Source organism: Anoxybacillus pushchinoensis, assembly GCF_900111795.1.
Taxonomy (GTDB): domain Bacteria; phylum Bacillota; class Bacilli; order Bacillales; family Anoxybacillaceae; genus Anoxybacillus; species Anoxybacillus pushchinoensis.
Genome location: NZ_FOJQ01000007.1, coordinates 1 through 55,687, shown reverse-complemented (window position 1 = coordinate 55,687; position 55,687 = coordinate 1). Strand labels below are relative to the sequence as shown.

Annotated in this window: 72 protein-coding genes, 1 tRNA gene, 3 pseudogenes and 1 riboswitch (1 of these 77 cut by a window edge); of the genes and pseudogenes, 60 read left to right on the top strand and 16 right to left on the bottom strand. The window is 41.8% G+C overall.

The window, feature by feature from the left end; translation table 11 throughout:
• From BM213_RS03645 to BM213_RS03520, 26 genes and pseudogenes are all read left to right on the top strand, one after another.
• Positions 1–133, top strand: the end of a protein-coding gene (locus BM213_RS03645) for a 3-hydroxyacyl-CoA dehydrogenase/enoyl-CoA hydratase family protein (RefSeq protein ID WP_091701014.1). It extends 2,246 nt beyond the left edge of the window; only the last 133 of its 2,379 coding nucleotides appear in the window; its start codon lies off the left edge, out of view; the stop codon is at positions 131–133.
• Positions 134–145: 12 nt separating this feature from the next.
• Entirely contained in the window at positions 146–1,318 is a 1,173-nt protein-coding gene (locus BM213_RS03640) for an acetyl-CoA C-acetyltransferase (RefSeq protein WP_091701011.1), read from the top strand.
• A gap of 15 nt (positions 1,319–1,333) precedes the next feature.
• The gene (locus tag BM213_RS03635; RefSeq protein ID WP_091701008.1) at positions 1,334–3,115 is read left to right on the top strand and encodes an acyl-CoA dehydrogenase family protein; all 1,782 of its coding nucleotides are present in this window, start codon (positions 1,334–1,336) and stop codon (positions 3,113–3,115) included.
• 69 nt (positions 3,116–3,184) lie between these two features.
• Positions 3,185–3,544 (top strand): arsenate reductase family protein, encoded by a 360-nt coding sequence (locus BM213_RS03630; RefSeq protein WP_091701006.1) that lies wholly within the window; start codon positions 3,185–3,187, stop codon positions 3,542–3,544.
• 57 nt (positions 3,545–3,601) lie between these two features.
• Positions 3,602–3,985, top strand: a complete 384-nt coding sequence (gcvH, locus tag BM213_RS03625) for a glycine cleavage system protein GcvH (RefSeq protein WP_091701003.1) — start codon at positions 3,602–3,604, stop codon at positions 3,983–3,985.
• A gap of 33 nt (positions 3,986–4,018) precedes the next feature.
• Positions 4,019–4,267, top strand: a complete 249-nt coding sequence (locus BM213_RS03620; RefSeq protein ID WP_091701000.1) for a YusG family protein — start codon at positions 4,019–4,021, stop codon at positions 4,265–4,267.
• A gap of 100 nt (positions 4,268–4,367) precedes the next feature.
• Positions 4,368–4,715, top strand: coding sequence for a ribonuclease M5 (locus BM213_RS03615; protein WP_077429558.1), 348 nt, complete (start codon positions 4,368–4,370; stop codon positions 4,713–4,715).
• Between the two features lie 8 nt (positions 4,716–4,723).
• Positions 4,724–4,993 (top strand): thioredoxin family protein, encoded by a 270-nt coding sequence (locus BM213_RS03610; protein ID WP_091700998.1) that lies wholly within the window; start codon positions 4,724–4,726, stop codon positions 4,991–4,993.
• A 128-nt stretch (positions 4,994–5,121) separates the two neighbouring features.
• Complete coding sequence (locus BM213_RS03605) at positions 5,122–5,421, top strand: sterol-binding protein (RefSeq protein WP_091700995.1); 300 nt, start codon at positions 5,122–5,124, stop codon at positions 5,419–5,421.
• A gap of 65 nt (positions 5,422–5,486) precedes the next feature.
• A complete protein-coding gene (locus BM213_RS03600; RefSeq protein WP_091700992.1) occupies positions 5,487–6,779 on the top strand; it encodes an O-acetylhomoserine aminocarboxypropyltransferase/cysteine synthase family protein in 1,293 nt (430 codons plus the stop codon).
• A 140-nt stretch (positions 6,780–6,919) separates the two neighbouring features.
• A riboswitch (SAM riboswitch) is annotated at positions 6,920–7,025 on the top strand.
• 75 nt (positions 7,026–7,100) lie between these two features.
• The gene (locus tag BM213_RS03595) at positions 7,101–8,129 is read left to right on the top strand and encodes a methionine ABC transporter ATP-binding protein (protein WP_091700990.1); all 1,029 of its coding nucleotides are present in this window, start codon (positions 7,101–7,103) and stop codon (positions 8,127–8,129) included.
• Positions 8,119–8,787 carry a methionine ABC transporter permease gene (locus tag BM213_RS03590; RefSeq protein WP_091700987.1) on the top strand — a complete coding sequence of 223 codons (669 nt, stop codon included), beginning with the start codon at positions 8,119–8,121 and terminating at the stop codon, positions 8,785–8,787. The genes BM213_RS03595 and BM213_RS03590 overlap by 11 nt, the downstream gene beginning before the upstream one ends.
• 16 nt (positions 8,788–8,803) lie before the next feature.
• Positions 8,804–9,628, top strand: a complete 825-nt coding sequence (locus BM213_RS03585) for a MetQ/NlpA family ABC transporter substrate-binding protein (RefSeq protein ID WP_091700985.1) — start codon at positions 8,804–8,806, stop codon at positions 9,626–9,628.
• 71 nt (positions 9,629–9,699) lie between these two features.
• Positions 9,700–10,048 (top strand): annotated as a pseudogene (locus tag BM213_RS03580) (carboxymuconolactone decarboxylase family protein).
• Positions 10,049–10,229: 181 nt separating this feature from the next.
• Positions 10,230–11,009, top strand: coding sequence for a Fe-S cluster assembly ATPase SufC (gene sufC / locus BM213_RS03575; protein WP_091700982.1), 780 nt, complete (start codon positions 10,230–10,232; stop codon positions 11,007–11,009).
• An 18-nt stretch (positions 11,010–11,027) separates the two neighbouring features.
• Positions 11,028–12,329, top strand: coding sequence for a Fe-S cluster assembly protein SufD (gene sufD, locus BM213_RS03570; protein ID WP_091700979.1), 1,302 nt, complete (start codon positions 11,028–11,030; stop codon positions 12,327–12,329).
• A complete protein-coding gene (locus tag BM213_RS03565; RefSeq protein WP_091700977.1) occupies positions 12,329–13,549 on the top strand; it encodes a cysteine desulfurase in 1,221 nt (406 codons plus the stop codon). Before sufD ends, BM213_RS03565 begins: the two co-directional genes overlap by 1 nt.
• Positions 13,539–13,979: a Fe-S cluster assembly sulfur transfer protein SufU gene (gene sufU, locus BM213_RS03560; RefSeq protein WP_012575968.1), complete on the top strand. Its 441-nt coding sequence runs from the start codon at positions 13,539–13,541 to the stop codon at positions 13,977–13,979. Before BM213_RS03565 ends, sufU begins: the two co-directional genes overlap by 11 nt.
• 23 nt (positions 13,980–14,002) lie before the next feature.
• On the top strand, positions 14,003–15,400 hold the full coding sequence (gene sufB, locus BM213_RS03555) for a Fe-S cluster assembly protein SufB (protein ID WP_006322751.1): 1,398 nt from the start codon (positions 14,003–14,005) through the stop codon (positions 15,398–15,400).
• Positions 15,401–15,478: 78 nt separating this feature from the next.
• The gene (locus tag BM213_RS03550) at positions 15,479–16,327 is read left to right on the top strand and encodes a DUF72 domain-containing protein (protein WP_091700975.1); all 849 of its coding nucleotides are present in this window, start codon (positions 15,479–15,481) and stop codon (positions 16,325–16,327) included.
• A gap of 12 nt (positions 16,328–16,339) precedes the next feature.
• On the top strand, positions 16,340–17,158 hold the full coding sequence (locus BM213_RS03545; protein WP_091700973.1) for a sulfite exporter TauE/SafE family protein: 819 nt from the start codon (positions 16,340–16,342) through the stop codon (positions 17,156–17,158).
• Between the two features lie 22 nt (positions 17,159–17,180).
• Complete coding sequence (locus BM213_RS03540; RefSeq protein ID WP_091701041.1) at positions 17,181–18,572, top strand: bifunctional metallophosphatase/5'-nucleotidase; 1,392 nt, start codon at positions 17,181–17,183, stop codon at positions 18,570–18,572.
• A gap of 54 nt (positions 18,573–18,626) precedes the next feature.
• Positions 18,627–18,929 carry a YunC family protein gene (locus tag BM213_RS03535; protein ID WP_091700970.1) on the top strand — a complete coding sequence of 101 codons (303 nt, stop codon included), beginning with the start codon at positions 18,627–18,629 and terminating at the stop codon, positions 18,927–18,929.
• A gap of 51 nt (positions 18,930–18,980) precedes the next feature.
• Positions 18,981–19,730, top strand: a complete 750-nt coding sequence (gene yunB, locus BM213_RS03530) for a sporulation protein YunB (RefSeq protein ID WP_091700968.1) — start codon at positions 18,981–18,983, stop codon at positions 19,728–19,730.
• 184 nt (positions 19,731–19,914) lie between these two features.
• Positions 19,915–21,426, top strand: coding sequence for a sodium-dependent transporter (locus BM213_RS03525; RefSeq protein WP_091700965.1), 1,512 nt, complete (start codon positions 19,915–19,917; stop codon positions 21,424–21,426).
• Positions 21,426–21,530: a methionine/alanine import family NSS transporter small subunit gene (locus tag BM213_RS03520; RefSeq protein ID WP_009362251.1), complete on the top strand. Its 105-nt coding sequence runs from the start codon at positions 21,426–21,428 to the stop codon at positions 21,528–21,530. The genes BM213_RS03525 and BM213_RS03520 overlap by 1 nt, the downstream gene beginning before the upstream one ends.
• A gap of 19 nt (positions 21,531–21,549) precedes the next feature.
• On the opposite strand, the gene BM213_RS03515 is transcribed toward BM213_RS03520, so the two are convergent.
• Positions 21,550–22,521, bottom strand: a complete 972-nt coding sequence (locus BM213_RS03515; protein ID WP_091700963.1) for a M23 family metallopeptidase — start codon at positions 22,519–22,521, stop codon at positions 21,550–21,552.
• Positions 22,522–22,646: 125 nt separating this feature from the next.
• Here BM213_RS03515 and lipA point away from each other — a divergent pair, with 125 nt between their 5' ends.
• Complete coding sequence (gene lipA / locus BM213_RS03510) at positions 22,647–23,561, top strand: lipoyl synthase (RefSeq protein ID WP_341864903.1); 915 nt, start codon at positions 22,647–22,649, stop codon at positions 23,559–23,561.
• 46 nt (positions 23,562–23,607) lie between these two features.
• Here lipA and BM213_RS03505 read toward each other — a convergent pair whose 3' ends face one another.
• Entirely contained in the window at positions 23,608–24,237 is a 630-nt protein-coding gene (locus BM213_RS03505; protein WP_091700960.1) for a YhcN/YlaJ family sporulation lipoprotein, read from the bottom strand.
• Between the two features lie 111 nt (positions 24,238–24,348).
• On the opposite strand from BM213_RS03505, the gene BM213_RS03500 reads away from it, so the two are divergent.
• Positions 24,349–24,624: a YutD family protein gene (locus BM213_RS03500; protein ID WP_091700958.1), complete on the top strand. Its 276-nt coding sequence runs from the start codon at positions 24,349–24,351 to the stop codon at positions 24,622–24,624.
• A gap of 22 nt (positions 24,625–24,646) precedes the next feature.
• On the opposite strand, the gene BM213_RS03495 is transcribed toward BM213_RS03500, so the two are convergent.
• Entirely contained in the window at positions 24,647–24,919 is a 273-nt protein-coding gene (locus tag BM213_RS03495) for a cytosolic protein (protein WP_091700955.1), read from the bottom strand.
• Positions 24,920–24,955: 36 nt separating this feature from the next.
• Positions 24,956–25,222 (bottom strand): DUF3055 domain-containing protein, encoded by a 267-nt coding sequence (locus BM213_RS03490; RefSeq protein ID WP_244149174.1) that lies wholly within the window; start codon positions 25,220–25,222, stop codon positions 24,956–24,958.
• A 114-nt stretch (positions 25,223–25,336) separates the two neighbouring features.
• On the opposite strand from BM213_RS03490, the gene BM213_RS03485 reads away from it, so the two are divergent.
• The 3 genes from BM213_RS03485 to BM213_RS03475 all read left to right on the top strand — a co-directional run bounded on the left by BM213_RS03485 (position 25,337) and on the right by BM213_RS03475 (position 27,323).
• Positions 25,337–25,777 carry a DUF86 domain-containing protein gene (locus BM213_RS03485; RefSeq protein ID WP_091700950.1) on the top strand — a complete coding sequence of 147 codons (441 nt, stop codon included), beginning with the start codon at positions 25,337–25,339 and terminating at the stop codon, positions 25,775–25,777.
• Between the two features lie 47 nt (positions 25,778–25,824).
• Entirely contained in the window at positions 25,825–26,460 is a 636-nt protein-coding gene (locus BM213_RS03480) for a helix-turn-helix transcriptional regulator (protein WP_091700947.1), read from the top strand.
• 92 nt (positions 26,461–26,552) lie between these two features.
• Positions 26,553–27,323, top strand: coding sequence for a TIGR01457 family HAD-type hydrolase (locus BM213_RS03475; RefSeq protein WP_091700944.1), 771 nt, complete (start codon positions 26,553–26,555; stop codon positions 27,321–27,323).
• A 27-nt stretch (positions 27,324–27,350) separates the two neighbouring features.
• Here the strand turns inward: BM213_RS03475 and BM213_RS03470 are convergent, their stop codons facing one another.
• Positions 27,351–27,848 carry a phosphatidylglycerophosphatase A family protein gene (locus BM213_RS03470; protein ID WP_091700941.1) on the bottom strand — a complete coding sequence of 166 codons (498 nt, stop codon included), beginning with the start codon at positions 27,846–27,848 and terminating at the stop codon, positions 27,351–27,353.
• Between the two features lie 132 nt (positions 27,849–27,980).
• Here BM213_RS03470 and yutH point away from each other — a divergent pair, with 132 nt between their 5' ends.
• From yutH to thrB, 5 genes are all read left to right on the top strand, one after another.
• Entirely contained in the window at positions 27,981–28,910 is a 930-nt protein-coding gene (yutH, locus tag BM213_RS03465; RefSeq protein WP_091700939.1) for a spore coat putative kinase YutH, read from the top strand.
• A 45-nt stretch (positions 28,911–28,955) separates the two neighbouring features.
• The gene (locus BM213_RS03460) at positions 28,956–29,921 is read left to right on the top strand and encodes a 2-hydroxyacid dehydrogenase (protein WP_091700936.1); all 966 of its coding nucleotides are present in this window, start codon (positions 28,956–28,958) and stop codon (positions 29,919–29,921) included.
• A 163-nt stretch (positions 29,922–30,084) separates the two neighbouring features.
• A complete protein-coding gene (locus BM213_RS03455; RefSeq protein ID WP_091700934.1) occupies positions 30,085–31,386 on the top strand; it encodes a homoserine dehydrogenase in 1,302 nt (433 codons plus the stop codon).
• Positions 31,386–32,444: a threonine synthase gene (gene thrC / locus BM213_RS03450; RefSeq protein ID WP_003398281.1), complete on the top strand. Its 1,059-nt coding sequence runs from the start codon at positions 31,386–31,388 to the stop codon at positions 32,442–32,444. The genes BM213_RS03455 and thrC overlap by 1 nt, the downstream gene beginning before the upstream one ends.
• On the top strand, positions 32,441–33,355 hold the full coding sequence (thrB, locus tag BM213_RS03445; protein WP_091700931.1) for a homoserine kinase: 915 nt from the start codon (positions 32,441–32,443) through the stop codon (positions 33,353–33,355). Before thrC ends, thrB begins: the two co-directional genes overlap by 4 nt.
• Positions 33,356–33,408: 53 nt before the next feature.
• Here thrB and BM213_RS03440 read toward each other — a convergent pair whose 3' ends face one another.
• Positions 33,409–33,645, bottom strand: a complete 237-nt coding sequence (locus BM213_RS03440; RefSeq protein ID WP_003398276.1) for a NifU family protein — start codon at positions 33,643–33,645, stop codon at positions 33,409–33,411.
• 94 nt (positions 33,646–33,739) lie between these two features.
• On the opposite strand from BM213_RS03440, the gene BM213_RS03435 reads away from it, so the two are divergent.
• The gene (locus BM213_RS03435; RefSeq protein WP_091701035.1) at positions 33,740–34,045 is read left to right on the top strand and encodes a YuzD family protein; all 306 of its coding nucleotides are present in this window, start codon (positions 33,740–33,742) and stop codon (positions 34,043–34,045) included.
• A gap of 13 nt (positions 34,046–34,058) precedes the next feature.
• On the opposite strand, the gene BM213_RS03430 is transcribed toward BM213_RS03435, so the two are convergent.
• Entirely contained in the window at positions 34,059–35,126 is a 1,068-nt protein-coding gene (locus tag BM213_RS03430; protein WP_091700928.1) for an NAD(P)/FAD-dependent oxidoreductase, read from the bottom strand.
• 166 nt (positions 35,127–35,292) lie between these two features.
• Between BM213_RS03430 and BM213_RS03425 the strand changes: the two genes are divergently transcribed.
• Positions 35,293–35,532 (top strand): YuzB family protein, encoded by a 240-nt coding sequence (locus BM213_RS03425; RefSeq protein ID WP_003398271.1) that lies wholly within the window; start codon positions 35,293–35,295, stop codon positions 35,530–35,532.
• A gap of 4 nt (positions 35,533–35,536) precedes the next feature.
• On the opposite strand, the gene BM213_RS03420 is transcribed toward BM213_RS03425, so the two are convergent.
• A complete protein-coding gene (locus BM213_RS03420) occupies positions 35,537–36,220 on the bottom strand; it encodes a DUF2225 domain-containing protein (RefSeq protein ID WP_091700925.1) in 684 nt (227 codons plus the stop codon).
• Positions 36,221–36,365: 145 nt separating this feature from the next.
• Between BM213_RS03420 and dapF the strand changes: the two genes are divergently transcribed.
• The gene (dapF, locus tag BM213_RS03415) at positions 36,366–37,220 is read left to right on the top strand and encodes a diaminopimelate epimerase (RefSeq protein ID WP_091700923.1); all 855 of its coding nucleotides are present in this window, start codon (positions 36,366–36,368) and stop codon (positions 37,218–37,220) included.
• Between the two features lie 15 nt (positions 37,221–37,235).
• Positions 37,236–37,598, top strand: a complete 363-nt coding sequence (locus tag BM213_RS03410) for a HesB/IscA family protein (RefSeq protein ID WP_091700920.1) — start codon at positions 37,236–37,238, stop codon at positions 37,596–37,598.
• A gap of 28 nt (positions 37,599–37,626) precedes the next feature.
• Here the strand turns inward: BM213_RS03410 and BM213_RS03405 are convergent, their stop codons facing one another.
• On the bottom strand, positions 37,627–38,622 hold the full coding sequence (locus tag BM213_RS03405) for an NAD(P)/FAD-dependent oxidoreductase (RefSeq protein WP_091700918.1): 996 nt from the start codon (positions 38,620–38,622) through the stop codon (positions 37,627–37,629).
• Between the two features lie 292 nt (positions 38,623–38,914).
• Here BM213_RS03405 and BM213_RS03400 point away from each other — a divergent pair, with 292 nt between their 5' ends.
• The 4 genes from BM213_RS03400 (at position 38,915) to BM213_RS03390 (ending at position 41,547) form a co-directional block, all read left to right on the top strand.
• Positions 38,915–40,141: an NAD(P)/FAD-dependent oxidoreductase gene (locus BM213_RS03400; protein ID WP_091700915.1), complete on the top strand. Its 1,227-nt coding sequence runs from the start codon at positions 38,915–38,917 to the stop codon at positions 40,139–40,141.
• A gap of 92 nt (positions 40,142–40,233) precedes the next feature.
• A complete protein-coding gene (locus tag BM213_RS14605) occupies positions 40,234–40,362 on the top strand; it encodes a YuiA family protein (protein WP_167357363.1) in 129 nt (42 codons plus the stop codon).
• 57 nt (positions 40,363–40,419) lie between these two features.
• Entirely contained in the window at positions 40,420–40,743 is a 324-nt protein-coding gene (locus BM213_RS03395; RefSeq protein ID WP_091700912.1) for a YuiB family protein, read from the top strand.
• A gap of 96 nt (positions 40,744–40,839) precedes the next feature.
• A complete protein-coding gene (locus BM213_RS03390; protein WP_091700909.1) occupies positions 40,840–41,547 on the top strand; it encodes a 3D domain-containing protein in 708 nt (235 codons plus the stop codon).
• Positions 41,548–41,567: 20 nt separating this feature from the next.
• Here the strand turns inward: BM213_RS03390 and BM213_RS03385 are convergent, their stop codons facing one another.
• On the bottom strand, positions 41,568–42,152 hold the full coding sequence (locus BM213_RS03385; RefSeq protein ID WP_091700907.1) for a biotin transporter BioY: 585 nt from the start codon (positions 42,150–42,152) through the stop codon (positions 41,568–41,570).
• 119 nt (positions 42,153–42,271) lie between these two features.
• Between BM213_RS03385 and BM213_RS14600 the strand changes: the two genes are divergently transcribed.
• Positions 42,272–42,421 (top strand): hypothetical protein, encoded by a 150-nt coding sequence (locus BM213_RS14600; protein WP_003398754.1) that lies wholly within the window; start codon positions 42,272–42,274, stop codon positions 42,419–42,421.
• Here BM213_RS14600 and BM213_RS03380 read toward each other — a convergent pair.
• Positions 42,409–42,705 carry a YuzC family spore coat inner layer protein gene (locus tag BM213_RS03380; protein ID WP_091700904.1) on the bottom strand — a complete coding sequence of 99 codons (297 nt, stop codon included), beginning with the start codon at positions 42,703–42,705 and terminating at the stop codon, positions 42,409–42,411. The genes BM213_RS14600 and BM213_RS03380 overlap by 13 nt on opposite strands.
• A gap of 143 nt (positions 42,706–42,848) precedes the next feature.
• Between BM213_RS03380 and BM213_RS03375 the strand changes: the two genes are divergently transcribed.
• The 4 genes from BM213_RS03375 to BM213_RS03360 all read left to right on the top strand — a co-directional run bounded on the left by BM213_RS03375 (position 42,849) and on the right by BM213_RS03360 (position 45,370).
• Positions 42,849–43,046, top strand: a complete 198-nt coding sequence (locus tag BM213_RS03375) for a hypothetical protein (RefSeq protein WP_003398749.1) — start codon at positions 42,849–42,851, stop codon at positions 43,044–43,046.
• 53 nt (positions 43,047–43,099) lie between these two features.
• On the top strand, positions 43,100–43,612 hold the full coding sequence (locus BM213_RS03370) for a superoxide dismutase family protein (RefSeq protein ID WP_091700901.1): 513 nt from the start codon (positions 43,100–43,102) through the stop codon (positions 43,610–43,612).
• Between the two features lie 91 nt (positions 43,613–43,703).
• Entirely contained in the window at positions 43,704–44,204 is a 501-nt protein-coding gene (locus BM213_RS03365) for an Lrp/AsnC family transcriptional regulator (protein WP_091700898.1), read from the top strand.
• Positions 44,204–45,370 carry an aminotransferase gene (locus BM213_RS03360; protein ID WP_091700895.1) on the top strand — a complete coding sequence of 389 codons (1,167 nt, stop codon included), beginning with the start codon at positions 44,204–44,206 and terminating at the stop codon, positions 45,368–45,370. Before BM213_RS03365 ends, BM213_RS03360 begins: the two co-directional genes overlap by 1 nt.
• 18 nt (positions 45,371–45,388) lie before the next feature.
• Here the strand turns inward: BM213_RS03360 and BM213_RS03355 are convergent, their stop codons facing one another.
• Positions 45,389–45,754 carry a helix-turn-helix domain-containing protein gene (locus tag BM213_RS03355; RefSeq protein ID WP_004892298.1) on the bottom strand — a complete coding sequence of 122 codons (366 nt, stop codon included), beginning with the start codon at positions 45,752–45,754 and terminating at the stop codon, positions 45,389–45,391.
• Positions 45,755–45,884: 130 nt separating this feature from the next.
• Between BM213_RS03355 and BM213_RS03350 the strand changes: the two genes are divergently transcribed.
• Positions 45,885–46,229 (top strand): CvfD/Ygs/GSP13 family RNA-binding post-transcriptional regulator, encoded by a 345-nt coding sequence (locus BM213_RS03350; protein ID WP_091700892.1) that lies wholly within the window; start codon positions 45,885–45,887, stop codon positions 46,227–46,229.
• Between the two features lie 9 nt (positions 46,230–46,238).
• Here BM213_RS03350 and BM213_RS03345 read toward each other — a convergent pair whose 3' ends face one another.
• A complete protein-coding gene (locus BM213_RS03345) occupies positions 46,239–46,472 on the bottom strand; it encodes a DUF378 domain-containing protein (RefSeq protein ID WP_091700889.1) in 234 nt (77 codons plus the stop codon).
• Between the two features lie 142 nt (positions 46,473–46,614).
• On the opposite strand from BM213_RS03345, the gene BM213_RS03340 reads away from it, so the two are divergent.
• From BM213_RS03340 to BM213_RS03330, 3 genes are all read left to right on the top strand, one after another.
• The gene (locus tag BM213_RS03340) at positions 46,615–47,775 is read left to right on the top strand and encodes an iron-containing alcohol dehydrogenase (RefSeq protein WP_091700886.1); all 1,161 of its coding nucleotides are present in this window, start codon (positions 46,615–46,617) and stop codon (positions 47,773–47,775) included.
• Between the two features lie 110 nt (positions 47,776–47,885).
• Positions 47,886–49,235, top strand: coding sequence for a glucose-6-phosphate isomerase (locus BM213_RS03335; protein ID WP_091700883.1), 1,350 nt, complete (start codon positions 47,886–47,888; stop codon positions 49,233–49,235).
• An 80-nt stretch (positions 49,236–49,315) separates the two neighbouring features.
• Positions 49,316–49,720 carry a YugN-like family protein gene (locus tag BM213_RS03330; protein ID WP_091701032.1) on the top strand — a complete coding sequence of 135 codons (405 nt, stop codon included), beginning with the start codon at positions 49,316–49,318 and terminating at the stop codon, positions 49,718–49,720.
• On the opposite strand, the gene BM213_RS03325 is transcribed toward BM213_RS03330, so the two are convergent.
• Positions 49,712–50,680: a potassium channel family protein gene (locus tag BM213_RS03325; protein WP_091700880.1), complete on the bottom strand. Its 969-nt coding sequence runs from the start codon at positions 50,678–50,680 to the stop codon at positions 49,712–49,714. The two genes, BM213_RS03330 and BM213_RS03325, sit on opposite strands and share 9 nt — an antisense overlap.
• Before the next feature lie 101 nt (positions 50,681–50,781).
• On the opposite strand from BM213_RS03325, the gene BM213_RS03320 reads away from it, so the two are divergent.
• Complete coding sequence (locus BM213_RS03320; protein ID WP_091700877.1) at positions 50,782–50,961, top strand: H-type small acid-soluble spore protein; 180 nt, start codon at positions 50,782–50,784, stop codon at positions 50,959–50,961.
• A gap of 308 nt (positions 50,962–51,269) precedes the next feature.
• Positions 51,270–51,341 (top strand) — tRNA-Ala (locus BM213_RS03315).
• Positions 51,342–51,349: 8 nt separating this feature from the next.
• Here BM213_RS03315 and BM213_RS15215 read toward each other — a convergent pair.
• Positions 51,350–51,564, bottom strand: a pseudogene (locus BM213_RS15215) (transposase family protein); the annotation flags it as partial.
• A 588-nt stretch (positions 51,565–52,152) separates the two neighbouring features.
• On the opposite strand from BM213_RS15215, the gene BM213_RS14875 reads away from it, so the two are divergent.
• From BM213_RS14875 to BM213_RS03290, 5 genes and pseudogenes are all read left to right on the top strand, one after another.
• The gene (locus BM213_RS14875; RefSeq protein WP_244149172.1) at positions 52,153–52,389 is read left to right on the top strand and encodes a MerR family transcriptional regulator; all 237 of its coding nucleotides are present in this window, start codon (positions 52,153–52,155) and stop codon (positions 52,387–52,389) included.
• Positions 52,382–52,579, top strand: coding sequence for a MerR family transcriptional regulator (locus tag BM213_RS14870; protein ID WP_244149171.1), 198 nt, complete (start codon positions 52,382–52,384; stop codon positions 52,577–52,579). Before BM213_RS14875 ends, BM213_RS14870 begins: the two co-directional genes overlap by 8 nt.
• 39 nt (positions 52,580–52,618) lie before the next feature.
• Positions 52,619–53,578 carry a sporulation protein gene (locus BM213_RS03300; RefSeq protein WP_091701030.1) on the top strand — a complete coding sequence of 320 codons (960 nt, stop codon included), beginning with the start codon at positions 52,619–52,621 and terminating at the stop codon, positions 53,576–53,578.
• Positions 53,575–53,900: pseudogene (locus BM213_RS03295) on the top strand (zinc metallopeptidase); the annotation flags it as partial. The gene BM213_RS03300 and the pseudogene BM213_RS03295, both read left to right, overlap by 4 nt.
• Before the next feature lie 68 nt (positions 53,901–53,968).
• Positions 53,969–55,306, top strand: a complete 1,338-nt coding sequence (locus tag BM213_RS03290) for a hemolysin family protein (protein WP_091700874.1) — start codon at positions 53,969–53,971, stop codon at positions 55,304–55,306.
• A gap of 124 nt (positions 55,307–55,430) precedes the next feature.
• Here BM213_RS03290 and BM213_RS03285 read toward each other — a convergent pair.
• On the bottom strand, positions 55,431–55,687 hold a 257-nt coding region (locus BM213_RS03285), incomplete at its 5' end, for an RNA-guided endonuclease InsQ/TnpB family protein (protein WP_244149170.1).

The following is a 55,687-nucleotide window of genomic DNA, read 5'->3' as shown; positions in this document are numbered from 1 at the left end:
GTACGGAACAGAAGTGGACGAACAATATTTGCTCGATTTAGAGCGAGAAGCATTTTTAAGCCTTGTCGGCGAGCCAAAAACACAAGCGCGCATGCAACATATGCTTGTTAAAGGAAAACCGTTAAGAAACTAAGGGGGGATTGACGTGAAAGAAGCGGTCATCGTTGCCGGGGCGCGCACGCCTGTCGGCAAAGCAAAAAAAGGGACGTTAGCCAACGTCCGCCCGGATGATTTAGGGGCAATCGTTGTTAAAGAAACGTTAAAGCGAGCAGGAAATTACGAAGGAAACATTGACGATCTCATTATCGGCTGCGCTATGCCAGAAGCGGAACAAGGGTTAAATATTGCGCGCAACATTGGAGCGTTAGCTGGTTTGCCGTATACAGTGCCAGCCATTACAATTAATCGTTATTGTTCATCAGGATTGCAAGCGATCGCTTATGCTGCAGAGAGAATTATGCTTGGGCATGCAGATACCGTTATCGCTGGTGGCGTAGAGTCGATGAGCATGGTACCAATGATGGGCCATGTCGTACGACCGAACGTAAAGCTAGCAGAAAACGCACCGGAGTATTATATGTCGATGGGACATACAGCCGAGCAAGTAGCGATGAAATATGGGGTGACGCGCGAAGATCAAGATGCGTTTGCTGTTCGCAGTCATCAAAAAGCAGCAAAAGCGATTGCTGAAGGAAAATTTGTCGATGAAATTGTGCCGGTCGACGTGACTGTCCGTCATATTGAAAATAATAAGTTAGTAGAGAAAAAGATGACGTTTAGTCAAGACGAAGGAGTACGCTCGGATACAAATATGGAGACGCTCGCGAAATTACGCCCAGCGTTTTCAGTAAACGGGACGGTCACAGCAGGAAACGCTTCACAAACGAGCGATGGAGCAGCAGCGGTGATGGTGATGGATCACGAAAAAGCGAAGGCGCTCGGGTTACAACCGCTTGGCAAATTCCGATCGTTTGCTGTTGCAGGTGTCCCACCTGAAGTGATGGGTATCGGACCGATTGCTGCGATTCCGAAAGCGCTTGAGCTTGCAGGGCTTGAACTTTCTGACATCGGCTTAATAGAACTGAATGAAGCGTTTGCTTCGCAAGCGATTCAAGTCATTCGCGAACTTGGATTAGATGAAGAAAAGGTAAACGTAAACGGAGGAGCGATCGCCCTTGGTCATCCGCTCGGTTGTACGGGAGCGAAGTTGACGTTGACACTTTTATATGAAATGCGTCGTCGCAACGAGCAATTTGGTATTGTCACGATGTGTATCGGCGGCGGTATGGGTGCTGCTGGCGTATTTGAATTATTATAAGAGGGGGAACCAATAATGGAAAAAGCGTTACAAATTGCACAAGGCGGTAGCTTTTTAATTGAAGATGTATCACCAACTCAAGTGTTTACACCAGAAGATTTTACAGACGAACAAAAAATGATTGCGAAAACGACAGAAGAATTTGTCGTCAATGAAGTATTGCCACAACTTGAACATTTAGAAAACCATGAGTTTGATCGGTCTGTCGCTCTTTTAAAACAAGCTGGTGAGCTTGGATTGCTTGGTGCGGACGTGCCAGAAGAATACGGTGGATTAAGTTTAGATAAAATTAGTTCGGCGTTAATTGCTGAAAAAATGGCGCGTGCGGGCGGCTTCTCGATTTCACACGGTGCGCACGTTGGGATCGGCTCGCTTCCAATCGTTTTGTTCGGAACAGAGGAGCAAAAACAAAAATATTTACCGGCGCTAGCGACAGGTGAGAAAATTGCTGCTTATGCATTAACGGAGCCAGGCTCTGGCTCAGATGCGCTCGGTGCGAAAACGACAGCCAAACTAAATGCAGAAGGTACGCATTACATTTTAAACGGAGAAAAACAATGGATTACAAACGCTGGTTTTGCCGACGTGTTTGTCGTATATGCAAAAGTAGACGGTGAGCATTTCACGGCGTTCATCGTTGAGCGCGATTTCCCTGGCGTATCGACAGGAGCGGAAGAAAAGAAGATGGGGATTAAAAGTTCATCGACACGCACATTAATTTTACAAGATGCGCTCGTGCCGAAAGAAAACTTGCTCGGCGAAATCGGAAAGGGTCACATTATCGCATTTAACATTTTAAACATCGGTCGTTATAAGCTTGGCGTCGGTGCTGTTGGAGGAGCAAAACGTGCCCTAGAAGTGACGATTCAATACGCCAATCAACGTCAACAATTTAAAACACCAATTTCGAAATTTACATTAACACAAGAAAAATTAGCGACGATGGCGTCGAAATTGTATGCGGCAGAAAGCTCCGTCTACCGTACAGTCGGTTTATTTGAAGCGCGCATGGGACAGTTGACAGATGAACAAGCAAAAGACGGAAAGGAAACGGCAAAAGCGATTGCAGAATACGCGATCGAATGCTCTTTAAACAAAGTGTTTGCGACAGAAATGCTTGACTACGTTGTAGATGAAGGTGTACAAATTCATGGCGGTTACGGCTTTATGCAAGAATACGAAATTGAGCGCATGTATCGTGATTCACGTATTAACCGTATTTTTGAAGGGACGAACGAAATTAACCGTCTCCTCGTGCCAGGTATGTATTTGCGCAAGGCGATGAAAGGCGAATTGCCGCTTTTACAAAAAGCGCAACAATTACAAGAAGAATTAATGATGCTTATGCCAGAAGAAGTTGGCGATGGCGTGCTTGAACAAGAGAAGTACCTTGTCCGCAATGCGAAAAAAATCGCTTTAATGGTCGCGGGACTGGCGGCGCAAAAATTCGGTCCAAAACTTGAAAAAGAACAAGAAGTGCTCGTAAATATTGCAGACATCGTCAGCAACGTATACGCGATGGAATCTGCGCTATTGCGTACGGAAAAAGCAATTGCGCAATCTGGCGTTGAGAAAAACAAACAAAAAGTATTGTACACACAAATTTTCTGTCAAGAAGCGTTTAATGAAATTGAAGCACATGCAAAAGAAACAATCGTCGCTGTTGAGCACGGTGACATGTTGCGTATGATGTTATCAGCATTGCGTAAATTAACACGTCATACGCCAATCAACATCATTGCGAAAAAGCGTGAGGCAGCGCAAGCACTAATTGAAGCAGAGCGATATGTTGTGTAATAATGGAGGTACCAGGCGCATCGTCTGGTACTTTCGCTTTGTTATCGTATATATAGATGAGGTGAGAAGATGGCGACATTTTATTGGTATCCAAAATGCGGCACATGTCGCAAAGCAAAAAAGTGGCTAGATGACAACAACATTTCTGTACAAGCTATACATATTGTTGAACAGCCTCCATCTAAAGAGCAGTTACGGACGTTATACGAAAAAAGTGGATTGGATGTAAAAAAATTTTTTAACACGAGCGGTATGAAGTATCGTGAACTCGGGTTAAAAGATAAATTAAAGGCGATGAACACGGAAGAAATGTTGCAACTACTGGCATCTGACGGAATGTTAATTAAACGTCCGATCGTCACAGATGGCAAGCAAGTCATTGTTGGATTTGACGAACAAAAATATCATGAAATGTTTAAATTATCGTGAAAGCGTGTCGAAAATCGTGTATGATGGAAGGGAAAACAATATGTTGGAGGGTTAATGATGAACGTTCCAAAAGAGCTACGTTATTCACAAGAACATGAATGGGCGCGTGTGGAAGGCAATACAGTTCGCATTGGGATTACAGATTTTGCACAATCTGAGCTTGGCGACATCGTCTTCGTTGAATTGCCAGAAATCGGTGCGCAACTGACAGCAAATGAGCCGTTTGGTAGCGTAGAATCGGTGAAAACTGTGTCTGAATTATATGCACCGATTAGCGGAAAAGTCGTAGCAGTCAATGAGGAGTTAAACGACAACCCAGAGTACGTTAACGAATCACCGTATGATAAAGCATGGATGATCGTTATTGAGCCGAGTGATATGAGCGAAGTGGACAACTTACTTACTGCTGAACAATACGAACAAATGATTAATCAAGAGTAAAACACACATCACAGGGCACCCTATGACACAGGGGTGTCTTTTTTGTTAAAACAAAAAATGATGGACATTACCGAAGATGTGATCGGTAAATTAAATGAACATGGTAATTTTCAATTGTTTTACGACAATGAATGCGTTGGGGAATTTGTGCGCGCAACAAATGAGTTTCAGCTGAAACATGGATATGAACAGCGCGATGGGCGCGTGTTAAAAAGTGTGACAGTAACGGAAAACCCAGATGCGAAATATGTCGATTGTGACATAGAAGGTGGTTGGTGTTAAGGACGGCACATCGCTGTCCTTTTCTATTTGATAAAAGGAGAAAAAGAGACGGGTAGCGAATATAATAATAATACATAAATGAATGTGCAAGGTGATGATGATGGCGATTGTTGAGGTAGAGAAAGTAATTATTGTTGAAGGGCGCTCAGATAAAAGGAAAATCGAGAGTATTATTAGTGAACCGGTAGAAATTATTTGCACGAACGGAACGCTTGGCACCGCCAAACTTGATGAATTAATTGATGCTTTGTACGATAAAGAGGTGTACATTTTAGTCGATTCTGATGAAGCAGGAGAAAAACTGCGCCGTCAACTTCGCCGTGAATTTCCACAAGCTGAGCATTTATACGTCGATAAAATGTATCGCGAAGTGGCAGCAGCTCCGAAACATCATATCGCTGTTGTACTATTAAGTGCAAATATTGATGTACACGCACAATATTTGTAGAAAGCAGTGTGATCGTTGTGAAGGTCGTTTATATGTACACGCCATTGTGCGGCACGTGTCAAGTGGCAAGTCGTATGGTCGATGTGCTTGAACAATTGTTACCGCATATTTCTTTTGAGCGTCACGATTTAAATTACGTTCCCGAAAAAGCTGTGCAATGGCAAATTGAAAGTGTTCCGTGCTTACTTGTTTTCAAACGTGACGAGCTTGTACAAAAAATATACGCGTTCCATTCTGTTCCATATTTATATGAAACATTGAGGGAGCTGGCTGAATAAGCCAGCTTTCGACATATTTCTTGGGAAATGAGCGGAAAAGAGAGAGAATTGTCGAGCGATTGTAGAAGGAACAGACGGTCTCCGCATGGAAAAGGGAATACAACAATAAATAAAGCGGGGGCGGTTGTATGCATATGTTAGCACCCATTTTGCCAAATGAACCTATATACATTCAATTACAATGGGACAGCGGACAAGTATTATTATGCGTCTCGAAAGAAGGGATTCAGCGCGTGGAGAAGGGGGATGGGGAACGAGTCATTACGATTCGTGGTTCAACACAAGCGATGATGTCATTATTACAAGGTTCGTTAAAACTTCAACAGCAACTTCGGTTAAATGAATTGTCTGTCACAGCTTCGTTTCACCACATTTTATTGTTAGAGTCGATTTTTTTTCTTGCTAAACCGTACGATGTTGTTCATTGACGAGCAATATGTATCGTGTTAAAATTCAAAATATTCATAAATAAACCATTTCAGGGGTAGAAATGATGAAGTTTGAAACGATTGCTGTGCACGGTGGCTTGCAAACCGATCCTGTAACGAAAGCGCGTGCAGTGCCAATTTATCAATCGAATGCGTATTTGTTTGATAACACAGAGCATGCGGCCAATTTGTTTGCGTTAAAGGAAGCTGGGTACATTTATACGCGCATTCATAATCCGACGGTAACGGTGTTTGAAGAGCGTGTCGCTCAACTTGAAGGCGGTATTGGTGCTTTAGCGGTAGCGAGCGGCATGGCTGCTATTACGATGGCAATATTAAATGTCGCCCAAGCAGGGGATGATATCGTTTCTGCGTCGACGTTATACGGAGGAACATACAATTTATTTGCGAATACGTTGCCAAAGTATGGAGTTACGACCCATTTTGTCGATCCATCTGATCCAGAAAATTTCCGTGCTGCCATTACGCCGAAAACGAAAGCTATTTTCGCGGAGACGATTGGCAATCCAAGCTTGCACGTGTTAGACATTGAAGCGGTTGCCCACATTGCTCACGAAGCAGGCATTCCGCTCATTATTGATAATACGTTTGCTACACCGTATCTTTGCCGCCCGATTGAACATGGCGCAGACATCGTTGTGCATTCAGCGACGAAATGGTTGCTCGGGAATGGGACAACGCTTGGCGGCATCATTGTCGATGGGGGAAAATTTCATTGGCATTCGCCGAAGTTTCCATCGTTTACGACGCCAGATTCGAGCTATCACAACCTTGTGTATGCAAATATTGGTGCAGCGGCGTATATCGTGAAAGCGCGCGTGCAATTGTTGCGTGACTTAGGTCCGGCGATTAGCCCATTCAACGCGTTTCAGTTTAATTTAGGACTGGAAACGTTACACGTCCGCATGAAAGAACATATTTCCAATACGAGAAAAATTGTTGATTATTTAAACAACCACCCTGCAGTCAGTTGGGTGTTGTATCCTGAGCATAATAATCATCCAGCAAAAGAACTAGCGAAAAAATATATGCCAAAAGGAGCAGGAGCAGTCGTCGTATTTGGTATTCAAGGTGGTCGTGAAGCAGGGGCAGCGCTCATTAACCACGTCAAACTTTGGTCGCACGTTGCGAACGTCGGCGATGCGAAAAGTTTAATTATCCATCCAGCAAGCACGACGCATCAACAGTTAAGTGAAGAAGATGTACAAGCATCCGGCGTAACGGAAGATATGATTCGTTTATCTGTTGGTATTGAAAATGTAGATGATTTAATTGAAGACTTAGAACAAGCGATTGAGGCCGCAACAGGTGTGCGCTCGCTGTATTTACGGATGTAGCATGCCTTGTGCATATACGCAAAAAAATGTTATAAAATTTTTGTTGACACTGTCCTTCTTTCGATGATATACTCACTTTTGTAGTTTAAAATGATCCTTAAACATATTAAAATGTTAACTGAATAAAGCGTTTAAAAGCGCTCTTATCAAGAGAGGTGGAGGGATGTGCCCGATGAAACCCGGCAACCGTCAGCGCTGCTGAAATGGTGCCAATTCACACAAAGCGTTTGCTTTGAGAGATAAGAGACAGAATGGACGATTCGCGCCTTTCTGTTCTCTTGAGCAGAAAGGTTTTTTTCATGGAAGGAAGGTGACAGCAACGTGATCACATTATCGAATGTAACAAAAGTGTACAAAGCAGCAAGTGGGAATGTAACGGCAGTCGATCATGTGAATTTGCATATCGAACAAGGAGAAATTTTTGGTATTATCGGCTATAGCGGCGCAGGGAAAAGCTCGCTCATTCGGTTATTGAACGGATTAGAAAAGCCAACGAACGGGGAAGTCATTGTTGATGGGAAAGATATGGGGAAAATTAGCGGGAAGCAGTTACGCCAAGCGCGCCAACAAATCGGTATGATTTTTCAACATTTTAATTTGCTTTGGTCGCGAACCGTGCGCGAAAATATTGCTTTTCCGTTAGAAATTGCTGGCGTGCCGAAAGAAGAACGGATGAAGCGTGTCGATGAACTCATTCAGCTCGTTGGGCTAGAAGGACGAGAAAATGCATATCCGTCACAACTAAGCGGCGGGCAAAAACAACGTGTCGGCATTGCGCGCGCGTTAGCAAACAATCCGAAAGTGTTGTTGTGCGACGAGGCGACGTCAGCGCTCGACCCACAAACGACAGATTCCATCTTAGATTTGCTCGTCGACATTAATAAACGTCTCGGTTTAACGATCGTATTAATCACTCATGAAATGCACGTTATTCGTAAAATTTGTGATCGTGTAGCGGTCATGGAAAACGGAAAAATCGTTGAAATGGGTGAAGTGCTTCACGTGTTTCGTAAGCCGGAGCAGCCGATTACGAAGCGTTTTGTTCAACAAGTAACTGAGCCGGAAGAAACGAAAGAAGCGATGTTGCATCTTCTTGAGCGATATCCAAATGGAAAAGTTGTACAGCTTACATTTGTCGGCGAAGCAGCTGAGCAACCGCTCATCACTCACATCATTCGACAATTTGATTTGAACGTGAACATTTTGCAAGGGAAAATTTCACAAACGCATCACGGTTCATACGGGGTGTTGTTCGTTCATTTAGACGGTGCCAATGAAGAAATCGAGCGAGCACTCGCTTTTATTCGCCAGCAAGAAGTTGGAGTGGAGGTGTTGGCGAATGTGGAATGAGCTATTTCCGAACGTCGTTTGGGATAAAATATGGGCGGCAACAACGGAAACGTTATATATGACAGCTATTTCAGTTGCGGCGACGTTTGTGCTCGGCATTTTGCTTGGATTGTTACTCTTTTTAACGTCAAAGGGAAACATATGGGAAAATCGTGTCATTAACGGCGTTATCGCATCGTTTGTTAACATTTTCCGTTCGATCCCGTTCATCATTTTAATTATTTTACTCATCCCGTTTACTAAGTTTGTTGTCGGTACGATTCTTGGTGCCAATGCGGCACTGCCGGCGCTCATTATTGGAGCGGCTCCATTCTATGCGCGCATGGTTGAAATTGCGCTTCGTGAAATTGATAAAGGGGTTATTGAAGCAGCGAAAGCGATGGGAGCAACGACAACGACAATTATTTGGAAAGTGCTCCTTCCCGAAGCATTGCCAGCACTTGTATCTGGAATTACCGTTACAGCGATCGCTCTCGTTGGCTATACGGCGATGGCGGGAGTTGTCGGGGCTGGGGGGCTTGGGAACTTAGCTTATTTGGAAGGGTTCCAGCGTAACAATAACGATGTGACGCTCGTTGCAACAGTGCTCATTTTAGTCATCGTCTTTATCATTCAGTTTATTGGTGACTTTGTCACTTCTAAAATAGATAAACGATAAAAGGAGGAAAAAACAAATGAAAAAATGGATCTCTTTACTTGTTGTTGCAATGGTTGTTTTAGCGCTTGCTGCTTGCGGAAACAATGAAAGTGCAGAGGAAAAAGCGAACAAGCTTGTCATCGGTGCATCAAACGTACCACATGCAGAAATTTTAGAAAAAGCAAAACCGATTTTAAAAGAAAAAGGAATTGAACTAGAAATTGTGACGTTCCAAGATTACGTGTTACCAAACAAAGCATTAGCGGATAAAGAGTTAGATGCAAACTATTTCCAACACATTCCTTATTTAGAATCTCAAATGAAAGAACATGGCTATGACTTTGTGAATGCAGGCGGTATTCATATTGAGCCGATTGGCGTATATTCAAAAAAATACAAAAGTCTTGAAGAGCTACCAAACGGTGCAAAAATCATTATGAGTAACTCTGTTGCTGATCACGGTCGTATTTTATCGATGCTTGAAGAAAAAGGACTAATTCGATTAAAAGAAGGTGTCGATAAGACGAAAGCGACAATTGATGACATTGTTGAAAATCCGAAAAATTTAGTATTTGAAGCGGATGTTGAGGCAGGATTGCTTCCGCAAGTGTATAAAAATGATGAAGGAGATGCGGTATTAATTAACGCCAACTATGCGTTAGATGCTGGTTTAGATCCAGCAAAAGATCCGATCGCTGTCGAATCGCCAGAAAACAACCCATACGTGAACATTATCGCGGTTCGTAAAGGTGACGAAAACCGTAAAGAAATTCAGACGCTTGTTGAAGTGTTGCAATCAAAGGAAATTCAAGACTTCATTTTACAAAAATATAATGGTGCTGTTATTCCAGCAACGAAATAAGGATGTCCATTCGGGCGTCCTTTTATATTTTCTCGAAAACGACGCATGATAAAAAGGAAGGAGGAGTACATATGTCGATAGAACAATGTTTACACGAATATAAGCAAGGGTTAGGCACCGTTCACACAACAAATGCCTCATGTTGGACGAGCGTTTAACGCATTTACGGAAGCTTGCTTCGTCGAAGGGGAGCTATCAAAAAAAAAGAAAAACAACTCATCGCACTAGCGATTAGTGTCGCTAAACAAGATGAATATTGTACCATTTATCATATTGAAAGGGTGCATCGATGAAGGGGCGACAGAGAAAGAAATATTTGAAGCGTGTGCTGTCGCATCTGCTTTAGCTGGAGGGGCGACGATGAGCCAGTCCGTTACGCTCGTTCGACAATGTGTCGATGAATTTACTTGCATGCATTAAAGGGTACGGGGTTCCCTACCTGTTTTACATATATGATAAAACGAGCAAACTTTTGAAACAAAAAAGTATCAAAATACTTGCAATAAGGTTGCTAATACTTTTCATTTGTTATAAAATTGTAATGAGAATAAAGTGAGAATTACGTTTTTTTGAACATAAGTGAAACTGGAGGTATTTTTTTATGGCAACATTAACGATTAAAGATCTTCACGTTGCAATTGACGGGAAAGAAATTTTAAAAGGGGTTAACCTTGAAATTAAAGGCGGTGAGTTCCATGCGATCATGGGACCGAACGGAACGGGAAAATCGACATTATCGGCGGCGATTATGGGCCATCCAAAATATGAAGTAACAAAAGGAAGCATTACATTAGATGGTCAAGATGTATTAGAAATGGAAGTAGATGAGCGCGCTCGTGCTGGGCTATTTTTAGCGATGCAATATCCGAGCGAAATTAGCGGTGTAACGAATGCGGATTTCCTTCGCTCAGCAATTAACGCACGTCGCGGAGAAGGAAATGAAATTTCATTAATGAAATTTATCCGTCAATTAGATGAAAAAATGGCGTTTTTAGAAATGAATCCAGATATGGCTCACCGCTACTTGAATGAAGGGTTCTCGGGCGGGGAGAAAAAGCGGAACGAAATTTTACAACTTATGATGTTACAGCCGAAAATTGCTATTTTAGATGAAATTGATTCCGGTCTTGATATCGATGCATTAAAAGTTGTCGCAAAAGGTGTAAATGACATGCGCAATAGCGACTTTGGCTGTTTAATCATTACGCATTATCAGCGATTGTTAAACTACATTACACCAGATTACGTACATGTCATGATGCAAGGACGTATCGTAAAGTCAGGCGGTCCAGAATTAGCACAACGTCTTGAAGCAGAAGGATATGATTGGATTAAAAGAGAGCTAGGCATTGAAGATGAAGTCGTTGAGCAAGAAGCGTAAGCGTTAGGAGGATTTAAGATGATTGAGACGAAACTACCATTCGACCAACAGTATGTGCGCTCATTTTCTGAAGGGCGCGGAGAACCGGACTGGCTTTTAAACGTTCGCTTACAAGCTCTTGCGCAAGCGGAACAATTGCCATTACCGAAGCCAGACAAAACGAAAATCGATCGTTGGAACTTCACACAATTTTCTGCTCATCTCGTTGAGAGCGCGCCGCTTTCTTCGCTAGAAGAGCTACCTGAACAAGTAAAAGTGCTCATCGATATAGCTGAGGAGCAAAAAAACGTATATGTTCAGCGAGATCATACATGTGCATACGTATCGCTTGCTGATGAATTAAAAGAAAAAGGTGTTATTTTCACAGACTTAGCAACAGCTGTCCGCGAGCATAGCGAACTTGTACAAAAATATTTTATGGACGGCGTCAAAGTAAATGAGCACCGTCTTACTGCTCTTCATGCGGCGCTTGTCAACGGTGGAGTGTTCGTATATGTGCCAAAGCACGTTCAAATCGACGTTCCTTTGCAGGCGGTATATGTGCATGAAAAAGCGGAAGCGCTGTTTAACCACGTCATTATTGTTGCCGATGTCGGAAGTAAAGTGACGTACGTTGAAAACTACATTTCAACATGTGAACGTTCGGAAGCGATCGTCAACATCGTTGCGGAAGTGTTTGCGCTTGACGATGCCCACGTATTTTTCGGTGCGGTCGATAGTTTAGCGAAAGGGACGACAACGTACGTGAACCGTCGCGGAATCACAGGTCGTCATGCGCGCATTGAGTGGGCGCTCGGCTTAATGAATGACGGGAATACGATTTCAGAAAACGTGACGCGCCTCATTGGTGATGGGTCGCTTGGCGATACGAAAACGGTCGTTGTGAGCCGCGGTGAGCAAGTGCAAAACTTTACAACGAGCGTGATTCATTACGGTAAGCATACGGAAGGATACATTTTAAAACACGGTGTCGTGAGAGATGAAGCGACATCAATTTTCAACGGGATCGGAAAAATTGAACACGGTGCCTCGAAATCAAACGCTGAACAAGAGTCTCGCGTGCTCATGTTAAGTCCAAAAGCGCGCGGAGATGCGAACCCGATTTTGTTAATTGACGAAGATGATGTGACAGCAGGCCACGCCGCATCTGTCGGTCGTGTTGATCCGATGCAACTATATTATTTAATGAGCCGCGGCATTCCGAAAGTAGAAGCTGAGCGATTAATTATTCACGGCTTTTTAGCACCTGTCGTTAATGAAATTCCTATTGAGCGTGTGAAAAAACAATTAATTGAAGTGATCGAAAGGAAAGTTAAGTGATGAACGTAAAAGAACTTCGTCAACTATTCCCGATTTTAGATCAAAAAGTAAACGGTAAACCGCTCGTTTATTTAGATAGCGCGGCGACGTCACAAAAGCCATTGCCAGTCATTGAGGCGATCGACAATTATTATCGTCAATATAATTCAAACGTTCATCGCGGTGTGCATACGCTCGGTACGAAGGCAACCGACGCATACGAAGGGGCGCGCGAAAAAGTGCGCCGCTTCATCGGTGCTGCTTCGATGGAAGAAATTATTTTTACACGCGGGACAACAACAGCGATTAACCTCGTGGCAGCTAGCTATGGACGAGCGAACGTCCGCCCTGGCGATGAGATCGTTATTACGTATATGGAGCACCATAGTAACATCATTCCGTGGCAACAAGTGGCTAAACAAACAGGTGCGACATTAAAATATATTCCGCTTCAGCCTGACGGAACGATTCGTTTAGAAGATGTAGAACAAACAGTCACGCCAAACACAAAAATTGTTGCGGTCACGCACGTATCAAACGTGCTCGGCACAATCAATCCTGTAAAAGAAATTGCGCAAATTGCCCATAAGAACGGTGCCGTCGTTGTTGTTGACGGGGCACAAAGCACGCCGCATATGAAAGTGAACGTACAGGAGCTAGATTGTGATTTTTATGCGTTTTCAGGCCATAAAATGTGCGGTCCGACAGGTATTGGCGTATTATACGGTAAAAAACGATTGCTTGACCAAATGGAACCTGTTGAGTTTGGTGGGGAAATGATTGATTTCGTCGGTTTGTATGAGTCGACGTGGAAAGAGCTTCCGTGGAAATTTGAAGGCGGCACGCCAATTATCGCAGGAGCGATTGGCTTAGGAGCGGCAATTGATTTCCTTGAGCAAGTTGGGTTAGATCATATTGCTGAGCACGAACATCGTTTAGCGCAATATGCGCTTGAACAGCTTGCAACGATTGACGGATTAACGATTTACGGCCCGAAAGAACGCGCCGGGCTTGTGACATTTAATATTGACGGTGTGCATCCGCACGATGTTGCGACCGTTTTAGACGCCGAAGGTATTGCTGTTCGTGCTGGTCACCATTGTGCGCAGCCGCTAATGAAATGGCTAAACGTGACGGCGACCGCACGTGCAAGCTTTTACTTATACAATACCGAAGAAGAAATTGATGCACTCGTTTCAGCATTAAAGAAAACGAAGGAGTATTTCAGCTATGTCTTTTAATAGCCATTTAGATACGTTGTATCGACAAGTTATTATGGATCATTACAAAAATCCGAGAAATCGTGGTGTGTTAGAAGGGGAGCATGTCGATATCAACATGAACAACCCGACGTGTGGTGATCGCATTCACTTAACATTAAAAGTAGAAGATGGGAAAATTGTCGATGCGAAGTTTGAAGGAGAAGGTTGTTCTATTTCGATGTCCTCTGCATCGATGATGACAGAGGCGATTAAAGGAAAAACGATTGAAGAGGCGCTCAAGCTATCAACGATTTTTTCCGACATGATGCAAGGAAAAGATTATGACGACTCAATTGATTTAGGCGATATTGAAGCACTTCAAGGCGTATCAAAATTCCCTGCCCGCATTAAATGCGCTACATTAGCGTGGAAAGCGATGGAAAAAGGATTGCATGAGCAACAAGGCTAGTCATAAAAAAGGAGGCGAAAGAGATGGCGAAAAAAATGCCAGAAATCGGTGAATATAAGTATGGTTTCGCCGATAAAGATGTATCTGTCTTCCGTGCTGAGCGCGGCTTAACGCGCGAAATTGTAGAAGAAATTTCGCGAATGAAAAATGAACCAAAGTGGATGCTCGACTTCCGCTTAAAAGCGTTAGACATTTTTTACAGCATGCCGATGCCACAATGGGGCGGCGATTTATCAAGTTTAGATTTCGATGAAATTACTTATTACGTCAAACCATCGGAAAAATCCGGTCGTTCTTGGGATGAGGTGCCGGAAGAAATTAAAGCAACGTTCGATAAGCTCGGTATTCCAGAAGCAGAACAAAAATATTTAGCTGGGGTATCGGCGCAATACGAGTCGGAAGTTGTATACCATAACATGAAAGAAGATCTAGAGAAATTAGGGGTCATTTTTAAAGATACAGACTCGGCGTTAAAAGAAAATGAAGATTTATTTCGCGAGCATTGGGCAAAAGTTGTTCCGCCGACAGATAATAAATTTGCAGCGCTCAACTCTGCTGTTTGGTCTGGCGGTTCATTCATTTACGTGCCAAAAGGTGTAAAAGTCGATACGCCATTGCAAGCATATTTCCGTATTAACTCGGAAAATATGGGACAATTTGAACGGACGTTAATTATCGTTGATGAAGGGGCGCATGTTCATTACGTGGAAGGCTGTACAGCGCCTGTCTATACGACAAACTCACTTCATAGCGCAGTCGTTGAAATTATCGTGAAAAAAGGCGCATATTGCCGTTATACAACGATTCAAAACTGGGCAAACAACGTCTTTAACCTCGTGACAAAGCGCGCTGTTTGCGAAGAAAATGCAACGATGGAATGGATCGATGGAAATATCGGTTCAAAATTAACGATGAAATACCCAGCTGTCATTTTAAAAGGAGAAGGGGCGCGCGGTTTGACGCTTTCGATTGCGATTGCAGGTAAAGGTCAACATCAAGATGCTGGTGCAAAAATGATTCATTTAGCACCAAACACGTCGTCGACGATCGTCTCTAAATCCATTTCGAAACAAGGTGGAAAAGTCACATATCGCGGCATTGTCCATTTCGGACGGAAAGCGGACGGTTCTCGTTCAAATATTGAGTGTGACACGCTCATTATGGATAATCAATCGACATCTGATACGATTCCATACAACGAAATTTTAAACGACAACATTTCGCTTGAGCATGAAGCAAAAGTGTCGAAAGTATCAGAAGAACAACTATTTTATTTAATGAGCCGCGGCATCTCTGAACAAGAAGCGACAGAAATGATCGTTATGGGCTTTATTGAGCCGTTTACGAGAGAATTGCCGATGGAATACGCCGTTGAAATGAACCGACTCATTAAGTTTGAAATGGAAGGTAGTATTGGATAATTCATAGCTGATGATCTGCATAGAGCGGATCATCGGCTTTTTTTGTATGTTATGGTAAGATGAATATAGGTGATGAATATGATTTATGTCGGATTAACGGGATGGGGAGACCATGACCGCTTATATCCATCTCGTTTAGCAGCAAAAGATAAGTTGCGAGCGTATGCTGCCCATTTTCCAACTGTTGAAGTCGATGCGTATTTTTACGCCATTCAACCACGGCAAAATGTAGAGAAATGGATTGTGGAAACGCCATCTTCGTTTCAATTTATCGTCAAAGCGTATCAAGGAATGACGGGACATCAGCGTGGCGATATCCCGTATGCGAATAAAGATGACATGTTTAGCGCATTTTTGCAGTCGATTGAGCCGTTTCAGCAAGCGAAGAAACTGGCGATGGTATTATTTCAATTTCCACCTTGGTTTGACTGCAAAAAAGAGCATGTACGTTATTTACGTTGGTGTCGTGAACGAATGAAAGATGTGCCTGTTGCGCTTGAATTTCGTCATCAATCGTGGTTTTCTCCGCCCTTTTATGAAAAGACGCTGCGCTTCATGGAAGAAGAGCGATGGATTCATAGCATTTGTGATGAACCGCAAGCAGGGGAAGGTTCGGTTCCGACTGTTCTTTATCCAACAGACAAGCATAAAACACTTATTCGTCTACACGGACGAAATGTCGCTGGTTGGAATAAACGAGATGATGAAAATTGGCGTGCCATTCGTTATTTGTACCGATATAACGAGCAAGAACTGTTACAATGGGCGACACATATCCGGACGCTACAAACAAAATGTGAACATATTTACATATTATTTAACAACAATTCGGGCGGTGATGCGGCTGATAATGCAAAACAGCTCTTGCAGATGTTAAGTATTGAGTATACGGACTTAGCGCCACGGCAATTAGATTTGTTTTCATAATGGGGGATGAAAATGGAATACATACTTCTGTTAGTGATTGGTTTTTTAGCAGGAACGATCGGCAGTCTTGTCGGTTTAGGTGGGGGAGTCATTATCGTTCCCGCGCTTCTTTTTTTAAGTGCAGCTCATATGTTGCCAGCCATTTCACCACAAGTCGCGGTTGGTACATCGCTTGTTGTAATTATTTTTAATGGATTGTCGTCAACTTTAACATATATGAAGCATAAAATGGTGGACTATAAAAGCGGCTTGTTTTTTTTCATCGGCAGTGGGCCGGGCGCCATGTTAGGGGCATGGGTAAACCAACATGTTCATATGCATCATTTTTCGCTTTACTTTGGACTGTTTGTAATTGCTGTTTCATTTTTGCTTATGTTTCAATCGCGTTTTTCACCGCGTGCAACACGAACGTTTCCTATTATGCGCACGTATGTCACGAACGAAGGAGAGGAAGTGACATACGGCTATAATCCGTTCATTGCTACGCTCATTGCGTTTATTGTTGGCTTTGTCGGCGGGTTTTTTGGCATTGGTGGCGGTTCGCTCATGGTGCCTGCGATGATGTTATTGTTTTTATTTCCTCCTCATGTGGCGGTAGCGACATCGATGTTTATCGTCTTTTTGTCATCCATTGTTAGCTCATCGACACATGTATGGATGGGAAATGTCGCATGGACGTTTGCGTTTGCGCTCATTCCGGGCGTATGGGTCGGTGCAAAATGTGGCGCATGGCTTAATCGGAGACTAAAAGGAAAAACAGTTGTGACGCTATTGCGGATCGTACTCATTTTACTTGGGGTTCGTTTAATCGTGCAAGGACTTGGCTGGTAAAGGGAAAGGTGTGTTGCAAACATTGAAAGAGACGATACATATTTATCATACAAACGATGTGCATAGCCATTTTGAACATTGGCCAAAAGTAGTGCATTATTTACGAAAAAAAAGAAGCGAGCATAAAAAACAAAATGAACATATGGTTTTGCTCGATATTGGTGACTTTATTGATCGATTTCATCCGATCACAGAAGCGTCGGATGGAAAAGCTAATATCGCCCTTTTAAACGATGCGGCGTACGATGCGGTCACAATTGGAAACAATGAAGGAATTACGCTAAGTCATAAACAGCTCGATACGTTATATGCACATGCTAAATTCCCTGTGATTGTTGCGAACGTTTTTTATGAAAACGGAGAGCGTCCCGATTGGATGAAACCGTATATCATTATGACATTCGGACGTGTGCGCATAGCTTTTATTGGAGTGACCGTCCCATTTCAGACGTTTTATGAGCTGCTGGGATGGCGTGTTGCGGATCCATTTGAGACGGTCGCTCAGCTTGTGGAAGAGCTTTCGGAAAAAGTGGATGCAGTCATTTTGTTATCTCATTTAGGGATAAGTGATGATGAAAAAATGGCTCATCTGTTTCCGCAACTGACAGCAATTTTAGGAGGGCATACGCATCATGTATTTGAATGCGGAAAACGTGTAAACAACACGTTGCTTTGTGGGGCTGGGAAATTTGCGCATTACGTCGGATGTGTGACGTTGACGGTTGATACAAAAAACCGGAAAGTTGATGCACGTGCATATGTGAAACATATCGATGCTCTTGAACAAGAATGTATGGAAACAAAACAAAAATTACATCATATGATCGAACGAGCGACGAACGCATTGGCGCAGCCAGTTGTTTATTTGCCTGAAACTTTACATATTGACTGGTTTTCACCATCCCCATTCGCGTCGCTTCTGGCGAAGGCGTTAAACGAATGGTGTGAAGGTGATGTAGCGATGGTGAATGCCGGGGTGCTACTGTCTTCTCTCGAAAAAGGTGTTGTGACAAAAGGGGATATTCACCGTATTTGTCCACATCCGATTAATCCATGCAAAGTATATTTGCGAGGGAGCGAGTTAAAAGAAGTCATTTTACAAGCGGAAACTGAACAAATGAAACAGTTACGTCTGAAAGGATTTGGATTTCGTGGAGAAGTAATGGGACAAATGGTGTATGACCGCATTACTGTTGAAAAAGAACAACTGATAGATGGTCAAGCACACGTGCGCCGCATTTTGATTCATCATCAGCCAATTGAAGAACAAAAAACGTATGCGGTGGCGACAATTGATATGTTTACGTTCGGACATTTATATCCAGAAATATATCGAGCGAAAAAACAATATTATATGCCAGAAATGTTGCGTGATGTGCTTGCGTGGAAGCTAAAAAACATGTATCAATCGTAGGCACCCTTCGTTCCTTTATTCATACATTGAATAAAGGAAAGGAGCGTGAAATGTATGGTTGAGGTTAGACCGTTATGGATTGACGGAAAACCGTTTACAGCGATTTCTGTTCAGTTGCCTAAAACGACGTTGTTAGCTGTTGCGAACGATACAGGATATATTATGTGCGGGGCATTAGATGTGGCGCTATTAAACAATAAATTGCGCGACCGAGGAATTATCGCAGGAAGGGCGGTAGGGGTGCGAACAATTGACCAACTGTTAGAAGCACCGCTTGAGTCTGTCACTTTTGCGGCTGAACAATTAGGGATCTCACGTGGAATGAAAGGAAAAGACGCTTTGCTTCTCATGAAATAAAATAATAATCCCCTGCTTGATCGCATACATATAGCGTGAGAGGGGGGATTTTTGTTGTATCAACAATTGCGTAAAAGAAGAAAACCGCTACCCGTCCGTTATATTTTTTTAATCACGTTCGTTTTTTTTATTGTTTCGACTGTTGCGAGCCTTTGGTTTATTAATAGAGGGATTGAACCGACGCTTATGGCGATCGCCGAGAAAGAAACGCGCCGCCTAGCGAACTTAGTGATAAACAATGCGATTAGTCAACAAATTGCTGAGGACGATTTCAACGTCGAAAACTTTATTAAAATTGAAAAAGATGGGCAAGGAAAAATTTCGGCTATTGACTTTAATGCAACAGTAGTCAATCGTGTATTAGCAAAAACGACAAACCGCGTACAGCGAAATTTAAAAGCAGCATCGGAAGGAAAACTATCCGCGCTTGAGTTTCCAGACGTGCAAGTTGAAACGGAAATGGAAAAAGGGATTATTTATTATATCCCGCTCGGACAAGCAACAAACAACGTCTTATTAGGGAATTTAGGTCCGCGTATACCGGTTCGTTTTTACGTCATTGGGGACGTTCATTCGGATGTCAACAAAAATATTCGTCCATTTGGAATTAACAATGCTTTAATAGAAATAGCAATTCATATCGAAGTGAACGTGCAAATTATTATTCCATTTGCAACAAAAACAGCAACGATTCAAAACGACATTCCTGTCGCTATCCAAATTATTCAAGGCGAAGTTCCGCAATTTTACAATCAGGGAGGGGAAGGAAATACGTCGATTGAACTTCCTATTCAACAATAAAAAATTGTGAAAATTTTATTTTTAAAAATATTATTTTGACAAAAGGCTTTTCCGTTGTTATACTTAAAATTAAAATGAAACAAAAAAGTCTGAAAAATTAAAATAATCGAACAGGGTGGTGGTATTGCACTTATTTGTCTGTTACTCTGTAAAGATAAAAATGGAATAAGGAGGTCATTTATCTATGGAAAGTCGTCAACAATGGGGCACGCGTGCTGGTTTTATTTTAGCAGCAGCTGGCTCGGCAATTGGATTAGGGAACATTTGGAGGTTTCCGGCTGTCGCGTATGAAAATGGTGGAGGAGCGTTCTTCCTCCCGTACTTATTCGCTTTATTAACGGCAGGCATTCCAATTCTTATATTGGAATTTACGCTCGGACATAAGTATCGTGGTTCAGCGCCATTAACGTTTGCTCGCCTAAGCAAAGGAGCGGAATGGATCGGTTGGTGGCAAGTACTTATTTCATTCGTTATTTCAACGTATTATTCCGTTGTTATTGCTTGGGCGATGTCTTACACGTATTTCGCTTTTACGTCGAAGTGGGGAGAAGATACAGAAGGCTTCTTATTCGGTGAGTATTTAAAATTAGCAGAAACGCCAGGTACATTCGGCGGCATAGTTCCAGCTGTTCTTATTCCGCTTGTTCTCGTGTGGGTCATTAATTTAGCTGTTTTATATAAAGGGGTTCGTAAAGGAATTGAGTTAGCGAATAAAATTTTCTTGCCAACGCTCGTTGTTTTATTCTTTATTATCGTCGTTCGCGCGGTCACGCTAGAAGGTGCAGTTGAAGGATTAAATGCATTTTTCAAACCAAATTGGGATCAAATTATGAACGGAAAAGTATGGGTTGCTGCATATAGCCAAATTTTCTTTAGCTTGTCGATTGCATTTGCTATTATGATTACGTATTCAAGTTATTTACCAAAAAAATCAGATATTACAAACAACGCCTTTATTACAGGATTTGCAAACTCAGGATTTGAACTGTTAGCCGGTATTGGTGTATTTAGCGTACTCGGTTTTTTAGCTCACCAACAGGGTGTAGCAGTAAGCGAAGTCGTTAAAGGGGGAGTCGGGTTAGCGTTTGTTGTCTTCCCGCAAATTATTAACCAATTTCCAGCGTTTAATGAATTTTTCGGCGTGTTATTTTTCCTTTCGCTAACGTTAGCTGGTTTGTCATCTCTCATTTCCATTTCGGAAACATATGTAGCGGCATTTCAAGAAAAGTTTGGTATTTCTCGCGCGAAAGCCGTTCTTGGTGGCGGTGGATTAGCGGCGTTAATCGCGCTCGTGTTTGCAACAAACGGTGGATTATATTTCTTAGATGTGGTCGACTATTTTATTAATAACTTCGGTGTTGCGCTTGTCGGTCTAATTGAAGTGATTGTTATCGCATGGGTGTTAAAACAACTCAATGCGCTTCAAACACATGCAAACAGTGTATCAGATATTATGGTAGGTGCGTGGTGGAAAGTTTCGCTCTCCGTGATCACACCGGTTGTACTAGGCTATATGATGTTTGATAGCATTAAAACGAACGTGAAAGAAAATTATGGTGGGTACGATACACTATTTGTTGTGAAGTATGGTTGGACGATTGCGGCACTCGTTATCGTTCTCGGTTTTGTCCTTTCAGTAAAACGTTGGAGAGATGGTGTATTGTCCGTTCCAACGGATAAGGAGGTTTCGAGCTGATGGAAACAAGTGCATTGATTATGATGCTTGTTGGCATGGTTATTATTTGGGGAGGTTTTGCAGCGAGCGTCGCTCATGCAGTGAAGAAAAGCCGTCAATCATAAAAAAGATGAGGGGAAATCCTCATCTTTTTTTCATGCGTTCTTGTCGCTCCCATTGTTTTAAGTAAGGATAAGGATCAAACGACCATTCCGTATAACCGTTATCTTTATACATGCCGTAGTGGAGATGCGGTGGGAATTTACCTGACGTTCCAGGTGGACCGTATCCCGAGCTGCCAACCGACCCGATTAACATACCAGGCTCTACAATCGTTCCTTCCTCTAAACCGTTAGCGAATCCGTTTAAGTGTGCAAAGTAATGATACGTATTGTTTATATCGCGAATACCGATGCGCCAACCACCGTATTTGTTCCAACCTTTTAATTCAACGATGCCATAACATGTAGAACGAACCGGCGTGCCATAGTGAGCAAAGATGTCTGTTCCTTCATGAATACGGCGCCCTCCCCACCCACGTGCATCTCCCCACGTACTTCGATAACTATATTCAAAGCGGCGCGGAATGGGAAATGCGTATTGATCGAGTTGGAGCGTTCCGAAATGTTTATATAACTTTACTTTCCCTAAAATCATATCGACCGTTTTACTTCGTTCATAATAATCCCATAGCGCCATTTTAATATGCGTATGATCTGTTCCGTATGACCGTAAAAAACGCGCAAAAGCAAATAAAACGTCCTCATCATTTGTTCGATCTGCGAAACCGTCTCCATTTCCATCTATACCCATTCCACCGAATTGGCTAATTGTGAATGGATTTTGATCTTCTTGATTAAAATTAAGCGGCCCTGACCATCGTTCTGGAGGAATATAAATGCTAATTACTCCTGTCGGTTTTGGTAAGTCACGCCGCGCTTGTCGAATGCTACGTTCGTACTGGTCGACTGCTGCAAAATAATACCACGGAATAAATGAAATGGCTTCCGCTTTTTTATAAAGCTCCATTCGCTTGTCATATAAATCATTTGGTGCAGCTGCAAATGATTGAAACGGCACGAAAAGAAGAAAGATGATGCACCATAATGTTCTCACGCATTCTTGCTCCTTTCTCCGAAGTTCATATCATTAGTTTGGGGTAATCGACTGTTTTCATAAATAAAAAATGTTGGAAAAACAAACTGTTTTGTATTGTAAAGCAATAACTCGTATAATGAGTAATGTATATTAACGAGTGGAGCGTGAAAATGATGTCGACAAAAGAACAACACCTTCGCAAACCAGAATGGTTAAAGATAAAGTTAAATACGAATGAACATTATATGGGCTTAAAAAAAATGATGCGTGAAAAACAGTTGCATACTGTATGCGAAGAAGCGCGTTGCCCAAATATTCATGAATGTTGGGCTGTTCGCCGAACGGCAACGTTTATGATTTTAGGGGACGTATGTACGCGTGCTTGCCGCTTTTGTGCCGTCAAAACAGGATTGCCTACTGAGTTAGACTGGCAAGAGCCGGAGCGTGTGGCTGAATCCGTTCGGTTAATGAATTTAAAACATGTTGTCGTTACCGCAGTAGCTCGCGACGATTTAAAAGATGGGGGAGCAGCTGTATTTGCAGAGACGGTGCGTGCCATTCGCCGGAAAAATCCGTTAACGACGATCGAAGTATTGCCGTCGGATATGGGAGGTGTATATGAAAACTTACGAACGTTAATGGATGCGCGTCCTGACATTTTAAATCATAATATCGAAACCGTCCGTCGTCTTACTCCACGTGTTCGTGCACGCGCAACGTATGAACGTTCGCTTGAATTTTTACGCCGCGCAAAAGAAATACAGCCTGATATCCCAACAAAATCAAGCTTAATGGTTGGTCTTGGAGAAACGAAGGAAGAAATTTTGGAGGCGATGGATGATTTGCGGGCGGTCGGTGTGAATATTTTAACAATCGGTCAATATTTACAGCCGACAAAGAAACACTTGAAAGTAGAAAAATATTACCATCCTCATGAGTTTATGGAATTGAAAGAAATTGCGTTAATGAAAGGATTCAGTCATTGTGAGTCTGGTCCGCTCGTTCGTTCCTCTTATCATGCCGATGAACAAGTGCGATCAGCAAAGGCGGCGGAGTGAATGATGAAGGATGTCCCACTTCATTTGAGCGGGACATCCTTTTTTCTTATTGCATCATATTCATTTCTTCGCGTTGCACACCGTTTTCGTTTTCGCCACTACTTATTTTTTTACCTTGAGGCGATTTAAGCATTTCGTTAATTGTCTGTTGTAAAACTTGATCGACATTTTGACTGTTTGCATCTAAACGGCCAAAGCGTTCAATATCTTGAAACATGCGCGGATTATCCGAAACATACACGTGATAATAACGCGGCACGACAGAAATGGCTGTTTTTTTCACTTGATCGGCTGTTTCGGATCGGTTTGTACTGTCTGTTTTGTAAACAACAAAGACGGTATCATCTGTAACGAGTGTTCCGACATCATAAACGTTCGGAAGTTGTGTGCACAATTTGCTAATTAAATCAGCGACATTTTCACGGTTTAATATAGGTATGGTTGCATATTGTGTTGTGTCCCCTGGGATGGGGCTTTTTTGATGACGGACGTAGCCGAAATTTGTTAGACGTGAATCAAGTCCATTTCGCACACCATGCTCGTTATATAAATCGTTTCGTGAGCGAACGTTAATCGTTGTACCGCTTTTTTCGTACAAAGACGTTGATTCATTTCCAGCGCACCCCGATAATAAAGTGATGGCGCTTATTCCTGTGATAATCCATGTTTTCCGCAAAGAAACTCCCCCCTTCTTTTTTATTATTCGTTTTATTTAGCAATTCATAATGGTCATTGCTTGGGGGAAAGACATGTTTTATGATAGAAATGGAAAGAAGAGGTGAGGACAATGATTTGTATTCATAATACGTGCTACGAACTTGTAGAAAATGTACGCAACGGTTTTAATGAAGAAGCGTTTCGGTTACGTTATACAGATATTTTAAATAAATATGACTACATTGTTGGGGATTGGGGATACAATCAACTTCGTTTGCGTGGTTTTTTTGACGATCACAATCAAAAGGCGACATATGATACGAAAATAAGTACGTTATCTGAATATTTGTTTGAATATTGTAATTTTGGTTGTGCGTATTTTGTATTGCGAAAGGTGAAAAAATAGGTCAGGATGCCTGACCTATTTTTCATGAGTATGGTTGTTGCCCATTTTCATTCGAGTCATCATGTACCGGATGAGCCCCGGGATCTTGGCGTGGAATATTTTGGTGAAGCGATTTATATTCGTAATTAAACGCACTGTAGTATCGTTGTCCTTCTTGCCAAGGTGTACTTTTGTTTTGAACAGGTTCATGTTCACCACGCGGGGCGCCATAAGGGCCTTCTGGCAGCGTTTCTGGAACGAGAAAGTTTTTTCTCGCCTCTACCGTTGAAAAATCATGATATGTCTCATCGGTCATACGAACGCTTCCTTTCTTTTTTGCATAGCGTTCCACTTAACCGACAATTTCATGTAAAAAACTTTTCAATTCGTTTGCCTCTTCTTCGTCTAAATGGTATACATGTTCAATATATCCCGGTTGTTGCAAGTCATCTGAACCGATAATGGCATATCGGTTGCTTTGTAAATCGAGTACGAGCACTTTTCCATAGAAGCGGTCTGTCTGGACGATCGCTAAATCAAACCGTTCATTTTTGCCAACGAAGCTGACAAAACGTGTTTTCGTATCGACTGTATCATCATATAAAAAGAAACGTTCCATATTCAAACCTCCATATGTTTTTGTTTGCTCCTTCATCTTAACAAATTTCTGTTAGATGTGTAAAAGAAAGCGCTATGCTACAATAAAGGAAAAAGGCAGAAAGGAAGATGGGAGATGTATTTTGTCGATCGTCAAAAAATCGAAAAAACATTAACATATATGGAACAAACTGTTCACTATGTCGAACAATCGTTTCACACACCGATCGAAAAGCTCGCTCTTGAGCGTATCGGACACGTCATCATTGAATCGATCATTGATGTGGGAAATGCGATGATCGACGGTTTTATTATGCGCGATCCGGGAAGTTATGAGGACATCATTGACATTTTAGTTGATGAACGTGTTGTTTCCGCTGAGGAAGGCGAGGCATTAAAACAAATCATCCATTTTCGTAAAAAGCTTGTTCAACAGTATATCGACGTACCGCATGCTGAATTGTTGGAAGTATTGCAACGTTATAAACATGTTCTCCAATCGTTCCCTGCTTCTATTCGCTCGTATTTACAAAACGAACTCGGCCCTGTGTCTGCCTTTTTAAACGAAAATGTTTAAAAATTGTGCGTATAGGGGAAATCGTGTAAAATGGAAGTGGGTGAAAAATGATGCGAAAAAAAACCTCTTCCACAAAAGAACAAATTTTGAATATGTTAAAAGTGCAAAAGCGACTAACGGTCGGTGAAATGGCGGAGCAACTTCGAATTACAGAAATGGCTGTCCGCCGTCATTTAAGTGCATTAGAGCGTGAAGAATTGATTGAATCGACGCTCGTTCGTCAACCGATGGGAAGACCGACAAACGTATATCAGTTAAGTGCTAAAGGGCATCAACGGTTTCCCCGCCATTATCAGCAAACGATGCTTGATTTTTTAGCTGATTTGGAAAAAATGGGTGGCACGCAAATGGTAGCTGAGTTGTTTCAAAACCGGCAAGAACGGATGAAAAAGTTGTATGAACAGCAGCTCGGTAATAAATCGTTTGATGAAAAAATAAAAGAACTTGTTGCGGTTCAAAATGAGCATGGGTATATGTCGGAGTTATTACAGCATGATGACGGCTCATTTGAGTTAGTTGAACATAACTGTCCTATCACCGAAGTAGCTCGAGCATATCCGATTGCTTGTGAATGTGAGCGACAGCTGTTTGAAACGCTTATTCATGAGGCAGACATCGTACCGAAGACGTGTTTAGCGGACGGCGATGATGCGTGCCGCTATCATATTAAACGAAAAAAATGAACAATCGTTGACATTCGTTGCTCCTTCTTTGACAAGTGCATTTGTTTTGCGTTAAAGTTTGAACGTGCAAGTTGTCAAAAGGAGTGGCGAAAGTGAAAACGTATAAAGGATATTTAATTGATCTAGACGGTACAATGTATCGCGGAACAGAACGGATTGAAGAAGCATGCGCATTTGTCCATCGTCTTCATGAAAAAGGAATTCCATATTTGTTTGTAACGAATAATTCTTCGCGTACACCAGAACAGGTGGCAGAAAAACTGCGTCGATTTGATATCCCAGCAACGAAAGATCAAGTATTTACGACAAGTCAAGCAACTGCCAATTACATTTATGAAAAAAAGCCAAATGCTTCTGTTTATGTCATTGGAGAAGATGGTATTCGTCAAGCACTTGAGGAGAAAGGTTTTACATTTGCGAACGAAGATGCTGAAGTTGTTGTCATGGGCATTGATCGTAGCATTAATTATGAAAAGTTAGCAATTGCTTGTTTAGCTGTTCGCAACGGGGCGATGTTTATCTCGACGAACGGAGACATCGCCATTCCGACCGAGCGCGGGCTTTTACCTGGGAATGGCTCTCTCACATCTGTTGTTGCTGTATCGACACAAACAAAGCCTATTTTTATTGGCAAACCAGAAAAAATCATTATGGAGCAAGCACTTGAAGTACTTGGTGTTCCAAAAGAAGAAACATTAATGGTTGGGGATAATTATGACACCGACATTATGGCGGGGATGAACGCAGGAATGGATACGCTTCTCGTTCATACGGGTGTAACGACGAAAGAGATGTTGCAAACGTACGATCGACAACCAACATATGTTGTCGACTCGTTAAAAGAATGGATGGAACGTATATAAAAAAGGTGCCAAATTAAGGCACCTTTTTTATTCGACATGGGCTGCGCGATGAGCAAGACGGCTTGAAGCGGCAGCCGCAATTGCCCCGACGATATCGTCTAAAAATGTATGACATTGACCGGACGATTTATCATTTAGTTTTTTTAAAATACCTGGCTTTTGTTTATCAATGTATCCGTAATTTGTAAAGCCGATGGAACCGTATACGTTGACGATGGATAGAGCTAAAATTTCGTCCACCCCATATAACCCTTCGTCTTTTTCGATAAACGATTGTAGTGGTTCTTGTAACAGTCCTTTTTCTGCTAATATGTCGAGTTGAATGCCGGTGAATAGGGCGTTTTGTACTTCACGTTTCGCAATGACTCGGTTGACGTTATGAATGCATTCATCCATTTTCAAGTCCGGATGATATTTCGATTGCAAGTAATAAACGAGTTCAGCGATATGCTCGATTGTTACACCTCGATCAGCAAGCCATTGTCGCGCAATTTGCTCCATTTTCCCTATTTTCTTTTCCTCCATCCACTTCACCTATTTCTTTTTTTATTTTTTACAATGTATGTGCTCCTTTTATGAAACGTGCGTGTATTTCCTCTCTCATATGAAGTTTATACGTATTTTTTAAACATATACATGAAGGAAGGAGGGATGTGCATGGATTATTATTTTCGTGTTGACCAGATCAAGCCAGTAGACGAACGCTTTATGATTCATAGTGGAAACGATATATATGTCGCCGTGCCAACAAATGAGAAAGAAAACGACATACAGCAATTATATTACATGGCGATGTATATGCGAGCACAAGGTGATGAAACGGTTGCAACGTTACTCCCAACGAAAACAGGTCAGTTTGTTGGAACGTTGCAAGGAAAACGAGTGAGCGTGTGGAAAATAGAAGGTCGAATGAAAACAGAGGATGTCGCCCAACAACTCGCCTTATTTCATCAGCGCGGACGCACATATCCGTATGCGGTGTCATCGCGAAGTCGATTTGGGCAATGGGGAGAACTGTGGGGTCAGCGCGTCGATCAACTTGAGCAGTTTTGGGAGTTGCAAGTGAAATCATCTGAAAAAAGTGAGGTAGATAAGAAATTTATTGAAACATTTCCATATTATTTAGGTTTAGCCGAGAATGCCATTCAATATATTGTTGATACACAGTTAGATGAAGTTCCGATGCGTAGCGACATGCCAACTATTTGCCATGAGCAGTTCTCCTTACAAACATGGAAAGATGGAAAAGTGCCGACAGATTGGGTATTTGACCATGCGAGTCGAGATCTGTCGGAATGGATTCGAACACAATGGTTGCTAAAAAAAGAAGATAAAGAAGTTGTTCACTTTTTACAAACGTATGAGCATATTCAATCGCTTAGCCGATTTTCATGGCGTATGATTTATGCCCGATTATTAATGCCAATCCACTATTTCCAAGCGATTGAAAATTACTACGGATCGCAACATGGGCGTGATGAGCAATTATTGCAGCAAATATTTGAAGGGGTCGACATATACGAACAAAAACTTCGGCATTTTCATGACATCACGACGATAACTATTCCTCGGCTCGATTGGTTATAAATATGGTAAAATAAAGTGAAAAGTATGTTTAAGGGAGTCGAGGTTATGGGGAGACCGTACGTTTTTATTACGAGAGAACTACCAGACGATGTTGTTGCTCCGTTATGTGACAAATATCATGTGAACATGTGGCCGCATGAGGACATCGCTGTGCCGCGCGACGTATTGCTTGAGGAAGCGAGCAAGGCAGAAGCGTTAATTACGATGTTATCTGATCGCATTGATGAGGAGCTGTTGAAGCAAAGTCCGAAGCTTCGCGTGGTGGCAAATGTGGCGGTCGGCTACGACAATATCGACGTAGAGGCAGCGAAAACATATGGAGTTATCGTTTGTAACACCCCCGATGTGTTAACAGAAACGACAGCAGATTTAACATTTGCTTTACTGCTAGCAACAGCGAGACGATTAATTGAAGCAGCCGAGTTTGTTAAAGGAGGGAAATGGAAAAGTTGGAGCCCTCTTTTACTTGCAGGAACGGACGTTCACCATAAAACGATAGGGATTGTTGGCATGGGGAAAATTGGTCAGGCTGTTGCACATCGTGCAAAAGGATTTCATATGCGCGTGTTGTACTATAATCGTTCACGAAATATTGAGGCAGAAAAGACGCTTGATGCGACGTATTGTTCTTTTGATGAATTGCTGAGGCGATCTGATTTTGTCGTCTGTTTAGCTCCGCTGACGAACGAAACGTATCAATTGTTTAACCGTGCCGCGTTTGCGAAAATGAAATCATCAGCCATTTTTATTAATGCAGGACGCGGGGCGATCGTTGATGAAGAGGCGCTATATGATGCGTTAATTCATCGACGCATTGCCGGCGCAGGGTTAGATGTGTTCGCACAAGAGCCGATTCGTTCTGATCATCCGCTTCTGCAACTACCAAATGTTGTTGCACTCCCCCACATAGGAAGTGCGACGAAAGAAACGAGATATGCAATGATGCATGTATGTTGCCGCAATGTGATGGCCGTCTTGGAAGGAAAAGAACCATATACACCTGTGCGTTAGAGCCAATAGGCTCTTTTTTTATTTTTTTAGAAAATTTTTAAACATAAAACGTTTTCATATGATACGATAGTGAAAATAAGGATTGTAAATGAAATGGAGATGTCCTATAATGTCTACTATATAAAAACAAATGTTCACTACGGAAAAACAAGAGGTGGGGAAGATGGTAAAAAGTGTGTCAGTCGGATTATTAGGATTAGGAACGGTTGGTAGTGGTGTTGTCAAAATCATTGAAAACCATCAAGATAAATTGATGCATCAAGTCGGTTGCCCTGTAGAAATTAAAAAGGTTGCCGTTCGCGACCGCGATAAAAAGCGAGATGTCGCTTTGCCGGAGGCGGTATTAACGACAAATGTAGAAGAAGTGATTCATGATCCGGACATTGATGTTGTCATTGAAGTGATGGGAGGCGTCGAAGAGACGCGTCAATATATACTAACGGCATTAAAAAATGGGAAGCATGTCATCACAGCGAATAAAGATTTAATGGCATTGTATGGAACAGAATTACTCTCTGTTGCTTCTGAGCATGGCTGTGACTTGTTTTACGAGGCGAGCGTAGCTGGCGGTATTCCGATTTTGCGCAGCCTTGTAGATGGGTTAGCTTCTGATCGAATTACAAAAATGATGGGAATTGTTAACGGTACAACGAATTACATTTTAACAAAGATGAGCAAATTCCACCGCGCGTACGATGAAGCATTAGCGGAGGCGCAGGAGCTCGGTTACGCTGAAGCCGATCCAACGGCGGATGTTGAAGGATTAGACGCAGCAAGAAAAATGGCGATTTTAGCTCGACTTGGTTTTTCAATGAACATCGATTTGCAAGATGTGTATGTGAAGGGGATTACGGAGATTACGGAAGAAGACATAAACTATAGCAAACGACTCGGTTATACGATGAAATTAATCGGTATTGCCCATCGAGACGGCGATAAAGTCGAAGTTAGTGTACAGCCGACGTTGTTGCCAGAGACGCACCCACTTGCGTCGGTAAACGATGAATATAACGCGGTTTACGTTTACGGTGAGGCGGTTGGCGAGACGATGTTTTACGGTCCAGGGGCAGGCAGTTTGCCGACAGCGACATCTGTCGTATCTGATCTCGTTGCTGTCGTGAAAAACATGCGTCTTGGTGTGAATGGAAGAAGTGCAGTCACTCCACAATACGATAAGCAGTTAAAAGAAGATAGCGAAATATATTCGAAGTATTTTTTACGCATTCATGTAAAAGATCAAGTCGGGGCGTTTGCAAAAATTACATCGCTCTTTTCGGAAAGAGGAGTGAGCTTTGAAAAAATTTTACAATTGCCATTAAATCAAAAAGATTTAGCCGAAATTGTTCTCGTTACACACCAAGCATCGTTAAAAGACTATCGTGATGTATTGCAGCAGTTGAGAGATTTAGAAGTTGTAGAAGAAGTGAAAAGTTCTTATCGAGTAGAAGGGGAAGGTGCATTGTAATGTGGAGGGGATTGTTACATCATTATCGCGACTATTTGCCGGTCACAGACAAGACGCCGATGTTATCGTTACATGAAGGGAATACACCACTTATCCCGCTTGTTCACTTATCAGAAAAACTCGGTGTGGAATTATACGTTAAAACAGAAGGAGCAAACCCGACAGGATCGTTTAAAGATCGCGGAATGGTTATGGCGGTGGCGAAGGCAAAAGAGGAAGGAAGCGATACAATCATTTGCGCATCGACAGGAAATACGTCTGCAGCGGCAGCAGCTTATGCTGCACGAGCAAATATGCGCTGCATTATTATCATTCCTGATGGGAAAATCGCGCTCGGAAAGTTGGCGCAGGCTGTCATGTATGGTGCAGAAATCGTTGCAATTCAAGGGAACTTTGACCATGCATTAAAAATGGTACGCCGTTTGAGTGAGATGGCTCCGGTTACGCTCGTTAATTCAGTAAACCCGTATCGGATCGAAGGACAAAAAACAGCCGCTTTTGAAATTTGTGAGCAACTCGGGGAGGCGCCTGATGTTCTTGCCATTCCAGTTGGGAATGCAGGGAATATTACGGCGTATTGGAAAGGGTTTAAACAGTTTCATGAAAAACATGGAACGAAATTGCCACAAATGCGAGGTTTTGAAGCTGAAGGTGCAGCTGCTATTGTGCGAAATGAAGTAATTGAAAATCCTGAAACGATTGCGACAGCGATTCGCATTGGTAATCCAGCTAGTTGGGAATACGCTGTTCAAGCTGCCAACGAATCAGGTGGAAAAATCGATGAGGTAACAGATGAACAAATTTTGGAGGCGTACCGTTTGCTTGCGCGCGAAGAAGGAATTTTTGCAGAGCCTGCTTCGTGTGCATCGATAGCTGGTGTGATGAAGCAAGTGGCAAGTGGTGAAATTAAAAAAGGCAGCCGTATTGTTGCGGTGCTAACTGGAAACGGATTGAAAGATCCGAATGTAGCGATGGAGGCGATGAACGTTCAACCGACTGTACTGCCAAATGATGAGGAAGTCGTGTTTGCTCACATTCAAGGGGCTGTTCTCCAATGAATGACGGTGAAATGTTAAAAATTGTTGTGCCGGGAAGCACTGCCAACCTCGGACCCGGCTTTGATTCGATCGGATTAGCTGTTTCGCTTCATTTAACGTTAGAGGTAGTGCGTGCAACAACATGGGAATTTGTCCCGAAAACAAATGAAGTAAAAAGTATTCCGACTGGGGAAAGCAATTTAATTTATCAAGTAGCAAATGAGCTGGCGAGTCAGTATGGTGTTACGCTCCCTCCTTGCCGCGTGTTTGTGTCAAGCAACATTCCTTTTACACGCGGTCTCGGAAGTAGTGCTGCGGCGATTGTGGCGGCTATTGAGTTGGCAAATGAACTTGGACGTCTCAGTTTGTCGCAAGAAGAAAAAATGAGAATAGCTACCACATATGAAGGGCACCCCGATAACGTTGGCGCCTCCTTATATGGAGGGTTAGTAATTGGTAGCTATGTAAAAGAACGTACGCATGTTGTGCACGTACCGCACATCCCGATAGATCTCATTGCGGTCATTCCGACGTATGAACTGGAGACGAAAAAATCACGTACCGTTCTTCCGAGTGAGTTCACACGTGCGCAGGCAGTAGAGGCGAGTGCGGTTGGAAATGTGCTCGTTGCCGCATTGCTGACACAAAACTGGTCACTGGCAGGTGAGATGATGGATGCGGATCTTTTTCACCAGCCATATCGGGAACGTCTCGTACCTGAATTGAAACGAGTGCGTGTCGTGGCGAAGCGGAGTGGGGCATTCGGTGTCGCATTAAGCGGCGCAGGTCCGACTGTACTTTGTTTTGCTGAACAAGGGTGTGGAAAAGAAGTATATGATGCCCTACGAGCGGCATTTCCTCACGATGACGTACGTATGTTGTCCGTAGAGACAACGGGTAGTTGCGTATATAAAATGACGTTAGAAAAATAAACATTTCCTAACGGAAAAAGGGGGTCCAACGTTTTTGGACCCCCTTTTTGTCGTTAAAATACTTGTTCTACTTCGACGACGCCAGGAACTTCTTCAAGCAATGCCCGCTCAATACCAGCTTTTAATGTAATAGTTGAGCTTGGGCAGCTTCCGCAAGCGCCAAGAAGACGAAGTTTTACGACACCGTCTTCAACATCGACTAATTCGCAATCTCCACCATCGCGAAGTAAAAATGGACGAAGTTTATCTAATACTTCTTGCACTTGTTGTTTAATATCTTGATCTGCCATTTTCATCGACTCCTTTCACTAATTTTATTATAATCATCATGATGAAAAAAATCTATTAACGTTACTTAACTTTTTTCCAGGGGAGAGAATGAACATGATTGAAATATGTGTGTACGGAGCAGATACAGTTTGTGCTTCTTGTGTCGGTGCCCCGTCATCAAAAGATACGTATGAATGGATTCAAGCTGCAGTTTCACGAAAATATCCGAATCGTGCGTTTCAGTTCGTTTATGTTGATATTTTTTCGCCACCGGAAGACGATGAAAAGCGTCAATTTGCGCAAAAAGTAATCGACGAAGATTTATTTTATCCGGTTGTTGTTATTGATGGAGAAATGGTTGATGAAGGGAATCCAAAATTAAAAAACATTTATGAAGCGATAGAAAAAAGGGCGGAGTAATTCGCCCTTCATCTCAATATCCGTTATGGTACTTATACATCCATAGTACGCCTGATTTCAGGAGGCGTGGGACGCGTCCAGTCAGCGGACGATCAGCAACGAGGCCGAACCCGTGTTTTTTCCCTAACGATCCTAAAACGCCTTTTAATTTAATTGGTGGAAATTCGCTTGGTGGTTCTTCGCCTTTCCACCGCTTTTGCAATACTTGAGCAATTTGCTCTGCTTGTCCTTCAGCTAATTGTGCACTTGGAGCGTGCGGCAAACTTGCGCAATCTCCAACAACATATACGTTTTCCATATGCGGAATATGGTGTCGTGGCGTAAGTAACACACGCCCTTGGCTATCTTTTTCGACGTTAAGTTCACGAACGACACGATTCGGTTGGATGCCGGCGGTCCATACAATAGCGTCGCAGTGGATAGCTTCATTGTGATTATACAGCGTGTGTTCTTCAACCTTTGTAATGTTCGATTGGCGAATGAGTTCGACACCGTGTGAATGAAACCATTGCTCGACGTAACGACTTAATCGTTCAGGGAACATAGACAAAATGCGTGTGCCACGGTCAAATAATTTTACGTGTAAATCAGGACGACTTTCAACGAGTTCACTTGCTAATTCTACACCGCTTAATCCAGCACCGACAATTCCAACGATGCTATGCGGTGGGAGATTGTTCAACTTTTGATACGTTTCTCTTGCTTTATCGATAGTTTGAATGCTATAAGTAAAAATGTCTGCACCAGGTATACCGTGATATTTATCTTCACAGCCTAACCCGATGACTAAATCGTCGTATGGGATACACGATCCGTCTTGAAGATGGACGACCTCATGATGTAAATCAATTTTTTTTACCTCGCCGAATATATACGATAGGCGAGGGTGTTCTGGAAATGGGACGCGAATGTGCTGGTCACTAATCGTTCCAGCAGCTAAAGCATAATACTCTGTTTTTAAACAATGATACGGAACGCGATCAATTAGCGTAACACGAATATGTTCTGGTAAATTTGGGAGGATGCGGAGTAGTATACGCATATTTCCGTATCCGCCACCAAGTAGCACGAGGTTTCTCATGGAAGCTTTCCCCTTTTGATAAAATTCGACCACTAAAAGTATAGCGAAATTGTGACAAAATAACAACATTTTTTCGAAAAACGTGACTAATTAAGATGATTTTTATATGTGAATATTACATGATTTTTTGTAAATGTGCTACAATAATAGGATTGAGGTGAACACATTGCTACAACCAATCGTGGAGTTTTGTATAAGCAATTTAGCAAATGGGTCACAACGTGCGCTAGAGCAACTTGAAAAAGATCCAAATTTAGATATTATCGAATATGGGTGTTTAGGCTATTGTGGAAAATGCGCGAATATGTTGTTTGCGATGGTAAATGGAGAGATTGTGACAGCAGAAGACGCTGAGCAACTTGTTGAAAAGATTTATGCATATATTGAGGAAAATCCAATGTTTTAGGGGGCTATTGCGTCCCCCTTTTTTCTTCGCGAATGTCTTGCCAACGGTCATAGGCCATATTGACAATTCCTTTTTCGATCGTTTCTTTTTTTCTTGCGATGACACGGGAAAAATAAATGATTGCTTGTTTTTCATTGCCTAGTCGGCGATACAGCTCCCCGATTAAGTACAATAAGCGTACTTCGGACATATGCGTATGAACAAAGTCGCCTGCTTCATAAGAAGCAACGTATTGTTCGAGTGCGAAACGCATACATCGCTTTTCTTCTTCATGCTTTTGCTTCGACCGATACAACCATGCAAGGCGCATATAAAGCCCCGCAATCGCGATATGCTTTTCTTTTTTCAGTGTTGCACAATAAATGCCAAGTTTATATGTATCAACTGCATCACGAAATGTGCGCACTCCACCGTAATTTTTCCCACGCCAATTGGCGCGCACATGTTGTTCGATCGTCTCAAGCGTGCGGGGAGGGAAATATGTCGAAAATTCTTCTGTTTCTGCAAATCCACAATGAGGGCAAACATGTACATAATATAAAAGCGGATTTGCTTCTTCGCTCGCGTAATGTGAGCAAAAGTCAGTATCGTGCTGAATGGGACGAATGAAACGTGAACGAACTTTTTTCGTTGTATATGTTTGTTTACAAACGAGACACGTGACATTACGATCATATAAAATATCCATGGTGTTCCCTGCCTTATATGATTGATAGTAACATTATACTATATGTTTCCGGTATTGCTTGTGACTTTTTGTTTATTTGTAAAAAAGTTGTCACGTTTATCATCACGATGTATAGTTTTATTAAACATATGTGGTGGGGTGTAATATGAGAAGTTTTTCATTCACGAAAATGCATGGATTAGGAAATAGTTATATTTATGTGAATATGTTTAAAGAACGTTTATTAGAAGAGGAGTTACCCGATATTGCTAGATGTGTGGCCAATGTTCACACAGGAATCGGTTCGGATGGACTCATTTTAATTTGTCCATCCGATGTGGCTCCCATTAAAATGCGTATTTTTAATAGCGATGGATCAGAAGGGAAAAACTGTGGCAATGGATTGCGTTGTGTGGCAAAGTACGCATATGAGCATGGAATTGTTCGCGATGAACAATTTGCGATTGAAACGTTATCAGGTCTTGTTGAAGCGCGCCTTTTCGTTGAAAATGGAAAGGTAAGCAGCGTGGAAGTGAATATGGGGAGACCGCGGTTATCTCGCGAAGAAATACCGATGGTTGGAAAAGAAAAAGACATGGTCATTAATGAACCGATCGAGTTTGCGGGGCATACGTATTACATGACGGGTGTATCAATGGGCAATCCACATGCGGTGTTTTATGTTGATCATATTGAGCGAGCTCCAGTTACGACGCTCGGGCCAATCATCGAAAAAGATGCTCGCTTTCCAGAAGGAATTAATGTCGAGTTTGTAGAAGTGGTCAATGACCGCGAGCTTCATTTTCGTGTATGGGAGCGAGGGTCTGGCGTGACGCAAGCGTGCGGTACAGGAGCATGTGCGGCCGTTGTAGCATCAGTGTTGAATGGGAAAACGAAACGAAATGAAGAAACGGTCGTACATTTGGCTGGTGGAGATTTGTATATTACATGGAAAGAAAACGGCGATGTTTTTATGCGTGGAGGAGCAGAAACGATTTGTACAGGTGTATACTATTATTAAAAGGAGTGGTGAGTGATGGAACAAATCGTTGTATTGACAGAAAAAGCGGTTGAGCAAGTGAAACAGATGATGAAGGAAAGCGGAGAAGAAAACGCTTATTTCCGTGTCGGTGTTTATGGCGGAGGATGTAGCGGTTTGTCTTATGCGATGGGATTTGATCATAATAAGCGTGAAGATGATTACGAGTTTGATCAAGACGGTTTACGTATATTGATCGACAAGGACAGTGTACTTGTGTTAAAAGGAACGACGATTGATTACGAGCAAGGAGCGATGGGTGGGGGATTTACGATTCATAATCCGAACGCGATCGCTTCATGTGGTTGTGGTTCATCATTCCGTACGGCAACACATGCTGGTACGCCTGAGGAATGTTAAAAAGGCCCCATATAGAGGCCTTTTTCTCTTATTCAAACATCGATGTAGAATGAAGAGGCTGTACTTTTGCGCTCGGATCGATATATGATTTTGCGTTGTTGACAGCTGTTGGTGCTTCACCGAATCCGCAAGCAATGAGTTTCACTTTTCCCTCATATGTACAAATATCGCCTGCAGCGTACACACCCGGAATATTTGTTTCCATTTTGGAATTCACTTTAATAGAGTTTTTCTCGATCTCTAAGCCCCATTCTTTAATTGGTCCGAGCGATGAAATGAACCCGTAGTTGACAATGACTGCATCGACATCGATTGTTTCACGCATTTTCGTTTTTATGTCCTCTAAAACGACTTGTTTGATACCGTTTTCATCTCCGATCAATTCAACAGGGACGAACGGTGTTTTTACATCAACAGATGAATTCATTAAATTTTCGACGCTATGTTCATGCGCACGGAATTTATCACGGCGATGCACAATTGTTACTTTCTTTGCGATCGGCTCGAGCATAAGCGCCCAGTCAACTGCAGAGTCTCCTCCACCACAAACAAGTACACGTTGGCCAGCAAATTTATTCAAATCGTCAACAAAGTAGTGTAGGTTTTTCCCTTCATATTGTGAGGCGCTTTCGAGTTCTAATCGGCGAGGTTGGAATGCCCCGTTTCCAGCAGTAATAATGACCGCTTTTGAATAATGAATTTCCTTATTTGTCGTTAGTTTAAATGTGCCATCTTCCAGTTTTTCTAACTTTTCAACAGACTGTTCTAAGCAAACAGTTGGATGAAATTTGCTCATTTGCTCCTTTAAGTTGTCGATTAGTTGTTGGGCGCGAATTTTCGGGAAACCTGCCACATCATATATGTATTTTTCTGGGTAAAGCGCAGAAAGCTGGCCGCCAAGTTGTGGAAGGCTTTCGATAATTTTAACGCTCGCTTGGCGCATGCCACCGTAAAATGCTGTAAACATGCCGACAGGACCACCACCAATAATGGTAATATCATACACTTTGCGATCTTCTTTCACGTTCATTCCTCCTAAAACGTAAATTTTCACGTATTATCATACCATAAAAAATGGTTACACGCTGTTGTTGTTTTGAAAATTTCAACATGCGTTCGATAAAAATTATGGCCAAAAATTGAACAAATAGCTCTTGAAAAAGAGAGAAAAAAAGAATAAGATGTTAACGTAGAAATGACAACTTTGTTACAAAACGTTGTATTTTTTTGGTCTATTTCGTGAATAAATTCACAAACTTTCTAAACGATAAAAATCGTTCAAAAAGCACAAGCTAAAAAAATAAGAAAAGGTGGAAGTGATTCGCTTGAAAAAGCCAAATGTTGTTGTATTAGGTGCAGGTTATGGTGGATTAATGACTGTGACGCGTTTACAAAAAATGATTGGCGTCAACGAAGCAAGCATTACGCTTGTCAACAAACATGATTATCATTATGAATCGACATGGCTGCATGAAGCTGCTGCTGGAACGCTGCACCATGATCGCGTTCGCTATGCGATTGCTGATGTTATTGATCAAAGTAAAGTAAAATTTATTCAAGATACGGTTGAAAAAATCAACCTCGAAGAAAAACAAGTGTTGCTCCAAAATCATGAGCCATTAACGTATGACTACTTAGTTGTTGCGCTTGGGTTTGAGTCTGAAACGTTTGGAATTAAAGGGCTAAAAGAGTATGCTTTCTCGATTGCCAACGTCAATGCTGCTCGCCAAATTCGTGAGCATATTGAATATCAATTTGCAACATATGGCACAGAAGAAGAGAAACGCGATGAGCGCTTGACGATTGTCGTTGGTGGCGCAGGATTTACAGGCATCGAGTTTTTAGGTGAACTTGTAAACCGCGTGCCAGAGCTTTGCCGTGAATACGATGTTGATCCAAATAAAGTGCGCATTATTTGTGTCGAAGCAGCGCCGACCGTTCTCCCTGGTTTTGACCCAGAACTTGTTGAATATGCGGTGAACGTTCTTGAGAAAAAAGGTGTTGAATTTAAAATCGGTACAGCGATTAAAGAGTGCACACCAGAAGGCATTATCGTTAGCAAAGATGATCAAGTGGAAGAAATTAAGGCTGGAACAGTTGTATGGGCAGCTGGAGTGCGCGGAAGCCGCGTTATTGATGAATCTGGCTTTGAAGCGATGCGCGGTCGCGTGAAGGTCGATCCGTTTTTGCGAGCACCAGGACATGAAGATGTATTCGTTGTCGGGGACTGTGCGTTAATTATTAACGAAGAAACAAATCGTCCATATCCTCCAACCGCTCAAATTGCTATGCAGCAAGGAGAAGTTTGTGCGAAAAACTTAGCTGTGCTCATTCGCGGTCAAGGTGAATTGCAACCGTTTAAACCTGATTTAAAAGGAACAGTATGCTCACTTGGTCACGACGATGCGATTGGTGTTTTATTTGGTAAGAAAATTTGGGGTACAAAAGCAAGTATCATGAAAAAAGTGATTGACAACCGTGCGCTCTTCTTAGTCGGTGGTCCGATACTCGTCGCGAAGAAAGGAAAATTTAAGTTGTTGTAAAAAGGGGCAAAGCAATTTTTCGCCCCTTTTTCTTTACAAATCGTTTCTTTTTATGTATAATTATCTGAAAATTAAGAAAAAGGGTGAGGGATATGAATAAAACAACGTGTCAGTATTGTGCAGGAAACGGTTATGTACATGTTGCGGTTGGCGGTTCCGAGACGTGCCATCGTTGCGAAGGAACAGGAATAGAAAAAGATGAAATGGTGATAAAGCAATAATTGACTCATGTTTTCGCTTTCAGTACACTTAAAATGGTGTATTGGAGGTGAAAACGCATGGAGATGAGCATTCCGGTTTTACTCATTTCAATTTTGTTATTTTTTGTTTTATTTTTTGGTATTGGCTTTTTATTAAACATGATTTTACGAACGACATGGACGATGGCGATATTAAGCCCGTTTGTTTTATTGTTTTGGATTGATCAAATTTCTCTGATTGACTACGTGACAAATCCATCCGAATCCTTTGCTCATGTAAAGGAACGAATCGGATCACTAGCGAGCGCGGATTTAATCATTTTAAGTAGCGGTATTGTGGGAGCAATCGTTTCTGGTGTCGTGATTCAGACGTTAAGAAAAAAAGGATATCGCATGTTTTAAACCTTCACGATCGTGGAGGTTTTTTATTTCTCTTCCCGATGATGTATATTTTGTTTCGTTATTGGAAAGAAATACAACCATGGGAGGAGTGAATAAATGGGTATAAAATGGTTAAGACGAACGACCATGGTTGTATTGTTTCTATGTGCGTTCACGACGACATTTCAGTCAATATCAGGCGTTGAAGCGAAAATGTTATCTGATTGGTTTTCATCTTCACGCTTTCCTTTTTTCCCGTTCAAATTATTATCTTCAACCGATACACATGAATATGTGGCAGATCGTTTTCGTAAAAATGAAAAACGGGGGACGCAACTATCATCACAACAAACGACGAATGAATCGTTAACGCTAGAAGAGGTTTTCGATTGGTCGCAATACCCGTCCGTCACTGTTGTAGCGACAGGGTATACGGCTGGAGTAGAGTCAACGGGAAAAACACCGGATCACCCGAGTTATGGAATTACATATTCGGGTGTACGCGTGAAGCGTGATTTATACTCAACGATTGCCGCTGATTTGAATGTTTTCCCAATTGGAACAATTTTATTTATTCCAGGATACGGATACGGGGTTGTTGCTGATACGGGGTCAGCGATTAAAGGCCATAAAATTGATCTATATTATGAAACAGTAGATGATGTGTATAAGCATTGGGGGAAGAAAAAAGTAAACGTATATGTCGTCCAACGTGGAGATGGGACATTATCGGAGCAAGAAATGATTGCACTGAATGAAAATGAATCGATGCAAGTGTTTCGGCAACAATATATAAAGAAAGAAGAGAAGGAAGTCGGGCTGTAACCGAACTTCCCTTTCTTTAGTTAGGCGACGTGTGTGTTATATGTTTGATGGTCGTTTAACGCCTTGTAAATGCGCGGTGCAATCATGCCGGCAACGATCGATAAAATAATATCTTTTGGAAGTGGAACGAGCATCCAGCTCCATGCCATTGCGTATGAGAATCCTTCCGGTGCATCGGCCCATAATGTAAATGCTATATACATCCAATTTGTTCCAAAAATATAGTTAATTATCATGCCGATGATGGTTGCTGTAATAAATTGCGCCATCGAACGCTTTGTACTTTTTTCAATAAGCAATCCAGTGACATAAGCCGCAAGAATAAAAGAAAGAATAAATCCAAACGTCGGGGTGACGATAGAGGAAAACCCTCCGCTAAAGCGCGCAAAAACAGGCGCACCAAACAGTCCGATGAGCATATAAACAGTCATCGCGATCGCGCCGCGTTTTGCTCCGAGAATCGCCCCGGCTAATACGCAAAAAAAGGTTTGCAGCGTAATGGGAACGCCCCCGATAACGAGAAAAGGAACCCATGAGGTGATGTTTGCTCCGATCGCCATGAATGCTGCGAACATGGCAATGAATGTTAAGTCTTTCGCTCGCATTTGTTAACCTCCTTTTTTTATTTGTTAACGAAATCGTAGCTGATAAAACAAAATATGTCAATACATAAATGCATAAATGAAGTGAATTTTCACAATATAACAGTGCGGAGGGGATTATAATGAGAGAAGAAGAACAATTGCTTCGCGCAAATCGATTAGGGGCGAAAGAAGATATTATTCACGTTAGTGAAACGGATGATGGATATGATTTGCGCGATGCGGCACATATTGGTGAAAAACAGATGGCGGCACCGAATTATCGCCAGTAAAGAAAAAAGGTGAGTTGGCAACAAGGCGACTCGCCTTTTTTTGGGGAAAGTGTGATATGGATCGTGTTTGGATTAAACGAAATGTTCATTTCAGATTCGATGCCAATCGATTGAAGTTGTTTTTGCACGTCTTCTTGTTTCGATTGTTGTGCTTTTTCCATCAACTGCTTTGCAAAGGTAGGATCGTTTGCAATTTTTGTAGAAATGGCTGTCGCATCTTTTAGTAGTTTTTGTACCGATTTTGCAGATTGAGTGAATTGTGTAATATTAACGTTCGGATACATATTTTCCCCTCCTTTCAAGCAGTATATGACAGAAGAGGGAAAACGGTTAGTTTTGAATGTTCTATACCATATCTCAAGAAGTGAAACGGATGGTTTTATGATATAATCTTTTAATGAGAGCACATGACGGAAAGGTTGATCGTATGGTTCACATCATATTTGGATTGTTTCTATATTTTCCAGAAGACAAAACGGAATACATTCCGGCTGCCATCTCGTTCACAGCGTTTTTTATTGCTGCAGTATTGACGATGAGGGTAATTGTAAAAGTTTCAAAACGCCAAGAAGAGAAAGCAAAACAACTAGAGGAACAGCTCCAAAAACAACGAATCGATGACTAAACGGACAAAAAAAGGGCATAATAAGCTGTAAATATGTAGTTGGAGGGCTTATTGTGCGTCAAGTCATCGTATGTATTGGTTTATTGCTTATTGGTGGTTGTGTAGAGGAACAAGTAAGACATGTTAACGTTCATATGATTAATGAGGATGGTGACTCGCTCGGCACGATTAGCTTGTCACAAAAGCCGAAAGGTGTGGAACTAGACATTGATTTAAAAGGGTTGCCACCCGGGGAGCATGCGATTCATATTCATGACAAGGGAGCCTGTTCGCCGCCGCAGTTTCAATCGGCGGGTGAGCATTTTAACCCAGAAGGAAAAAAACATGGCCTCCTTCATCCAGAGGGAGCACACGCGGGTGATTTGCCGAATTTAATTGTGAAAGAAGATGGAACGGTAAAAGTGCAGCTCATGGCACCAAATGTAGATTTATCGGAGGAAAAGAACGGCCTGTTCACAAAAGATGGGACATCTATTGTCGTTCATGAAGAGAAAGATGACGGCATGTCCCAACCAGCAGGAAATGCGGGCAAACGAATCGCTTGCGGTGTCATCAAAAAACCGTAGCAGCAGGCGATGTCGTCTTGCTCATTTTTTTGGAAAAAACGCGTGCATTTCTTTCTAAATTGTGTGAAAATTTATCGTAGGGGGGATTGATGTGAAATTGACTGAAAAAGAAATTGAAATTGTTGAACTGTTAGAGAAAGATGCTCGGTTGCCGATGGATACAATCGCAAAAATGGTTTCGCTCTCCATTCCGGAAGTCGAACAGATCATCAAAAAATTAGAAGATGCGAAAGTCATTGTGCAGTATGCAACGATTGTCGATTGGCGGAAAGTGGATGGGCACGAAGGTGTGACAGCGATGATCGATGTAAAGGTGACGCCGAAGCGGGGTGTTGGATTTGATGAGGTGGCTGAACGTATTTATCGCTTCCCAGAAGTCAAATCTGTATATTTGATGTCCGGCGCCTATGATTTATCTGTCGTCATCGAGGGTCGTTCGATGTCTGAAATTGCTCATTTTGTTTCTGAGAAATTATCGACGCTTGATTCTGTTATTTCAACGACGACCCACTTTATTTTAAAAAAATATAAACATGACGGTACTGTATTCGAGCAAGGTGACCAAGATCGAAGAATCGTGGTGGCTCCGTGATGCAAAAAACGAAATCGTACTTATCTGATACGGTTTCTCGCCTCAAGCCATCCGGTATTCGTCGCTTTTTTGACTTAGCGGCAAGTATGGAAGGAGTCATTTCGCTAGGGGTTGGTGAGCCTGATTTTATTACGCCTTGGGGTGTACGCGAAGCGTGTATTTTATCATTAGAACAAGGATATACGTCATATACAGCAAACGCTGGTTTATTGGAGTTGAGAAAAGAAATTAGCGATTATTTATTACGTCGCTTTCGTGTGTCGTACGATCCGGCAGATGAACTGATTGTGACGGTCGGAGCAAGCCAAGCGCTCGATGTGTCCCTTCGCGCTATTGTTAATCCAGGTGACGAAGTGATTGTTGTTGAGCCGAGCTTCGTTTCATACGCCCCGCTTGTTTCATTAGCTGGCGGCGTACCGATTCCGGTTCAAACGAGTGGAACATATCAATTTAAGCTACAACCTGAGCAAATTGAACAAGTTGTCACTCCGAAAACAAAAGCATTAATCATTTGCTCACCAAATAACCCAACAGGAACGGTGCTAAACGCAGAAGAACTTGCGCAAATTGCTCACATTGTGGCAAAGCATGATTTGCTTGTCATTTCGGATGAAATTTATGCGGAGTTATGCTACGACGAACAATATACAAGTTTTCCTGCGATCGCTCATATGCGAGAGCGAACCATTTTAATTAACGGTTTTTCGAAAGGATTTGCGATGACGGGATGGCGGCTAGGATTTATTGCTGCACCGAAAGATTTAGCTACAGCCATGTTAAAAATTCATCAATATACGATGATGTGTGCGCCAACAATGGCGCAATATGCCGCTATTGAAGCGTTGCGAAATGGAGCAGATGATGTCGAGCGGATGAAAAAGAGCTATCGACAACGGCGCAACTTTTTTGTTCAGTCATTAAATGAACTCGGCCTTTCATGTCATATGCCAGGTGGGGCGTTTTATGCATTTCCATCTATTCAATCGACAGCCATGACGTCAGAACAATTTGCCGAGCGTTTATTGCTAGAGGAAAAAGTAGCTGTCGTTCCGGGCAACGTGTTTGGGGCGAGCGGAGAAGGGTATATTCGTTGTTCGTATGCTTCATCGCTTGAACAATTACAAGAGGCGATTCGACGCATGAAGCGGTTTCTTGAACGACTATAAAGAAAGCTGACGCAACTGTCAGCTTTCTTTATTGTATTTGAGCTCATACAACATTTGCATGACGCGTAAAAAGTCTTCTTCGCTAAATTCTTTTGCTTTTCGTAAAATAAGCTTTGCCCGTTTAAGCCCAATTTCTTTAATTAAGTACTCGATTTCTGGATCGAGGCTGGATGAATTGGATACATCTGCTCGTTCTAACAATTCTGATGCTGGAACATCAAGAGCGGTACAAAGTTTTAAAATTGTTGGTGTATCAGGCACTTGTTCACCTGATTCGTATTTTTGGATCGTTGCTACCCCTACACGTACTTTCATCGCCAATTCTTGTTGTGACATATTTCGCTGCTCTCGATACATGCGAATATTTTCACCAATTGTGCTCATTTATTCTCCCACCTCTCAAAAATTCATGTACATATTTATCATACCATGCTCCTATTTGTACTCGTGTACAAAATTAACACTTTTTAAGCGAATTATGTTACAATTTTTCAAAAAACGAGGAGTGTTTCAATTGGAGTGGAAGGAAGGTGCGATTGTTACTGGTACTGTGACAGGCATACAACCGTATGGCATATTTGTATCGCTCGATGAACGAACACAAGGATTAATTCACATTTCAGAAATAACCGATGGATATGTAAAAAATATTTATGATTATGTGGACGTTGGGGATTGTGTGCGCGTAAAAATTATTGCCGTTGATGAAAGAACAAAACGGATTAGCTTATCGTTACGGGATGTCGATCATGATGCGACAAATATTGAAACCCCGTTAGGATTCCAGCCGTTAAAAATTCAACTAGAGAAATGGATTGCCGAAGCGAAAAAACAATACAACTCACCGAATGACCGGTGAGTTGTTTGATTATGTTCTAGACATTTTTGGTTCTGTACGTCCGATTTCTTCGGTCGGTTTAAACAATAATATGAGGTTAATTAGCCCCGCAATCCCAACGAGGGCGTAAACAATACGAGCAAACGCAGATGCTTGCCCACCAAAAATGGCTGCGACGAGATCAAAACGGAAAAAGCCAATGAGCCCCCAGTTCAGTGCTCCAATAACAGTAAGCAATAGTGCGATTCGTTGTAACGTACTCATGTTCATCCTCCTTGGTAAAGTAGTGTATTCATTTATAGAATGGATAATTATTTTTGAAATATGCACAACGAAAAAGAAAAAATGCAAGTTTCTTTACTTATTTGTTTATTTTAGAAATAATGGAGAAAAAGGAGGGAATTTAATGGAACAGTTTATTTTTCACAACCCAACAAAATTAATTTTTGGAAGAGGACAAATTGAACAACTAAAGAAAGAGCTTGCTCCGTATGAACGTATTTTAATGGTGTATGGTGGGGGCAGCATTAAGAAAAATGGTGTGTATGATGATGTCGTTTCTGTTTTTCGCTCATTGAATAAATGGTGGACGGAGTTAGCGGGTGTTGAACCAAACCCTCGTTTATCTACTGTGCAAAAAGGGATTGACATATGTCGTGCAGAAAAAGTTGATTTTATTTTAGCTGTTGGTGGCGGAAGTGTTATTGATTGTGCAAAGGCAATTGCTGCAGGCGTTCTATACGATGGAGATGCATGGGATTTTATTTCAAGGAAGACAACCGTTCAACACGCCCTTCCGCTCGGAACGGTGTTGACGTTAGCGGCGACAGGATCAGAGATGAATTCCAATTCTGTCATTACGAATTGGGAAACGAAAGAAAAGTACGGTTGGAGCAGTCCAGCTGTCTTTCCGAAATTTTCAATTTTAGACCCTGTTTATACAACAACTGTTCCGAAAGATCATACAGTGTATGGTATAGTTGACATCATGTCGCACGTGTTAGAACAATATTTTCACCATGCCCCAAATACGCCACTGCAAGATCGAATGTGTGAAGCGATTTTACGAACAGTTATCGAAACAGCACCGAAACTCATCGAAGATTTAGAAAACGTCGATCATCGTGAAACAATTTTATATTGCGGAACGATGGCTTTAAATGGAATTTTACGCATGGGACTACGTGGCGATTGGGCAACACATAATATTGAGCATGCTGTATCAGCAGTGCATGATATTCCGCACGCAGGGGGGTTAGCTATTTTATTCCCTAATTGGATGAAACATGTACTCGATGAACATGTTGAGCGGTTTAAGCAATTAGCTGTTCGTGTGTTTCATGTTTATCCGGAAGGAAAAGGAGATCGTGAAATTGCGCTAGAAGGAATCGAAAAACTTCGGGCATTTTGGAATAGCTTAGGTGCTCCAAATCGATTAGCAGATTATCATATCGGTAAAGAATCATTGCCAATAATAGTGGAAAAAGCGATGGCGTTCGGCCCATTTGGTAATTTTAAAAAGCTACAACACGATGATGTTATGGCGATTTTAAAAGCTTCGTTATAAAGTGCGAAAAATGTCATAATGAATCCGTTTACATTGTTTTTGCTAACTTGATTCTCTATGTTTATTTCGCTAAAGTGAAAGAGGATACAATCATTGAGGAGGAAACGTACATGACGCATATTCAGTTTGATTATTCGAAAGCGTTATCGTTTTTCGGTGAACATGAATTAACGTATTTGCGCGACGCAGTGAAAGTAGCGCACCATGCTCTTCATGAAAAAACAGGACAAGGCAACGACTTTTTAGGGTGGATTGATCTTCCTGTTGCGTATGACAAAGAGGAGTTCACTCGCATTCAACAAGCAGCGAAAAAAATTCAAGAAGACTCTGATGTCTTGTTAGTTATTGGAATTGGTGGCTCTTATTTAGGTGCTCGCGCGGCAATCGAAATGTTGCAACATTCATTTTATAATGCCCTTCCTGCAGAAAAGCGGAAAACGCCGCAAATTATTTTTGTCGGCAACAACATCAGTTCTACATATATGCGCGACGTGATGGATTTACTTGAAGGAAAAGATTTTTCGATTAACGTCATTTCAAAATCAGGAACGACGACGGAGCCAGCGATTGCTTTCCGTATTTTCCGTAAGCTTCTTGAAGAGAAATATGGAAAAGAGGAGGCACGCAGGCGCATTTATGCGACGACTGATCGCGCGCGTGGGGCATTAAAGACGTTAGCGACGGAAGAAGGATATGAAACGTTCGTTATTCCAGATGATGTTGGAGGACGCTACTCTGTTTTAACAGCTGTCGGTTTATTGCCGATTGCAGTAAGCGGAGCGAATATTGAAGCGATGATGAAAGGTGCTGCGCAAGCACGTGAAGATTTCAGTAAATCAGAGTTAGAAGAAAACATTGCTTACCAATACGCTGCGGTGCGAAATGTGCTTTACAATAAAGGGAAAACAATTGAAATGCTCATTAACTATGAACCGGCATTGCAATATTTTGCAGAATGGTGGAAACAATTATTTGGCGAAAGTGAAGGAAAAGATCAGAAAGGAATTTTCCCAGCTTCAGCAAACTTTTCAACTGATCTTCACTCTTTAGGACAATATGTGCAAGAAGGTCGTCGCGATTTGTTTGAAACAGTGTTAAAAGTAGAAACGCCACGCCATGAGTTAACGATTGAAGCAGAAGACAATGATTTAGACGGCTTAAACTACTTAGCAGGAAAAACAGTTGACTTCGTCAACACAAAAGCGTTTGAAGGAACGTTGTTGGCTCATACAGATGGGGGCGTGCCGAACTTAGTTGTTACATTACCACGATTAGATGAGTATACGTTTGGTTACCTCGTTTATTTCTTTGAAAAGGCGTGCGCGATGAGCGGATATTTACTTGGTGTGAATCCGTTTGACCAACCGGGGGTAGAAGCATACAAAGTAAATATGTTTGCCTTGCTTGGTAAACCAGGATACGAAGAGAAAAAGGCAGAGCTTGAGAAGCGATTGAAATAATTAAATTTAAAAGAGCTTTCCCTGCGCGCAGGGAAAGCTCTTTTTTTGGGTATGATACAATTAAAGGAGGAGTGATGCAAATGATTGAAATTCCGTCTAGACTAGAAGGAAAAACATTTTTGTTAAATGTGTTGGAACAACAATTAAAACCGCTTGGGTATGTTATTGGTGGAAATTGGGATTATGATCACGGTTCGTTCGACTATAAAATGGCGGACGATGTTGGTTATCAATTTTTACGCCTCCCATTTGTTGCGATAGACGGACAACTTGATTCGTATGGGGCGACGGTTGAATTGAGGCGACCATACGTCTTATGTCATAAATATCAACGTGGATTAGATGACAATGTGCATGTTGGAAACGTAAGCGCTTCGTTTAATCAGTTTTCCGAACCAGAAGACTCCGATGCAACTGTACCAGACAAATATGTATCGATGGCAAAGATGCTTGTCAAAGATGTAGAAGATCGATTATTACACTAATACAATGAGCTCATCTGTTTTTTGAATGGCTGTATGGCCTTGTGGATTGATCGTTACTTGTTGCTCGTTTGCAATGCCGATGAGCAATATTCCTTCCTTTTTTAACTCGGTAAGCAATGTATGAAATGACATGCCGATCCATTCATCGTGAACAGTTAAACGCTTGATCGGATGTTTTTTCAATTGTTCCATGTCGTTTAATATATTTGGGGCGGAAAGACAATTTGTCATTAAAAAACTGATCCATTTATTCGTTTCAATAACTGCATCGGCTCCCGCTCGTTTTGCATTATCGACTTGCGGTGTTGTTAATACTTCCACAACAGTATATACATCGGGGTGGAGTGCTTTAATTGTCAAAAGAGTGACAATAGATGCTAAGTCCGCTTCTGTTTCATTTTTATGTTGGTTCGCAGTAATGATGACGGTATGAGCGTCGAAAACGTTCGCTTTTTTCCATACATCATCGTGGGTCGGATTTCCTTTAATAAAATGAATGTGCTTCGGCATATCCCAATGTTGTAATGTTTCGTCGATGACAAGGCACGGCACATGGGGAGGTAGGAGTGTGAGCAGTTGGCGAATCCGTTCATTCCAACCAACTAAAATAACATGTTGACCTTTTGTGTAAGGGAGCTCCCCAGCTGATAAAGCGTTTTCTTTTGAAATGGCCTTCGCAGATAGTGTAACAAAATAAGCTGAGACGAATGCGGTGCCGAGCGAAATGAGAGCGATGGCGACAACTTTACCAACGACAGTTTTTGGAACGAGGTCTCCATAACCGATAGTTGTAGTTGTGATGAGCGCCCACCATATTCCGTCAAATGTTGTTGAAAATGTTTTTGGTTCCACGATATGAATGACAATCCCAAATAAACAAATGATTGTCGCAATTGTTAGTATGATGCGCGCGAGAGGAGAAAGTCGCCAATATGAAGCGAGAAATTCGTACCATCTCATGTATTTTCCCTCCTGTTTTTATCATTGTAGACGAGAAAATCTCGTTTCTTACATATTTTTTCTACAAAAACAAACGATATAAACGAAAGGAGGGAATGAAATTGGATATAAATCGCGTCAAGCAAATCGTTTCTTCCCCAGATGATATTCGTGTATGTTATCACGGTCAGTCTGTTTGGATTGATGGGTACGATGAAGCAAACCGAACAGCCACCGTACATATGCGTGGGAGGGAACATGAACGCTATACCGTTCCAGTGGAAGAATTGACGGAAGAGTAAAAGAAAAAACCCTTGCATGGCAAGGGTTTTTTCTATGGAGCATATCGGGATCCCTTCGCACTGCCAGCACGACGCTCTCACACGCTTGTCAGTTACACTACCCAAAATCCTTGAAAAACAGCTTCGTGTTCTATTCAAGCAAAAGTATAGCAAATAGCATTTATTACGTGAATATGACGGTGAATCCAAGAAATGATTTTTATAAAAGGATGGGGTAAAATGACAGATGGGAGTGCATTTTGTAGTTGATATTTTTCTTTTTTTTATGATAGCATAAGCAGTGTCAAAATGAAAAGTGTCATAAGAATGGGGCATTAGTTCAGTGGGAGAACGCTTCGCTGGCAGCGAAGAGGTCATCGGTTCGAATCCGATATGCTCCATCACCGATACGCTTCACCTTTACGAACAAGTACACCGATTGATGAAAAATCGCCAAATCCGTACTTTTCTTGTCCCTCTGTCGTGGACAGAGGAAGTGGCAAACCCACAATGAGGGCAGCGTTCCTGTGTCTCTGTTTTCTCTACATGAATCGCATAACCATAGGAATGAAGTTCTTGTTTAATCACTTTAAATTCTGGCAATCCCAGTGGTATCGAAAGCACTTATGAGACCTCCTTAATGTTGATTTCACCGCTAACATTATTGCTAGGATCTCGTCAGTGCTTTCTCTTTTTTGTCACTAAATCACAAAATTTGGTGATGAACCGAAAAAATAAGCTGTTTTTATTAAATTTTTTACAGAGTTGATTAATTACAAGGACTTTTTCATTTTTATTTAGTTTTGAAAAAAGGAAGAAATACCTAGTATTTATCTTTATAACCAGAGTTTTATTCTTAATATCTGCTGTACGTTTTTCGCCAACTATAACTATTATGATCTATAACTATTATGGTCGGAAAAAACACGGAGTTAAGGGAGAGTCATTAAATTGTTCAATACGGCATAAAAATACTCTTTTCTATTTTTAGTGAATAGAGCTTGCTCATATACAATGACGGTGTTTTATTGTCTAAACTTTTAGTTTTTTATTTATGTTAAATGAGTCCTAATTGACGATGTATTCGTAAATAGTTATAGAAACAGATTTGCAATAAAAAATTAACACTATAACGTTTGACTGTATATTTTTTTGCTATATAATTTCATTAAACATATCGAATAATAGATGGGGAGTGGGTTCATTGGGAAGTTGCTTAAAATTGGTGAACTTGCAGCATTAGCTGGTGTTTCCAAACGGACCATTGATTATTATACGCAGTTAGGGTTGCTTGAGCCCGTTCGTTCTGAGACCAATTATCGCTATTATCCTGAAGAGAGTATCGAGCATTTACAGTTAATCCATGCATTAAAGAAACAGCATTTAACTCTCGAGGAAATAAGAGAGCGCCTGCAGCTTATGAAAAAAACAGCCTGCTCCGATGAATGAAATTATCGATAAAATTGAGCATATTCAAGAACAAATGCAGCATATTCAAGAAGAAGTGCTGGGATTACAGCCGTTGCTCAAACAATTAAATGAACAACAGATCAAGATGATGACAAAACCATTGACCCAGCAAGGTTACGCATTGCTACGTTCATTAGGGATATTGCTTGGAGGAAATCCTTTTATTTAACAATGGATATTAATGAATAAGGGGTGAGAGATGAAAGGGATGTTTAAAAAACTTTTATCGAAACTTGGGATTGGCTCTGCCAATATTAATCTGATGCTGCATCATTCCCAAGTTCGTTTGGGAGAGACCATTAGTGGTGAATTTTTCATTGAGGGAGGGGCAGTAGAACAGTATATCAACAAAATTGATGTAGAACTTCGTTTAACATTAAACCATAACGGTCAAGTGCAGACAAAAACAGTGGCAACAATTCCGGTTGCTTCTGCCTTTGTTATTCAGGCTGGCGAGAAAAAGGTGCTGCCTTTTACATATGAATTACCAAAAAGTCTTCCGATTTCCGGACACAGCGTTCATTATACGTTTGTTACCCGTCTTGATATCGCAGGTGGAGTCGACCATTTAGATGAAGATGCGGTGCGAATTCTTCCGCCATTACCATTAGAGAAAATCTTCGTTGCTTTTGAAAAGTTAGGCTTCCGGGAAAAGGCGACTTCAGGAAAATTAAAACCGTATGGCCAAGAGTTTGAATGGTTCCCGACAGAACAATTTAAAAACATTGTTCAAGAAATCGAATTTTTTGCCTCTCTTGAAGAAGAGGGGGTTCGTCTGCTTCTTGAAGTAGATGTGTATGCAGGGGTTTTTGGCTTACAAGAAAAAGAATTAAAACGTGAATTCTTTTTCCTATATACAGAATTAAACGATATAAGCACACTGGCTGACAATCTTCGCGCAATGATTCAAGAAATGATCGAGCAACCATATCAGTATACAGCTTCATCCTATATGGCTCACCATTCTCATATTCCTCACTCACATGGACGAGGACACAGTATGATGGGAGCGATTGGTGGTTTTGCCGTGGGATTATTTGCGGGAATGTTAGTGGAAGAACTTGTAGATGATGTAGTGGAGGAAGCTCTTGGTTTCGAGGAGGAAATAGAAGAAGAGGGAGCGGGATTTTTTGACGATTTCTTCGGTGGGGAAGATGAAGAATTCTAATTTTGCGGTATCGTATGTTTCCAGTAGTGAATTTCTCTTCTAGAATTGCTCCATTTCTATTGTTAGGCGGGTTTTTGTTGCATCGAGCTTCACTCATTGTGCTTGGTATTATTCTCTTCTCAGCAACCGTGGCGTTTCAATTAGTGACGCTGCCGGTAGAATTTAATGCAAGCTCTTGAGTGAAAAAGCTTCTTGTAGCTGAAGGACTTATCCGTATGAAGTACGTGGAGTGAATAAAGTCTTAAATGCAGCGGCATTAATCTTTGCGCTGGAGTTAATCAAGTTTATTATGATTTTCTTTCAAGGAAATAGTGAAGAATAAGAAAAACATATTATACAATTAGCAGGAGGTGGATTCTCTAGCTGTTTGCATGCAGTTAGAGAGCTTAATTGGAGATATTTAATTTACTGATGGTTGGCATTTTAATTGCCTTGACGGCGTTTTTTGTTGCATCAGAATTTGCCATTGTCAAAGTGCGCAGTACACGGATTGATCAGCTCGTGGCCGAAGGAAATCGAAGTGCCATGGCTGTAAAAAGAGTCACCAGCAATTTAGATGAATATTTATCAGCTTGCCAGCTTGGTATCACCATCACCGCACTAGGGCTTGGTTGGCTTGGGGAACCAACGGTGGAACATTTGCTTCGTCCTGTATTTGAGCAAATGAATTTGAATGAGTCTGTAGCATCTCTCCTTTCTTTTGCGATTGCGTTTGCGGCGATTACCTATTTGCACGTAGTTGTCGGTGAATTAGCGCCTAAAACATTGGCGATTCAAAAAGCGGAAACCATTACGTTGTTATGTTCAAGGCCTTTAATCTTTTTCTACAAAATCATGTATCCGTTTATTTGGGTATTGAACGGATCAGCGCGTGTCATCATCGGATTATTTGGACTAAGACCGGCATCCGAACACGAAGTCGCCCATTCTGAGGAAGAGTTGCGGCTTATTTTATCTGAAAGTTATAAGAGCGGAGAAATTAACCCGTCGGAGTATAAATACGTAAACAATATTTTTGAGTTTGACAATCGGATTGCCAAAGAAATTATGGTGCCGCGCACAGAAATTGTCGCATTAGATAAAAACGATTCAATCGCGGACATTTTGGAAATTATGAAGAAAGAAAAATATACACGCTATCCTGTTATAGACGGCGATAAAGACCATATCGTTGGGATGGTGAATATAAAGGAAATATTAACGGATTGTATTCACAATCCACAAGCGATTGAAAAGAAGTTAGATGATTATATTCGTCCAATCATACAAGTAATTGAATCGATCCCTATTCATGACTTGTTCGTAAAAATGCAGCGTGAACGAGTCCATATGGCGATTTTAGTTGACGAATATGGCGGAACAGCTGGACTTGTGACGGTTGAAGATATATTGGAAGAAATCGTCGGTGAAATTCAAGATGAATTTGATATTGATGAAGTTCCGATGATTCGCAAAGTAAACGAACATACCACCATTGTTGATGGAAAAGTATTGCTCGAAGAGGTAAACGACTTACTTGGCACAAATATCGATGATGCCGATGTCGATACGATTGGCGGTTGGATTTTAACGGAGAAATTTGATATTCAACAAGGTGAGATTCTCGCCTACGGTGACTATGAATTTAAGGTATTAAAAATGGAAGGTCACCATGTCCAATTGGTTGAAATCACGAAGCGTGTAAAAACTCCTTTACTTACCGTACAAGAAGAAGCAGAAACAAAATAACAGTTAATAGTGACATACTCCCACCACCTACGCTTCGCTTAGAGGTGGGGCTTCTCGGGTAATCCCATCTCATGATGGGAAGTTGACCGAGCGATCCCCGTGTGCCCCACGGTTCGAGGACAAATTAGACGATCGCCAATCGTTTCATGCCCTCATGTTTGATATTGATGGCCGCATTGACGTCCCTGTCGCTCTCGAATCCACATTCACAGCGGAATGTCCGTTCAGAAAGCGATAAAGACTCCTTGACTCGACCGCAGCACGAACACGTTTTGGACGAGGGGAACCATTTGTCGATTTTGATCAGCTTCTTCCCCTGTTCGGCCAGCTTGTACTGAAGGAAAGTGGTGAACATGCCCCAGCCGTTGTCATGAACGCCTT

Coding starts and splice junctions, on each gene's coding strand:
- BM213_RS03635 (WP_091701008.1), top strand. CDS start 1,334: ATGGAAAAAGCGTTACAAATTGCACAAGGCGGTAGCTTTTTAATTGAA.
- BM213_RS03630 (WP_091701006.1), top strand. CDS start 3,185: ATGGCGACATTTTATTGGTATCCAAAATGCGGCACATGTCGCAAAGCA.
- gcvH (WP_091701003.1), top strand. CDS start 3,602: ATGAACGTTCCAAAAGAGCTACGTTATTCACAAGAACATGAATGGGCG.
- BM213_RS03615 (WP_077429558.1), top strand. CDS start 4,368: ATGGCGATTGTTGAGGTAGAGAAAGTAATTATTGTTGAAGGGCGCTCA.
- BM213_RS03605 (WP_091700995.1), top strand. CDS start 5,122: ATGCATATGTTAGCACCCATTTTGCCAAATGAACCTATATACATTCAA.
- BM213_RS03600 (WP_091700992.1), top strand. CDS start 5,487: ATGAAGTTTGAAACGATTGCTGTGCACGGTGGCTTGCAAACCGATCCT.
- BM213_RS03590 (WP_091700987.1), top strand. CDS start 8,119: ATGTGGAATGAGCTATTTCCGAACGTCGTTTGGGATAAAATATGGGCG.
- BM213_RS03585 (WP_091700985.1), top strand. CDS start 8,804: ATGAAAAAATGGATCTCTTTACTTGTTGTTGCAATGGTTGTTTTAGCG.
- sufC (WP_091700982.1), top strand. CDS start 10,230: ATGGCAACATTAACGATTAAAGATCTTCACGTTGCAATTGACGGGAAA.
- sufD (WP_091700979.1), top strand. CDS start 11,028: ATGATTGAGACGAAACTACCATTCGACCAACAGTATGTGCGCTCATTT.
- BM213_RS03565 (WP_091700977.1), top strand. CDS start 12,329: ATGAACGTAAAAGAACTTCGTCAACTATTCCCGATTTTAGATCAAAAA.
- sufU (WP_012575968.1), top strand. CDS start 13,539: ATGTCTTTTAATAGCCATTTAGATACGTTGTATCGACAAGTTATTATG.
- sufB (WP_006322751.1), top strand. CDS start 14,003: ATGGCGAAAAAAATGCCAGAAATCGGTGAATATAAGTATGGTTTCGCC.
- BM213_RS03550 (WP_091700975.1), top strand. CDS start 15,479: ATGATTTATGTCGGATTAACGGGATGGGGAGACCATGACCGCTTATAT.
- BM213_RS03545 (WP_091700973.1), top strand. CDS start 16,340: ATGGAATACATACTTCTGTTAGTGATTGGTTTTTTAGCAGGAACGATC.
- BM213_RS03535 (WP_091700970.1), top strand. CDS start 18,627: ATGGTTGAGGTTAGACCGTTATGGATTGACGGAAAACCGTTTACAGCG.
- BM213_RS03525 (WP_091700965.1), top strand. CDS start 19,915: ATGGAAAGTCGTCAACAATGGGGCACGCGTGCTGGTTTTATTTTAGCA.
- BM213_RS03520 (WP_009362251.1), top strand. CDS start 21,426: ATGGAAACAAGTGCATTGATTATGATGCTTGTTGGCATGGTTATTATT.
- lipA (WP_341864903.1), top strand. CDS start 22,647: ATGTATATTAACGAGTGGAGCGTGAAAATGATGTCGACAAAAGAACAA.
- BM213_RS03500 (WP_091700958.1), top strand. CDS start 24,349: ATGATTTGTATTCATAATACGTGCTACGAACTTGTAGAAAATGTACGC.
- BM213_RS03495 (WP_091700955.1), bottom strand. CDS start 24,919: ATGACCGATGAGACATATCATGATTTTTCAACGGTAGAGGCGAGAAAA.
- BM213_RS03490 (WP_244149174.1), bottom strand. CDS start 25,222: ATGGAACGTTTCTTTTTATATGATGATACAGTCGATACGAAAACACGT.
- BM213_RS03485 (WP_091700950.1), top strand. CDS start 25,337: ATGTATTTTGTCGATCGTCAAAAAATCGAAAAAACATTAACATATATG.
- BM213_RS03480 (WP_091700947.1), top strand. CDS start 25,825: ATGATGCGAAAAAAAACCTCTTCCACAAAAGAACAAATTTTGAATATG.
- BM213_RS03470 (WP_091700941.1), bottom strand. CDS start 27,848: ATGGAGGAAAAGAAAATAGGGAAAATGGAGCAAATTGCGCGACAATGG.
- yutH (WP_091700939.1), top strand. CDS start 27,981: ATGGATTATTATTTTCGTGTTGACCAGATCAAGCCAGTAGACGAACGC.
- BM213_RS03460 (WP_091700936.1), top strand. CDS start 28,956: ATGGGGAGACCGTACGTTTTTATTACGAGAGAACTACCAGACGATGTT.
- BM213_RS03455 (WP_091700934.1), top strand. CDS start 30,085: ATGGTAAAAAGTGTGTCAGTCGGATTATTAGGATTAGGAACGGTTGGT.
- thrC (WP_003398281.1), top strand. CDS start 31,386: ATGTGGAGGGGATTGTTACATCATTATCGCGACTATTTGCCGGTCACA.
- thrB (WP_091700931.1), top strand. CDS start 32,441: ATGAATGACGGTGAAATGTTAAAAATTGTTGTGCCGGGAAGCACTGCC.
- BM213_RS03440 (WP_003398276.1), bottom strand. CDS start 33,645: ATGGCAGATCAAGATATTAAACAACAAGTGCAAGAAGTATTAGATAAA.
- BM213_RS03435 (WP_091701035.1), top strand. CDS start 33,740: ATGATTGAAATATGTGTGTACGGAGCAGATACAGTTTGTGCTTCTTGT.
- BM213_RS03430 (WP_091700928.1), bottom strand. CDS start 35,126: ATGAGAAACCTCGTGCTACTTGGTGGCGGATACGGAAATATGCGTATA.
- BM213_RS03420 (WP_091700925.1), bottom strand. CDS start 36,220: ATGGATATTTTATATGATCGTAATGTCACGTGTCTCGTTTGTAAACAA.
- dapF (WP_091700923.1), top strand. CDS start 36,366: ATGAGAAGTTTTTCATTCACGAAAATGCATGGATTAGGAAATAGTTAT.
- BM213_RS03410 (WP_091700920.1), top strand. CDS start 37,236: ATGGAACAAATCGTTGTATTGACAGAAAAAGCGGTTGAGCAAGTGAAA.
- BM213_RS14605 (WP_167357363.1), top strand. CDS start 40,234: ATGAATAAAACAACGTGTCAGTATTGTGCAGGAAACGGTTATGTACAT.
- BM213_RS03395 (WP_091700912.1), top strand. CDS start 40,420: ATGGAGATGAGCATTCCGGTTTTACTCATTTCAATTTTGTTATTTTTT.
- BM213_RS03390 (WP_091700909.1), top strand. CDS start 40,840: ATGGGTATAAAATGGTTAAGACGAACGACCATGGTTGTATTGTTTCTA.
- BM213_RS03385 (WP_091700907.1), bottom strand. CDS start 42,152: ATGCGAGCGAAAGACTTAACATTCATTGCCATGTTCGCAGCATTCATG.
- BM213_RS14600 (WP_003398754.1), top strand. CDS start 42,272: ATGAGAGAAGAAGAACAATTGCTTCGCGCAAATCGATTAGGGGCGAAA.
- BM213_RS03380 (WP_091700904.1), bottom strand. CDS start 42,705: ATGTATCCGAACGTTAATATTACACAATTCACTCAATCTGCAAAATCG.
- BM213_RS03375 (WP_003398749.1), top strand. CDS start 42,849: ATGGTTCACATCATATTTGGATTGTTTCTATATTTTCCAGAAGACAAA.
- BM213_RS03360 (WP_091700895.1), top strand. CDS start 44,204: ATGCAAAAAACGAAATCGTACTTATCTGATACGGTTTCTCGCCTCAAG.
- BM213_RS03355 (WP_004892298.1), bottom strand. CDS start 45,754: ATGAGCACAATTGGTGAAAATATTCGCATGTATCGAGAGCAGCGAAAT.
- BM213_RS03345 (WP_091700889.1), bottom strand. CDS start 46,472: ATGAGTACGTTACAACGAATCGCACTATTGCTTACTGTTATTGGAGCA.
- BM213_RS03340 (WP_091700886.1), top strand. CDS start 46,615: ATGGAACAGTTTATTTTTCACAACCCAACAAAATTAATTTTTGGAAGA.
- BM213_RS03335 (WP_091700883.1), top strand. CDS start 47,886: ATGACGCATATTCAGTTTGATTATTCGAAAGCGTTATCGTTTTTCGGT.
- BM213_RS03330 (WP_091701032.1), top strand. CDS start 49,316: ATGATTGAAATTCCGTCTAGACTAGAAGGAAAAACATTTTTGTTAAAT.
- BM213_RS03325 (WP_091700880.1), bottom strand. CDS start 50,680: ATGAGATGGTACGAATTTCTCGCTTCATATTGGCGACTTTCTCCTCTC.
- BM213_RS14870 (WP_244149171.1), top strand. CDS start 52,382: ATGAATGAAATTATCGATAAAATTGAGCATATTCAAGAACAAATGCAG.
- BM213_RS03300 (WP_091701030.1), top strand. CDS start 52,619: ATGTTTAAAAAACTTTTATCGAAACTTGGGATTGGCTCTGCCAATATT.